Consider the following 57,671-nt stretch of genomic DNA (forward strand, 5'->3'; position numbering starts at 1 on the left):
CAACGGCAACGATGTGACGCTTGTCATCGCCGAGAGTGCGGCGGGTGCGGGCGATGGCGGCTCCATCCTGCTCCAGGGCAATCTCAACGAGTACTATCAGAGCGGCCTTGAGAAGATCGTCTTTGCCGACGGCACGATTTGGACGCGGGCGGACATGCTGACACATATCGCCTATACTGGAGGCACCGTCGGCAACGACATCATCACCGGATCTTCGGCCGCAGATGTGTTGCGTGCAGGACTGGGCAACGACACCTTGAAGGGCGGGGCCGGCAGTGATGCGTACATCTATCTTGCAGGTGATGGCAACGACATCATCGACGAGCCGACGTCGGGAACCGATAGCGATGTTCTCAGGCTGGATGACTTGCTCAAGAGTCAAGTTCTCTTTGCTCGGTCGACAACATCCGCAAGCGACTTGATCATCACAGTCCTCGCAACCGGCGAAACGATTACGCTGAAGAACCAATTCGATACTGCCGGAGGCGTCGAGTCGATCGTCTTCAAGGATGGCGAGGTTCTCGGTGGTGCCGCGGGCGCGTTGGATACTGCGCTCACGGGGCTGCTGGCAATCTATGGAACCTCAGGTAACGATACACTTGCCGGAACGACGGCGAATGACATCATCGATGCGGGTGCGGGCGACGACCGACTTGAAGGCAAGGAAGGCACCGACACCTATATTTATCGACCCGCCGACGGAAATGATGTCATTTTCGACTACCGAGGGTCTCGTGATAATCGACTCGTACTTGGACTTGGAATAGACGCCAGCGATGTTGTTTTCGCGCGCGTTGCCGCAGACTCGAACGATATTAAGCTCGCCTTCCGCTCGATGTCTGGATCGATCACGCTCGACGGTCAGCTTTGGAGCGATGCGGGTGTTGAGTTCATTCAGTTCGCCGATGGTACGGTCTGGAACGAAACAGAGATGTTGCGTCGGTATGTTGCGGACCAGCAGACGTCCGGCAACGACATCATCTGGGGTACGAATCTATCCGACCTGGCAACGGGTGGTGCGGGCGATGACACCCTGACTACCTTTGGCGGCAACGATCGTCTGGTCGGCGGGACAGGTAACGATCGCCTTGACGGCAGCGGCGGTACCGACGTCTACGTCTACGAGGCAGGCGATGGGGACGACGTGATTTTCGACTACACCGGCAGTCGCGACAATGTTTTGGAGTTCAGGCAGGGGATCTCTTCAGCGGACGTGGTGTTTTCACGCGTCGCGAGCGACGCGGCCGACATAAAGCTGACGTTCCGCTCATTGTCCGGCTCGATCGTGCTCGACAATCAGCATTGGGGTGACGCCGGTGTGGAGTTCATTCGGTTTGCCGACGGCACCCTATGGGACGATGCCGAGATCGCTCGCAGATACGTTGCAGATCAAAAGACGGCTGGTGACGACACGATTTGGGCAACGAACCTATCCGACAACGTATTCGGCGGCGCCGGCAATGACACGATCGTAGCCTACGACGGCAACGACCGTCTTATCGGCGAGGCAGGCAACGACCGGCTGGACGGCGGCGGCGGCAACGACGTCTACGTGTACAACGGCGGCGATGGCGACGACGCTATCTTCGACTACCAAAGCAGCCGCAACAACGTTCTCGAATTCGGTGCCGGAATTTCGGCAGCGGACGTAGTGTTTTCACGTGTCGCGAGCGATGCGGCCGATATGAAACTGACATTTCAATCGATGGCTGGCTCCATCGTGCTCGATAATCAGCACTGGGGCGACGCCGGCGTCGAGTTTATTCGGTTCGCCGACGGCACGATCTGGGATGATGCCGAGATCGCTCGTCGATATGTCGCGGGTCAAACGACGGATGGTGATGACACCATTTGGGCAACGAACCTATCCGACAATGTAGTCGGCGGCGCCGGCAATGACACGATTGCCGGCTACGATGGCAACGACCGTCTAGCCGGCGGGGCGGGCAACGACCGCCTGGACGGCGGCGGCGGTAACGACGTCTACGTGTACAACGTCGGCGATGGCGACGACGCTATCTTCGACTACCAAAGCAGCCGCAACAACGTCCTCGAGTTTGGTGCCGGAATTGCGGTAACAGACGTTGTCTTCTCACACGTCACGAGCGATGTGAACGACATGAAGCTGTCATTCCAAGGGATGACAGGCTCCATCGTTGTCGATAACCAGCTCTGGGGCGATGCTGGTGTCGAATTCGTTCGTTTTGCCGACGGCACCGTCTGGAACAAGACTCAGATCGCGGCACGCTATGTAGCCGACCAGCAGACCGCCGGCGACGACATCATCTGGGGGACGTATGGCGCCGATACAATCCAGGGCGGGGCTGGCAACGACACTCTTCGCGGGGTGGGTGGAAATGACACTTTCGTGTTCAAGGCTGACTTCGGCAAAGATACGGTGACAGATTTCTCCGCCGGTGCGGGCATTGGTGATGTCCTCGACATCAGTGACGACCTCTTCGCGGATTTTGCATCGGTGATGGCGGCCGCCACCCAGGTCGGAGCAGACACGTTGATTACTCATGACGCCAACACGTCGATCACTTTGAAGAACGTCGCGCTGACAAGCCTGCACCAGGATGATTTCCGCTTCACGGCTGCAGCGTGAGAAAGAGGAAATCGTCTTGAACAAGGCTGCAGAACAGTCGTCACAAGTATTCCTTGTGGCGGTTCTCTCGTCGCTTCGAAAGGCCTTCCTCGGAGTCGGCCTGACAAGCTGCGTCATCAATATCCTTGCTCTGACCGGCTCATTTTTCATGCTTCAGGTCTACGACCGGGTCATTCCCGGCCGTAGCCTGCCGACATTGGTGGGACTCGGGATCATCGCCGCAACGCTGTTCGTCTTCCAGGGCGTCTTGGAATTGATCCGGTCGATGTTGCTCGTCCGGGTTGGCACTGCGGTCGACGAACGTTTCGGTGACCGCGTTTACGGCTCTCTCGTCTTATTGCCGTCGCGCATGCAGATGCCGGGCGACGGGCTACAGTGCGTGCGGGATCTCGATACCGTCCGCGGTTTTCTGTCGGGACCGGGGCCGACCGCGCTGTTCGACATGCCCTGGATGCCGTTCTATCTTTTCCTTTGTTTCCTCTTCCACATTTGGATCGGAGTGACTGCGCTTGCCGGTGCACTGATCCTTATCGCCTTGACCATGCTTACCGAGGTTCGGTCGCGGCAGCCGGCGAAGGAAGCAGCCAAGCTTGCCGCCGAGCGCATCAATCTTGCCGAAGCGACCAAACGGAACTCGGAAGCCGTCCTCGCCATGGGCTTCGGCCATTTCATCGGTGAGCGTTGGACCGAGCTCAACCGAAAATATCTGGCAAACCACGTTGCCGCCAGCACGGTCACGGGCGGGCTGGCGACGGCATCGAAAATCCTGCGCATGATGCTGCAGTCGGGCGTGCTCGCCGTCGGCGCCCTTCTGGTGATCCGTCAGGAGGCAACTGGCGGCATCATGATTGCTAGTTCCATTTTGGTGAGCCGCGCCCTGGCGCCCGTAGAACTCGCCATCGGGCAATGGAAAGGCTTCGTTGCCGCCCGGCAAAGCTGGGGGCGGCTGACTAAGCTGATGACGCTCATGTCGTCGGAGCAGCGCGAGGTCGATCTACCGGCGCCGCGGGAAAACCTGATCGTCGAGAACCTGCAGATCGCCGCGCCGGGCGGGCGCAGCCCTATTCTTCGCGGCGTCTCCTTCAAGGTTTCGGCAGGAGAGGCAGTTGGCGTTATCGGTCCGAGCGCATCAGGAAAATCCACACTCGCCCGCGCAATCACCGGCCTTTGGTTGCCCTTGGGCGGCGCGGTAAGGCTCGACCAGGCTCTCCTTACCCAGTGGGATCCGCACGAACTCGGCCGCCATCTCGGTTATCTGCCACAGGATGTCTCGCTTTTCGATGGGTCGATCGCGCAGAACATTGCACGGTTTGACCCAAAGGCCGACTCCGAGACTGTCATCGCCGCAGCGAAGGCAGCTGGCGTCTACGACATGATCGTGCAATTTTCAGATGGGTTTGACACCAAGGTCGGAGAACAGGGATCGGTGCTCTCGGCCGGTCAGCGCCAGCGCATAGCGCTTGCTCGCGCACTCTATGGCGAGCCGTTTCTGGTGGTTCTCGACGAGCCTAATTCCAACCTTGATGCCGATGGCGAGGCGGCCCTGACGAAAGCGATCTCTGGGGTTCGCGCGAGGGGAGGGATTGCGATTGTGATCGCACACCGGCCGAGCGCGCTCACGGCAGTCGATCAGGTTCTTGTCATGGGCAATGGCCAGATGCAGGCCTTCGGTCCGAAGGACGAAGTATTGAAAAAGACCACGGCGAGGCCAGCCACGGCGACCCCGCAGCCGATGCGCCTGCTGATCGGCGGCGAGGAGACGGGAACATGAGCGATGTCGGAGCGCCATCGGCGGAAGGCGCCATCCGCAAGCTGACGGTAGCCGCCCTCAGCATCGTCGTCCTACTCGGCGGTGTGATGGGCGGTCTCGCTGCCACCACCCACCTTTCAGGCGCGGTCATCGCCTCCGGAATGGTCGTCGTTGACACTTATGTGAAGCCGGTACAGCATCAGAAAGGCGGTACCGTCGGCCAGATATTCGTCAAGAATGGAGATCTGGTGGAAGCCGGCCAGATCCTCATCCATTTGGACGATACCCAGACCCGCGCCAATCTCGCCATCGTAACCAAGCGGCTGAACGAGCTTTCCGCAAGGACGGCTCGGCTTGTAGCGGAACGCGACGGCACACAGTCGATCGCTTTTTCCGAAGAGTTGCTGGCAAAGGCCAGCGATCCAGAGGCCGCGCGCTCGATCGAGGGCGAGAAACGCCTCTTTGCCAACCGCCGGTCATCGCTGGTGGGGCGAAAGGCGCAATTGCGTGAGCGGATCGAGCAACTCAAGCAGGAAGCCGAGGGTCTGGTCGCCCAGGAAACCGGCAAGCGCCAGGAGATTGCGCTGATCGAAAAGGAACTGGAAAGCATTCAGCGCTTGTTCGATCAAGGGCTCGTTCCCGCCAACCGGGTATATGCGTTGCAGCGTGAGGCCGCGAGCCTCACTGGCGAGCTCGGCAACCTCGTCGCGACCGAAGCACAGACGAAGGGTAAGGTCACGGAAACAGAACTCCAGATCATCCAGATCGATGATGACCAGCGTAGCGAGGTCTCCGACCAGCTTCGACAGGCCGAGGGAGATATCGGCGAATATTCCGAACGCCTGGTCGCTGCTCAGGATGATTTGCAACGTATCGACATTCGCGCGCCGCAGGGCGGCATTGTGCATCAGCTTGCCGTGCACGCATCCGGCGCCGTCATCGCTCCGGGAGAAGCGATCATGCAGATCGTTCCGGATCGCGATGCCCTCGTTGCCGAAGTCAAGCTGATGCCGACCGATATCGATCAAGTGTCCATCGGACAGATGGTGCATTTGAGATTTTCTGCCTTCAGCCAGCGGAACACGCCGGAGCTGAATGGTGTCGTGACCAGTGTTGCAGCAGACCTGACGAGCGATCAGCGCTCGGGCCTCAGCTACTACGTCGTCCGTACCAAGGTTTCCGATGGCGAATGGCAGAGGCTTGGCCAGGTCACGCCCGTTCCCGGCATGCCGGTCGAAGCCTTCATACAGACCGGCGAACGAACGGCGCTGGCATATTTGACGAAGCCTCTCATGGATCAGGTCGCGCGAGCCTTCAAGGAAGAATAAAAAGATGCGGCGCCTTAATCACCGACCGGGGGAAGAAAGACAGCTGACCAATGCCGACACTCTCGACCGTTCGGCATTCCCTGGGGCCGCGTAGGATAGTGTCGGGTGACTGAGGTAGCGAAACTTCCATTAAAGTCGTTCCATAAATACCGGTTACGCCACTGACACTGAAAATAGCGGGGTCGACGGTCCTGTTCCTTTCAAATTTCGGCTATTTCGGCGTGTCGGCTTTGTTGGCGCGCGCCTGAATTTGCGTGCATCGTTCGATCAGGTGTTCGAACGGCTCGGAATCGCCGAGCAGCAGACCGTCGTCGACCATGCGCGCGTAATCCTCACCGAGTGCGCGCAGACCTTCTCCGGAGGGTGTCAGAACCAGATTGCCATTGACGGCTGCGGCGTAGTCGATGGGCGAGCGGTCGGCCGCCTTTTCCGCAAAGAACATTGATTTGTGTTTCGCCACGGCATTGGCGAGCTGCCGATCCGCGAATGCCTTGTCGGCGAAACCAGCATCGTTCAACCGGACGACGTCATGCCAATGACGAGCAAAACGATCGCCGCGGAGGCGCTCCTGCAGGCAGAAGACATGGATTGCCGTCGCCTTCTCCCAGAACGTCCGCTCCGCGTGCATGACGCGGGGGCTCGCCTTCGGAAATTCGACACCATCGACCTGACCCGCGGCGTCGCAGTCGACATCGCGAATACTGGCTGGCTCGCCGGTGGATCGGGCCCCGAATTCGAGCATGACGCTCCGGGCGACATAACCGGATCCGCTGCTCACCGCGTCATAGTCCAGATAGAGCGTATCATCCTCGAGGCGAATTGCCGCCGGAAGAGATTGATCGCGCAGCGCACCGGCGATGACCGGCTCCACCGACTCCGAAACCCAGACCGGAAGCCGCTTCCGTACTTCGCTGGTCCAGCGTTTCTCTTCGCTGCGGGTTTTCGGCAGCGCCTCATCATTATCGCCGACCAGGTCCGGCGCCAGGGCGCGGATATCATAGGTCAGGTCGACGTCCTCGGAGAACCTTTTGATGACGCCGTAGCCTTTCGAAAGCGAAGTGCCGCCCTTGAAGACGAGGTGCTCGCCGAGCTTGGACGAAAAGAGCGTCTGCAGCGTCCAGACGACCCAGACATCCTTTTCGAGCAGGTGAATGGGCCGTCCGGTGCGGTCGGCCGCCACGGCCAAGGCTTCGCGCCGGTCGTCCTTTGACAAGGTCAGGAACTGATCAGCCATGCGCAGCCTTTCCCACGCTTCTTGCAAGCCAAGTCGGGAACTGCGGAGCCGCCGCCACTAACTCGCCGAACGCGTCTGGCGGCAGCTTTCGCTTGATCCGCGACAGTGCTTCATCGGCCTTCTCGGGCCCAAGCCAGGCGAGCGCACGGACCGCCACGCCGGCGGGCCGATCGGCCAAGGCCAGTTGCCAGCGAGGGACATGCCTAAGCTCGACCGTTTGCTGTCCAAGGTTCATCGTCCGGCTGCGGCCGGATGTAAGGTAGACGGAGCGGACCGGGACCTGGGTGGTCAGGCCCAGGGAATTCGCAGCGGCGGCGCCGTTTGAGACAATGACCTCGCCGCGCTGCTGCGCCACTGCCTCTACGGCCTGTTCGACCGTCGGCAGCCGACTGCCAAAACGACTTTTGACGGGCCGCATATAGATACCACGGCCGGCCCGGACGAGCTCGCCACGCTCGGCCAGGCGCGACAGAGCCTGGTCCAGGGCGGCACGATTTCCGAGATGCAAAAAGCTCTTTGCCGAAAGCGCGGACCCTTCCGGCAGTCGTTCAGCATGGCCCATGATTTGTGACGTCAGCTTTTGCATGGCATGTCTCCTGTCAGAAATATATACAGTTTTCTGACAGTTTGCAATGAGAGGGGAAGACGACGCGTGTCATACTGGTATTTTTTTGCCGCGTTCGTATTCTTTCTGGGAAGATCGAGGAAGGCGCCCGCTGCCTATGCAAGGCGTCGAACGTCGCCGGCAGGCCAGAGCTCTCGAGGCCAGCGACCGGCTTGTTGCCATAGAGTTCGCGTTTTAGGCCAGGAAGATCGCATAATGGATCGTCGGGAACCTATGTATGTCTCGGACAAACTACAGGTCGCCGCTTCCTTTCAGTATGGACCGCCATCAGCCCCATTCGATTGGCCACATATTCTGCTCCCGAAATGGTGGGGTGGACCGATTATGACGGTAGGTATAGACGCGTGGTCCGGTAGGCGCTATTCGTGATGTACCAACATCAGCAAACCATCCCGTGGATTCTCCAAGGCCTCTTGTATTGAAAAAAGTGCAACGCAGTTTTGCCGTCGAGTACAAAACCGGCAGGCGAAAACTCGATACCAGGTCAAACTCGATCTGGGGCAACGTTGATTTGAAATCCGTCGCTCGCGACCTGGAGGAAGAGGCAATGCCGTTTCTGTCGGGTAGCTCTCAGAGTGGCAAATCCGACTGCGAAATGTCTTTACCAAAAGCAGATCAGGTCGAGCCGTTGTTGACAGCGCCTCTCGGGCCGTCGACAACTGCATCAGACACACAGGAGATAAGCATGGCCGACGAGACTGATACTGCAACCAGTGCCGATGTGCCGACCGTTGTCGAAACGCCTATTGCGCCGAAGAAACAGCGCAAACTCCGGGCCAAGAAAACCGCGGCACTTGAGACGCCGTCAGCTGACGCTGCGGCAGAGCCAGCAGTTGCTCTGGTCGCCGCCGGTGGTGTGAAAAGGAGAAGGCGCAAGGCAAAGGTGATCGAAGTTACGGCGAGCGCCAAACGCGCACCTGTGCGCCGCACTCCAAAGGCTGTGCAGACAGCGCCGGTCGCGCCGATGACGGCGATCGATGAGATGGCGGATCTCCTGCAGTTGGAAGAGGAAAATCAGCGACTGCGCAAGCTTCTGGCTGAAAAACTTCGCGCTGAAAATGCCGATCTGCGCAAACGGCTCAAGCTCGATTGACAAAAGCGGCTGGTCAATCGCCGGCCGCATTTCCATGCTTATCGAGAGATACAATTTGGCAACGGTGAATGCTGTTGCCGGAACTAAAACTCACTGCCTGCTTGCGGGATAAATCGCGAGGTCGGATAGATGGCGTCTCCCTGGAAATTTCTTGCCCGTCTGATCTCACCTGGACGCCAACAAAAAAGAGAAAGCGGCTCGAACGAGAAGGTTACGTCGGTGGCGTTGCCTATTTCCGGTCCGACTGAAGCGCCTGCCGAGGAGAGCGTGAATGGCGCTGATCGACCGGTTAGCGAGGAGCTACCTCGTCATGGTCAAGCCGCTGCAATTTCCGTAGAGCCGGTGCATTCGGATGAAGCCAAAAACGGTGCCCGCGATAGGGTCGAACGCGGTGCAGCAAAAATTGGGCAGGCCGCTAATCAGGCTTTATCCGGCGGTACTGGTATCGACGTCACCGCTGCACATGATGATACTACGCAGATCAGGCGAACTGTCAAAGTGGCACCGCGAAAGCAAAGACGTCGCAGCAAGGAAGCGGTAGCGGTTGCGAACGTTTCGCCCGTATCCCAGATCGCACACATTGCAGAGGAGATAAGGCTCGATGAAGAGATCAGGGTGCTCAGGGGGCAGCTGGCGAGAAAGCTAACGCTGCAAAACGCGCAGTTAAGAAAAATGCTGGAGCGATTTGAACGGTGAACGTGGGGCCGAGTTGATTTTGCTCTACGCATTTGAATGGGCGTTCGACCCTGGTCAACTTGCATAGTGGGCTAGATGCTGGGAGTGCATGTAAAGGCGACGATGACATGTGGCGCAACTTGCGATGTGTTGATGGCCGAAATCTCCGACGACAATCAACGAGTTTCAGCCAACGTGCCAGGGGACGCTGCTTACGGCCAGTTCTTCTTCGACCACCGGTCCGCCTCCAGAGATCGCGGACCAATGAATCGACAACGGACATAGCGCCAGCATAAGTCGCAAATTCGCAAACGTTTAGGCCAAAGCGAAATGACGCGCAATCCACCGGGTTAGTAAAGCAATCGAGCGCGTATCGTTCCCGGAATCTGGCGAATTTCATCAAGGATGTCACCCGCTCTCTGGCCAATGCTCTCGGCCTCAATCACCACATAACCCATCTCGCCGTAGGTCTGCAGGAATTCGCCGACGATATTTAGTCCGCGGGACGAAAAAATCATATTCAAACTGTTCAAGATGCCAGGGCGATTTTCATGAACATGGATGAAACGTGTGCCGTTCGGTCGCGGAGGCAGTTGAACCTGGGGAAAATTGACCGCGCCCAGCGTCGAACCGACGTCCGAATATTCGACGAGCTTCCTTGAGACTTCCCCTCCGATGCGCTCCTGCGCTTCTTCGGTTGAGCCGCCGATATGTGGCGTCAGAATTACATTGTCCAAACCCTGTAGCGGCGTCTTGAAAAGTTCTTTATTGGATGCCGGCTCTTTCGGGAACACGTCCACAGCCGCGCCTGCGAGATGCCCTTCTTTCAAAACCGTCGCAAGCGCCTCAAGATCGACCACGGTCCCGCGGGAATTGTTGATAAAAACGGCTCCCTTTTTCATTCGGCGCAGTTCAGCCTCAGTGATCATGTTTCGCGTTGATCTGGTCTCTGGAACATGCATCGTCACATAATCTGAGATTTCGAGCAGTGCCCCGAGCGTCGCCATCGATTCTGTATTGCCGTGGCGAAGCTTGTCCGAGGGATCGAAATAGCGCACGTTCATGCCCATACTTTCCGCAAGAACGCCAAGCTGCGAACCGATATTGCCATAGCCAACGATGCCCAGCGTTTTCCCGCGAACCTCACGACTGCCGACGGCAGATTTTTCCCATCCGCCTTCATGAGCCGAAGCCGAACGCGGGAAGATCCGCCTGGTCAGCATGATGATCTCACCGATCACAAGCTCGGCGACCGAGCGCGTATTTGAATAGGGAGCGTTGAACACGGGTATCCCGCGTCGGCGGGCCGCATCCAGATCGACCTGATTTGTCCCCACAGAAAAACAGCCGACGGCCATGAGCTTCTTAGCCGATCTGAAGATTTCCTCTGTCAGATATGTGCGTGAGCGAATTCCCACAATATGTGCTTCGGCTATATGACTTTTAAGATCCTTGTCATCCAGAGCCTTCGGCAGATGCGTGAGATTGACGTAGCCTGATGACGAAAAGTAGTCCACCGCGCTCTGACTGATCCCTTCAAGCAGAAGTACGGAAATCCGGTCGCGCGGAAGCGAAAGAGGTCGGGACATTGGATTGCTCTCGATTTTGGAATTCATTAAGAAGAGGCCACAAAAGCCCACAGACAGGGCAACAGGATTCAGTCAGATCCACGGACATTTGCACATAATAACCGACTCCGGCGGTAGAACATATGGCGCGCCAGCGGACAGTTCCGCATTGTCCAAAGATCTACATCATTTCCTATTGAAGCCGAACTGGTCATAGAGCCGTGCGACGACTGCCTTGTCTGCGGAATTGTCGCCGGCCAACGCACGCGTCGCGCGGCTTTTGTGGATTGCAGATGAGCTTAGCTCAACGCAGTGATGATGTCATGTGATCTCAACCAAATCGAAATCCAACCCATATCGCTGATGCGTCGCTGGTAGCGGCACCACCTCAGCAATGTGGAGTATTAGCAAATGAAAACATGGTTCATCACAGGTGCATCCCGCGGTTTCGGTCGCGCTGTCGCCGAGGAAGCCATTCGCCGCGGTGATAAAGTCGCCGCAACCGCTCGTTCCGTCGAAGCGCTTCAAGACCTTGTGGCACTTTCTCCCGAAGGCGTCGCGGCGATTCAACTCGACGTCACCAATTCCGAAGAGATCAAGCACAGCGTAGCCGCTGCCCAAGCACGCTTTGGCCACATCGACCTCCTCTTCAACAACGCTGGGATTGGCTATTTCGCTGCGGTCGAGGAAAGCCAGGAGGCGGAAATTCGACGAATGATGGAGATAAACGTTTTTGGTCTTGTCAACGTCACCAATGCGTTTCTTCCTGCCATGCGGGCGCGGCGCTCAGGTACCATCATAAACGTCTCGTCCGTCGGAGGCATCCGAGCTTTTCCGGCTGTCGGATGGTACTGCGCGTCCAAGTTCGCTGTGGAAGCTATTTCTGAATCGCTCTCGCAGGAATTGCAGCCGCTCGGTATTGACATCGTCCTCATCGAGCCCGGCCCGTTTGCGACGGATTGGGCTGGCAACTCAGCACATGAAGTACCACCGGACGGTGAAATCGCCGATTACGGCAATACGGCGGGTGGCCAGCGCGCGTCCTTCCGACAGAACGTCGGCAACGAGCCAGGGGATCCGGCAAAGGCGGCCGTGGCGATTGTCAATGTCGCTCATGACGAGGACAAGCCTCTGCGACTGCCGCTTGGCAATATCAGCTATGACGGCATTCTCAATAAACTCGAGCAGGTCCGTCAGGAGATCGCGAAGCGAGAAGCGGTCAGCCGCGCCGCGGATCGGGATTGACGTTGTTCGGGTGGCTTCTGCGATGACGCTATTGGTGCGTATCGCGGAAAAGGGAGACGTCCTTTCAGTTTCCGTATCAGAGCTTGGGGCCCGAGCGAGACTGGGAATCCAGTGACAATGTCTCGCAGCGTTCGCCGGCTTCAAAGCGTGCCGTAGCCCGGGCGAGCCCATTAGAGCCGAGCTCACGTCGGCGTCAATGTCCCGGTCGTCTTCAGGAACGCCGATCAGCACCGTCGTTTTGAGGCCGGCGCGCGCGAAGATGTTCGCGACGTCGGTCGCTCCCGTGAAATCGTCGGCCACGCAGCCGACCAGCAACTTTCCGGCGGCCACCACGGATCACCTCATGATGAAGGGGTTGGCGACGTCGTCAGCGGTCGAGATCATCACGCTCTTCGTCTGCATGTAGTTCTGGATCGACGCGATGCCATTCTCGCGACCGATGCCGGAGTGCTTGTAGCCTCCAAGAGGCGACATATAGCTGATGACGCGGTAAGTGTTGACCCAGACCGTGCCAGCCTGGATGGCGGCCGAAACTTTCAGGATACGACGCATGTCCTGGGTCCAGAAGCCCGCGGCCAGCCCGTAATTGGTGTCATTGGCAATATGCACGGCTTCCTCATCGCTGTCGAAGGGGATGACCGCCAGAACCGGGCCGAAGACCTCCTCCTGCGCGATGCGCATGTCGTTTCGGACCCCGGAGAAAATCGTAGGTTCGACGAACCAGCCCCTGGAGAGCTCGGCATTGTCCGGCCGCCCCCCACCGAGAACGCATTCGGCGCCCTCGCCTTTTGCGATGTCGATATAGCCGAGGATCTTCTCGAGTTGCGGCGGCGTCGTCACGGGGCCAACCTGCGTCGACGTCAATAGCGGATCGCCCATTCTCGCCGTTTTTGCGAGGTTGACGATCTTCTCGAGAAACTGGTCGTGGATCTTTCGCTGCACGAGCAACCGTGAGCCCGCGATACATGTCTGACCGGTGGCAGCGAAGATGCCGGAGATCACCCCGTTGACGGCATTGTCGATCTCCGCATCGTCGAAGACGATGTGCGGGCTCTTGCCGCCGAGTTCAAGCGTAACCTTCTTGAAGTTGCGCGCTGCAAGCTCGCCGATCTTGCGCCCGGTGCCTTCACTTCCCGTGAAAGCGATCTTGGCGACGTACTTGTGGGTCGTCAGCGTCTCGCCGACATCCGCGCCGAACCCTGTGACGACGTTGAAGACGCCCGCGGGAAAGCCAGCCTGTTCGACGAGCTTTGCGAACTCAAGGGTCGAAGCAGACGTGAACTCCGAGGGCTTTGCCACGAAGGTGTTCCCTGCGGCGAGTGCCGGTGCCAGCTTGTAGGCGAGCAGCAGGAGAGGGGAGTTCCACGGCGTAATCCCGACGCAGACGCCGAGCGGCTCATTACGAGTGAAGTTGAAGGTGTCCGCCTTATCGATCGGGATGACCGCTCCTTCGATCTTGTCCGCCAGCCCGCCGAAGTAGTAGTACCACTGCGGGATGTACTTGAGCTGAAACAGCATCTCGTTGATGAGCTTGCCGTTGTCCGTAACCTCGATCGTCGCGAGATGCTCCGCTTTCTCGGCGATCAGGTCGCCAAGACGCCGAAGAAGGTGTCCGCGGGCGCTCGCGGTGAGCTTCGGCCACGGACCGCTCGTGAAGGCGCGGTGCGCAGCCTCGACTGCTCGTTCCGCATCTTCCCTGCCGCCCTTCGGAATAGCGGCCCAGGTCTGCCCGTTGAAAGGGTTCTTCGTCTCGAACGTATCTCCATTGGCAGCGTCTTCCCACTTGCCGTCGATGAACATCTTGTATGTCTGCATTGTCTTTCTCTCTTCTAGCATCCGAGTTGTCGGGCGAGGTCTTCGAGATCGTCGGCGACGTAATCCCAGCGCTGCTCGGCTGTGAGGTCGGTCGTCTGACCCTCGCCGTATTCGGTGGGTCGTGCGATGAATGCGGTTTTAAGGCCAAGGCTGCGCGCGGCGGCAAGATCGTAGTTGTGGGCAGCGCACATCATGACGGCCCCGGGCTCCAGATAAAGGAGTTTGCAGACCCCGAGGTAGGTCTCCGGATCGGGCTTGTAGTGCTGGAAAAGCTCGCAGGAGAACACGTTGTCCCACGGCAAGTCGGCAAGCTTTGCCATGTTGACGAGAATCGCGACATTGGCGTTGGACAGCGGGCCGATGATAAACTTCGACTTCAGCCGGTGTAGCCCGCGCGATGCGTCGGGCCAGCCGTCCAGGCGATGCCAGACCTTGTTGACGTGCATCATCCGGTCGTGGTCTAGTTCGGCCAGCCCCATCTCTGCGAACACTGCCTTCAAGGCATCGAGGTGAAGTTCGTCCAGGTTCGTCCACGGCAACTCGCCGCTGCGCACCCGCGCTTTCTGGGGATTGTAACGGTCTCGCCAGCGGTCGACGAGGCCGGGCCAGTCGATCTCCACGCCTTCCGTCGCGCCCCAGCCGGTGAGATCGCGGATGATTGAACCCCGCCAGTCGACGACCGTGCCGAACGTGTCGAAGACAATGGCCTTGACGCTATTGGTCATCTAGCGCCCTCCTTCTTGTGGGACGAAACGCGCTCGAACGTTTCCACTCGCTTTTCGGCCACCCAGTCTCGAACCATCGCATCAAAGCTCAGGAAGTGCGGCGTCTTCAGGTGGAAGTCGAAATCGGCTTTTGAGCCGTAGACTTCATAGAGGTAGGTGCGCTCCGGCCGCTCAGGATCGCGGCAGACATCGAACACTTCGCAGTTTGGTTCGTCGCGCAGCGACGTCGCCGCATTCTCGATTATCGCCGCATGGAAATTATCGGCGAACTGGCTCCGAACGACGAACTCAACGACCACGACGAAGCCTGTGGATGCCGAACTCATGCGACCTCCTCGCGGACGGCACCCAGAGCGCCGATCACGCTGCGCGTCATCTCCGCGCAATTGGCGCTTCCGCCATACTCCATTGGAACCGCGATCTTTGTCGACAAGGTGTGCTCGACCGCCGCCTCGATCAGCCCGGCGGCGTCAGCAAGCCGCTGATCGCCGTGCTTTACCGCTAGCCAGTCGAGCATCATCGCTCCTGACAGGAACATTGCGCCCGGATTGGCGACGCCCTTACCCGCGATATCGGGAGCGGTCCCGTGTGCCGGCTGGAAGAGGCCGTGGGTATCACCGATGTCCGCCGAAGGGGCCATCCCCATGCCGCCGATCAGGCCGGCCGCAAGGTCGGAAAGGATGTCGCCGAACATGTTCTCTGTCACCAGCACGTCGAGCGTCCAGGGCTTCTTCACCATGTTGAGCGCTAGCGCGTCGACGTAGGCATAGTCCCTGTGCAACTCAGGGTGCTTTGCAGCGATCTCATCGAAGACCTTGCGGAAGAAAGCCATCGAACTGAAGACATTCGCCTTGTCGACGCAGGTCACCGTGCCGGGCTTGCCGCGACGTTTGCGCTGGGCGGCGAGCTGGAAAGCGAATTCGGTAACGCGCTCGGTGCCGGCCCGCGTGATCTGCATCGTGTCGTAGGCCTCCTGGTTGTTCAGGACCTCGCCGCGCCCGCGCGCATAAAACAGGCCTTCTGTCTGCTCGCGGACCAGCACGAAGTCGATTCCTTCGGCGCGAGGATCGGACAGCACTTTCGGAAGGCCCGGAAACCACCGGATCGGACGGACACCTGCAAACAGGCCGAACTCCATGCGCAGGTCGAGCTGCGGAATGATTTCCGTCCCGTCCGGGAAGCGGATGTCGGGCCAGCCCATCGCGCCGAAGAGGATTGCGTCGGATGTCCGGCAGGCCTCGAGCGCGGCGGCGGGCAGGGCCTGGCCGGTCTCCGCGTAGTGCTGCGCACCGGCCTGATGCGTCTCAAACACGAGCGGTGGCGCGCCCGCCTGGCCGACGGCGGCGTCGATCAATTCCATGCAGGCAGGCATGACTTCCCTGCCGATCCCGTCGCCGGGAAGGACTGCGATCTTGAGAGTGTTGTTCAACGATGACATTTGAAACCTGTCCTAGAGGTGGTTGAGGCCGAGGCGCTCGAGGAGGTCGAGCAGTTCCTTGCCTGCCCGCTCCCGGTGCGCCTTGTGAATGTTTCGTGCCTTTTCGCGATCGCCTTCGCGGATTGCTTGCACGAGTTCTGCATGTTCGCGGGTTGAGTTGACGGGCTTAGGACGCATCTTCAGCGTCACCATCCTGACGCGATGTGCGCGGTCGATGAAATTGAGGACGACCGACTTGAGCATCTGGTTGCCGCCAAGTTCGAGCAGTTGCTCATGAAATCTCGCGTCCGCCTGCGCCCAGCGCTCCAAGTCATCTTGCGAAAGCGCATGGTCCATATCGGCGGTAGCCTTTTCGAGACCCCGGAGTTGATCCTCGGAAAGCTGGCGGCTGGCGGCCAGCTCTGCAGCCGTACTCTCCAGCGACGTCAGGATTTCGTAAATTTCCTTCATGTCAGAAATAGAAATCGGCAGGACCCGCATTCCATGCCTCGGGATAACCGAAACAAGTCCGTCCTGCTGGAGGCGCATGAGCGCCTCCCTCACGGGCGTCCGACTCATTCCCAACTGGGAGGCGACTTCCTGTTCGGTCGCCTGGTAACCGGGCGCCCACTTGTTATCCAGGATGAGCTGGCGCAACCGAAGGTGCGCTGTCGCGGTCATTGTTTTCGCGAAGGCGTCCTCTTTGATCTCTGAGACCGGTGCTGTCTGTTTCCTGGTCGGCATTTTCTTTCCCTTCAAGCTGGCTGATTTCTCAGGAGCCTACATATTTTCGCCAGCTATGTTCAGGCTGGTATCCGAGAACGCTCTTTGCTTTGTCGATTGACAGCAAGGTTTCGTTGTTCCCGATCTGCTTCTTGAACGGGACCCCCGAATACCACCTCCTGACGAGTTCCTCGTTGGAGGTGGTCATGACCCCATCGTCGTTTGCGATGATGAACACCTCGGCACCTTTGCCGCTCCACTCGAGCGAGCGACGGATCGCCTGTGCCCCGTCGCGGGCGTCGATATAGGTCCAAAGGTTGAAGCGTCTGCTGCCCGGGTTCTGCTCGAAGGCCGGGAAGTCGGCATACTCGCTCTCGTCCATAACGTTGGAGAAGCGTAGGCAAACGATCTTGAGCTCGCTGTCCCAGCGGCAATACTGCTTTGCCATCTCCTCGCCGAGATGCTTCGAGAGGGAATAGGAGGTTTCCGGGCGCGACTGATAATTCTCGTCCGCCGGCAGATAGTCAGGCTTGATCTCGTAAGGAATGCCGAGCAGGGTCTCGCTCGACGCCCACACGATGTTCTTGATGCCGAGCAAGCGGCATGACTCGAAAACATTGAACGTCGAGATGGTGTTGACCCGGAAAACATCCGCAGGAGCAACGCGCCCCGGCATCGGCACAGCGGCCAGATGGACGACGGCTTCAGTGTTGCGATTGTGGTCCCAATCAAAGCCACTGATCGCCTCGATCGTGGCGCGCATATCCTCGAAATCGACCTTGACGAAGGGGCAGAGGTTTTCTGGCGGAGCGATCGTATCCGCGTTGATGACGTCGTGGCCGCTCTCAACCAGATGCTTGATCGTGGCTCTACCCAGTTTGCCGCTGCCGCCTGTGACTAAAACTCTCATATCCTAATACCTCCGTAGAACCTTCCAGGTTAGCGGCTTCGGCCGACCGCCACAGCCAGGATGATGAGCATTCCGCGCGCGATGAGCTGCTGGCTGTAGTCGAGGCCGCCAAGAATAAGACCGTTGTTGATGACACCGATGAGCAGGGCACCGACGATGGAACCGATCACGGTGCCGCGTCCGCCGAATAGGCTGGTACCGCCGAGAACCACGGCTGCAATGACAGACAGCTCATCACCTTCGCCAAGCTGGAAGCGTCCAGACTGCAGGCGTCCAGCATAGAGCATGCCAGCGATCGCAGCGGCCATCCCCGTCAGTAGCAGCACCTGGAACTTGATTTTCCGGACATCGACTCCGCTGTAGCGAGCTGCGACCGAGTTTCCGCCTGCCGACATGACCTTGCGGCCGAACGGTGTCTTTCGGAGCGCGATATGGGCGATCATGCCCAGAACGGCGACCCAGACAACGAGGACAGGAACAGGGCCGATGTTGCCGGAACCAAAGACGAAAATGAACGGGTCGTTGATAATTGGAACAGGCGAAGTGCCGCTTACCCACATTCCGACCCCTCGCGCGATCCCCATCATGCCGAGCGTCACCAAGAACGACGGGATGTTGAGATAGGCAGTCAGGCCGCCGTTTATGGCGCCTACCAGCAGCCCGAGGGTCAAGCCCGCGAGAATGCCGGGGAATAGACCGTACTTGCTCAGCACCAGGCCAGCGACCACCGACGACAATCCGGCAATGGCTCCGACCGAGAGGTCGATCTCGCCCGCCGAGAGTACGAACGACATTGCCATGGAAACGATGGCGACGATCGCAGTCTGCCGCAGGATGTTGAGCAGGTTGTTTGAAGATAGGAATCCGCGATCCTGCAGCAAGATCGCGAAGACGATGAAGATGACGACGAAGCCGATGTAGACGACGTAGTCGCGCCAGTTGCTGTGCCACGGCCGCATGTGGGTTGCATCCGTCTCTGTGTTCAATGTCTTGGCTTCAGTGGACATTTTGGGTTGCCTTCTGAATCGCGACCTGCAGACCGAGTTCGGTGCGGATCAGCGGAGATTGAGTTTCGTCGCCGGCAATCGTGGCCCAGCTTTCGATTTCGTCGCGCTCGATTTCGCGCGCGAGACGTCCGTTGTTCATGACCAGGATGCGGTCGCTCGTTGCCAGAAGCTCGGCTGGTTCCGACGAGATGACGATGACGGACTTTCCGGAGGAGGCGACGCTCCGAATGAGTTCTACGATCTCGGCCTTTGAACCGATGTCTACGCCTGCTGTCGGTTCGTCGAGAATGACAACCGAAGGATCAATCGCTAGCCATTTGGCAATAACGATCTTCTGCTGGTTGCCGCCGGAAAGGTTCCTGACCTTGTTGTCAGCGGACGGCGTCTTGATCCTCAGTTGCTTGATGAGATCGGAGGTCAGTGTTCCCTCGCGTCGACGATCGATGAAGGGACCGCGGACGAGCTGACCGATCTGCGGCAGTCCAAGATTGTCGCCGACGCTGTGCTCGACAACCAGACCTTCCTCGTGGCGGCTCTCCGGAACAAGGACGATGCCTGCCTTGATCGCATCCGAAGGTGACTTGAACTCAACGGCAGTGTCGCCGAGTTCTACGGTTCCCGCAGTTTTCTTATCGACGCCGAAAAGAAGGCGGGCAAGCTCGCTCCGGCCAGCGCCCATGAGGCCTGCTATTCCCACAATCTCGCCCTTGTGGACGTCGAAGCTGACATCGCTGGGTTTTCCCGAAGGGCCCGAAAGGCCACGTACGCTCAGCGCGGGTTTGCCGCTGCGATCAATGGCGCGCGCCTGGTATTGGAAGCCGGTGACACGCTTGCCGACCATGTGCTGCACGATCGAGTCGAGCGTGAATTCGGATGTCTTCCCGGAGGTCACGTTCTGACCGTCGCGGAGAATTGTAATCTCGTCGGCGATCGTCATGATCTCGGTCATGCGATGGGAAACGTAGATCACGGCTGTTCCCGCCGCAGTGAGCTTCTTCAACATGCCGAACAGAGTGTCGGCTTCCTGTGCGCTCAGCGACGAGGTTGGTTCGTCAAGGATAAGGATCCTGGCGTCTTGGTGGATGGCCTTGGCGATCTCGGTCAGCTGGGCCTGGCCGGGGCTGAGTTCAAAAACAGGCGTCCTCGGATCAACCCTGAGGTTGAGCTGGCCGATGATCTCGGCTGCCTGTGCGATTTCCCTGCGTTCGTCGACCAAGATCGACAGGCGGCGGGGCTCCCGGTTCAGGAAAATGTTCTGGGCGACCGAGAGGGTGGGGATCAGGCTGAGGTCCTGGAAGATCATCTCAATGCCGAGCCTGCGGGAATTCTCCGGAGAGCTGGACGACATGTGCTCGCCAAAAACCTCGATGGATCCCTCCGTGGGTGTGACCACGCCCTGCAGGATCTTCAACAGCGTAGACTTGCCGGCGCCATTTTCGCCGACCAGCGCATGGATTGTCCCGGGTTGGATCGTCAGGCTGACACCGCGCAATGCGTGCACGCCGCCAAACGATTTCCTCACGTTGCTCATCCTGACGGCGGCGAGGGTTTCGGTGACTGCTTGAGTGTTCATGGTCGTTGTCCGCCGCTGGGGCACGGGGAGCGGTCGGAGCCGCTCCCGCGCACCGTTAGTTCATTGCGTCGGTGAGAATCTTCGGTGCCTGGTCGCCGTTCGACTGCGGCCACGCCTCGATCAGGTTATCGCGGGTCACCGCAAGGGCCGGGAGCACGACGTAGGGAGGTGCGTCCTTTCCGAGAAGGGCGTATCCGGCAAGGATGCCCTCGGCATAACCGGCGCCGTACGGACGCTGGGATCCGGTTCCCTTGACGTAACCCTTCTTAGCCATGTCGATCGAGATGTTGACGCCAAGGTCGCAAGTGGTGATGACGAGGCTCTTGGACGCGCCCGCTGCGCGCGCCGCTGACAGGACGCCTTCTGTTGGCACGTCCCACACGGCCCAGATGCCATTGAGGTTGGGGTGGGCCGTCAGCATTGCGGAGGCGACGCGCTCGGATTCGCTTGAGAAATCAGGGCCTCCGACACCGGTCTCCTGGACGACCTTAATATCCGGATAATCCTTGATCGCTTCCTCGAAGCCGACCACGCGTTCTTTGGTGGCAAAAAGGTCGGACGCATGCGGGATGAGACCAATTTCGCCCTTGCCGTCGAGCGCCTTGGCCATGAGCAGTGCGGCGACCTTTCCCATCCCGCGGTTGTCGGAAGAGACGAGGCTCACATAGTCTTTGCCAGCCTTCATCCCGGCGCCGGTCTGGTCAAGGAAGATGATCTTAATGCCAGCGGCAGCAGCTTTCTTGTATGCTGCGGCCGTGGCTGACTGCTCGGCGGGAACGGTAATCATGACGTCAGGTTTGAGCGCCATGACGCTTTCGATGTCTGAAACTTGCTGCTCCGCGCGATATCCAGCATCAGTCGTCGCAACGATTTCGACGCCGAGCTCTTCCAGGGCCTTCTTTTGCCCGGCCATCTGGGCCTTGGCCCAGTCAGACGCCGTGTAGTGCATCACAATGGCCGCTTTGGCATGCTTCGCCTTGATCTTTTCGATCTCTTCGGCGGATAGCTTCAGGTCGCTCGCGAGGGTCGCTTTTTCGCCGTTGGGCCCGCTTGCCGGGTGACTTTCAATATCCTTGATCTGTTTATCGATATCGACCGCGAAGGCGCTCGGCGCATAGGCAGCGCTACCGCCGAGGGCAGTGGCAAGGGCGATCATCTGTAAGGACTTGCGCATCGTCAAAGGCATTTCGGTTCCTCCCTTTAAGGCCTATTGAGTTCAATAACGTATACGTTAATGCATTTGTAAAAGCTGTCAACTGAAGAAATGTCGGGAAACATCGGCGAGCCGCATCGAGCATTCCGCATTTGGAATGGTTTCAACCACCCGTGAGTGCCCAACGCGGTAGTCATCACGGTGGTCGTCTTGTCCGTTTGCCACCAAACGGATCGAGGCAGACCGCCCCCGTGAAAGCGACCCGGGACGATCCTTCCGGCTCCCGATGGACGCGGTAGCCAAATAAAAGCTATTGCGCAAATACAGAGGTATAAGGTATGAGGTATGATGTCGATGGGCAGACTCTTCGCAGTCGCAGCGGAATGTGATATTGTTATGTTTATCGTGTGTATTGCGTTATTTTGTGTTCTGATATTGTGATGTCCAGAAAAATGCGCCACATTGGTCGCGGTTTATGGGGAGGAAGAATTGACAGCAGCAGTTTCGATCCGCGATCTCGCGAACGCTATCCGTGTCCTGTCGATCGACGCGGTTGAGGCCGCAAAGTCCGGGCACCCCGGAATGCCCATGGGCATGGCTGATGCGGCGGCGGTGCTGTTCGGCCGGCACCTCAAGTTCGATTCAAGCGAACCTGGCTGGCCGGACCGCGATCGTTTCGTCCTGTCGAACGGCCATGGCTCGATGCTGCTCTACAGCCTTCTGCACCTCACCGGGTACAAAGACATGACCATTGAGCAGGTTCGCAACTTCCGCCAATGGGGCTCCAAAACGCCAGGTCATCCCGAATATGGGCACACCGCTGGCGTCGAGACGACCACCGGGCCGCTCGGACAGGGGATCGCGTCGGCTGTCGGAATGGCTATTGCGGAGCGGCGCCTATCAACCGAATTTGGCGCAGCGCTTGTCGATCACCGGACGTACGTTTTCTGTGGAGATGGGTGTCTCATGGAAGGTGTTGGTCAGGAAGCTGCTTCGCTGGCCGGCCACCTGCAGCTCGGCAAGTTGATCGTCCTTTACGACGACAACTCCATCACCATCGACGGCTCGACCGCAATCGCGTTTTCAGAAGATGTGCTCGCGAGGTTCGACGCGTACGGATGGCACACGCAGCGCGTTGACGGTCATGATCCGGATGCGATCGACGCGGCGATCTCGCAGGCGAAGGCGGAAGCATCCAGACCATCCCTCATAGCCCTGAAAACCATCATTGGATACGGCTCTCCGTCAAGGGCAGGAACAAGCTCCGTACATGGTGCACCGCTCGGCGCCAGCGAAGCCGCCGCGACGAAGGCAGTCTATGGCTGGACGGCGGACACTTTCGAGATTCCTGCTCCAATCCTCAAAACTTGGCGCGAAGTCGGCGCGAAGGGCGCCAAGGCGCGCAAGGACTGGCAAGCGCGGCTCGAAGCAGCGGGCGCAGATGTCAGAAGTGAGTTTGAACGCCGCACCGCCGGCTCATTGCCAGCGCGATATGAGGAAGCGGTCAACGCCGCCAAGGCAAAGCTGCTCGACAAGCCGCAATCAGTGGCAACGCGTAAGGCAAGCCAGATCGCACTGGAAGCGCTGACGGAGCTGCTTCCGGAAATGATCGGCGGGTCCGCTGACCTCACCCACTCAAACTTGACCCGGGTTCCGGCCGTCGACAGCGATTTCACCGCCGCTGCAAGCGGGCGGTATGTCAGCTATGGCGTTAGAGAGTTTGCCATGGCCGCCGCGATGAACGGTATGGCGGCTCACGGCGGCGTCATACCCTATGGTGGCACGTTCCTCGTCTTCTCGGATTATTGCCGCAATGCCATTCGTGTGGCGGCTCTGATGGGCGTCCGCTCTATCTTCGTGATGACGCATGACTCGATCGGTCTTGGCGAAGACGGTCCGACGCACCAGCCGGTCGAGCATCTTGCCAGCCTCAGGGCAATGCCGAACTTGCATGTATTCCGGCCCGCCGACACCATCGAGACGCTGGAATGCTGGGATCTTGCAATAACCAGCAAGAACACGCCGTCGGTTTTGGCGCTCTCGCGGCAGAATGTCCCGCAACTGCGCGCCCAGCGTGACGGCATCAATCGCTGCGCACGGGGAGCCTATGTGCTGCGGGAAGCGAGCAGCGAACGTGCCGTCACAATCATCGCCACTGGAACGGAAGTCGCGCTTGCGATCCAGGCTGCCGACGAGCTTGAGGCGAGAAACGTTCCCGCCGCTGTCGTCTCGATGCCGAGCTGGGATCTCTTCGAAAAGCAGCCCAAGGATTACCGCAGCTCGGTCCTCGGCAACGCGCCGCGCATTGCCGTGGAAGCGCTCTCGAAGTTCGGCTGGACTAGGTATGTCGACAGCGAAGACGACGTGATCGGGATGTCCGGCTTCGGAGCGTCTGCGCCGGCCGAGACGCTGTACGAGCAATTTGGGATCACGCGTGACGCAATCGTCACGCGCGCCCTAGCAAGGATAAGGGGCAAGCAATGAGCGCGCCGGCGACACCCGGAAATGACGAAGCGGGCGTCCAGTATGGTTCTGTCGATGAGTACCTCTCGACCTGGGCTGGTGAAGATTTGTCCCGTCAGGGGGTGGCGGCTCTAATCAACGGTGTGTTGGATGCCGCCTGTCTTTTATCCGCACGCATCGCAGCCGGTTCCCTGGAGGGCGATCTGGCCCACCTTGTCGGATCAAATACCGACGGTGATGCGCAAAAGGCAATCGACATCGCGTCGCACGAGTTGTTCATCGAAATACTCGCACGCGCAGGCGCTGCCAGGGTCCTGTCCGAGGAGGCCGACGCGCCAGTTATGCTCAATGGCCAGCATTTTGCGGTCGCAATCGACCCGATCGACGGTTCAGGCAATGTCGGGCTGGGCACGCCCGTCGGCACGATCTTCTCGATCATGCCTTTCTGCGAAGCTGAAGATCCCTTTTTAACCCCTGGAAAGCGCCAGGCCGCGGCCGGTTATGTCTCATTCGGCAACACCGTCGATTTGGGCTTTTCGGTCGGTGAGGGTGTGCTGCTGGCGACGATGCATCCCCAAACCGGCGAGTTCCTGATCGTCAAAAGGCAGGTTCTGATACCTTGCGACACGTCCGAGCTTGCATATAACGCTTCCAACCACCGTCACCTTCACCCTGCCATGAGCCTGTATCTTCAGGATTGTCTGACCGGCAAGGAGGGAACGCGCGGCCGTGATTTCAACATGCGTTGGCTCGGATCGGCAGTCGGAGAGCTCCACCGGATCCTGATCAGGGGCGGTGTGTTCTTCTACGCCGGCGACAAGCGACCCGGCTTTGAAAATGGGCGCCTTCGACTGGTGTATGAAGCGAATCCGATCGCGTTCCTGATGGAGCAGGCCGGGGGGCGGGCCACCGACGGCACGACCGCCATCCTGGACAAGATCCCGACCTCTCACCATTGCCGCACGCCGCTGGTTTTCGGTTCGGCGACGGAGGTCGACGTGATCGCAAGCTATCTCAATTCCAATCCAACCAGCGAGTAACATGTCATGGCCAGGATTACTCTCCGCCAGCTGCTGGATGATGCCGCCGAACACGGCTACGGCGTCCCGGCGTTCAACATTAACAACATGGAACAGGCGCTTGCCATCATGGAAGCGGCCGACGGAACGGATTCGCCTGTCATCCTCCAGGCGAGCCGTGGGGCGCGAGCCTATGTCAACGACATCATGCTCAAGCACATGATGGAGGCGGTGACGGAAATCTATCCGCATATCCCCGTTTGCGTCCATCTTGACCACGGAAACGAACCGAGCACCTGCGTCACCGCGATCCAGCATGGTTTTACGTCCGTAATGATGGACGGATCGATCCTTGCTGACGGGAAAACCGCGGCGGATTGGGACTACAACGTCAAGGTCACGAGAAGCGTCAGCGACACGGCCCATTGGGCAGGGGTTTCGGTGGAAGGGGAGCTTGGCGTTCTGGGCTCGCTTGAGACCGGTGCGGGCGAGGCGGAAGACGGTCACGGCGTCGAAGGCAAGCTCGATCCGCATCAGCTTCTGACCGATCCGGAGGAGGCGGCGAAATTTGTCGCGGAGACCAAGGTGGATGCGCTTGCCGTCGCAATGGGCACCAGCCATGGCGCCTACAAGTTCTCACGCCGGCCGGACGGTGACGTGCTGGCAATGGATGTTATCGAGGCGATCCACCGGAAACTTCCGAATACCCATCTCGTCATGCACGGTTCGTCAAGCGTGCCGGAGGAGTTGCAGGAAATCTTCAATCGCTTCGGCGGGCGGATGAAGCCCACCTGGGGCGTGCCGCTCGAGGAAATCCTGCGCGGCATTCGGCATGGTGTGCGAAAGGTCAACATCGACACGGATTGCCGCATGGCAATGACCGGGCAGGTGCGCCGAGTGCTGTCCGAAGATCCGACAGAATTCGACCCTCGCAAATATTTGAAGCCCGCAATGACGGCGCTTTCGAAGCTTTGTCGCGAAAGATTCGAAGCTTTCGGAACGGCAGGGCGCGCAAGCTCTATCAACGTCGTGCCACTCGCGGAAATGGCGAAGCGGTATCGAGCCGGCTCGCTCTAGGTAGGTCACAGCAGTTCGAACGCAAACGTGGTGAAGCGGGACATGACCGAGAAGAAAACCCTCTGGATTGGCACCAGCTGGAAGATGAACAAGACGCTTGCCGATGCCGCGCAATTTGCGCACGGTCTCAGGGCCGCAGACATCACGTCCCATCCGCGCATCCAGCGCTTTGTCATCCCTCCTTTCACTGTTGTCCGGGAAGTGAAGACCACATTGGCGGGCACGTCGGTAAAGGTCGGCGCGCAGAACATGCACTGGGACGAGGAGGGCGCCTGGACGGGCGAGATTTCGGCCTTGATGCTTACAGACTGCAACCTCGACATCGTCGAGCTTGGTCACTCCGAGAGGCGTGAACATTTCGGTGAGACGGACGTGACGGTAGGACTGAAAGTCGAGGCGGCGGTTCGCCACGGCTTGATCCCGCTCATCTGCATAGGGGAGACACTTTCCGAACGCGAGGCCGGGCGAGCCCGCGACGTCCTCGAGCGCCAGGTTCGTGGCGCGTTGGGAAGCCTTTCTACCGACCAGAAGCACAAACCGATACTGCTTGCCTACGAGCCTGTTTGGGCCATTGGCGTCGATGGGATCCCCGCGACAGCGGACTACGCCGACGCCCGCCAGGCCGAGATCATCGCGTTCGCGGAAGCCGTGCTCGGCCGGCGCATTCCCTGCCTCTACGGCGGTTCGGTCAACGCAGACAACTGCGAAGAGCTCATATCCTGCCCTCATGTCGATGGGCTGTTCATCGGCCGCTCGGCCTGGAAGATCGAGGGCTACCTCGACATCCTCGAAAAGTGCGCGGCCAAAATCTGAGGAGTGATGAAGATGAAAATTGCAGTAGCAGGCGACAGCGCGGGCGAGGGCCTCGCCAAGGTCCTCGCCGATTATCTCAAGGACCGTTTTGAGGTGTTCGAGGTCTCCCGGACGGACGCCGGTCTCGACGATTTCTATGCGAACCTCTCCGACAGGGTCGCCAACGGCGTGCTCGACGGCACCTATGACAAGGCCATCCTGGTGTGCGGCACCGGGATCGGCGTCTGCATTTCGGCAAACAAGGTGCCGGGTATTAGGGCAGCCCTCACACACGATACTTATTCCGCCGAGCGGGCGGCGTTGTCGAACAACGCCCAGATCATTACCATGGGCGCCCGCGTCATTGGATCGGAACTTGCGAAGACGATCGTCGACTCATTCCTCGCCCAGAGGTTCGACGAGAACGGTCGCTCGGCCAGCAATGTTGCCGCCATCGACGAGGTCGATACGAAATACCACGCCCGCTAGTTGGAAGGCTGGGCATGCATTGCTCGCGGTCGATGCGCCAGGCGCAATCAGCCTGGCGCATTATCGTTTTCTGGCAATTTTCAGAACCCGGCGAATAGGCCGGGCGGCATACGGTATCCGGGCTTCGCGTCCGCCTTCAGATGCCGCCGGTGATGATCGCAGTGCGACCTGCGGGAAATGTAAGATGCGCCACGCCTTGACGTGATGCCCTGGCTGTCATTTCAGCAGGGATGTGCGGAAGTGTTCCATGTTTTCCTCGACGCTCTCGCGGCTGAGGTCACCGGTCTTTCTGTCCCGGATCATCTGAAACATGTGTTCGTGGAGATCGACTGCGCGCCATTTGCCACTGACCTCTAGCGATTTTTGCACCCAAGGCGCGACCATCGTCAGCACGAAGTCGGCGATCACGACGATCAACGGGTTTCCGGCGGCTTTGTATATTGCTCGGTGGAAATCGAGATCGGCCTTGAGGAGATCTTCGATCGCGGAGTTCGCATCCTCCGACAGCCTTTTTAGTCGGTCGATGCACTCTCTCATCGTGGCGAGGTCTTCGTCCGTACGCCGCAGCGACGCGAGTTCTGAACAGTTGCGGTCGAAAATGTATCGCAGTTCCATCAGCATCTCAGGCGTCGAGCTCTGAAGATAGAGCTGAAACATCGCGAGCGGCATCGCCGGAAGGCCTTCGTCCTTACGGATGTAATTTCCAAAGCCATGACGCGTCTCGACAAGACCCGAGACCGCGAGCGTTTTGATCGCCTCTCTGATTGGAGTGCGACTGATCCCGAGAAGCTGGGCCAGCTCTTTTTCATTGGGAAGTTTGTCACCAGGCCCGAGGTTGCCTTTGGCAATTTCGCCCGTAATGTAGTCGAGCGCTATGTCCAGCCGGCTTGGGATTTTCTTTGGGTCAACAGACAGCATTCCTGGTCACGCTCCAATCAGAAATCGAAAAGGTACGAGGTCATACCGCGTTTTCCCGCTTGCGACAAATGCCGAACGTCGAACTGGCCACCTCTCCAGGTTATTCGCTGATTTGTCCCAGCCGCTTCGAGGCTTTTGGATCGAATGGGAACATGAGGCCAGCGGCCAGGAAGCCGCCGTCGACGTTCAGGGTGTGCCCCGTAATATAGGCAGCATCGTCGCTCGCCAGGAACACCGCGGCATCAGCGATTTCCGATGGTTCGCCATAACGGCGTTGCGGAACGAGCCGATGATAGGCGTCACGCGTTTCGACCGTGTGCATGACTTTCGAGACCTCGGTCAATATCGGGCCCGGTGCGATGTTATTCACATTGATTCCCGATTCCGCGAGTTCGACCGCCATAACCTTCGTGAGGAGTTCGACGCCGGCCTTTGAGGCTCCATAGGCCGAACGCCCGACACCTCCCTTCTGACCGGACAGCGAAGCGATATTGATGATCCGCCCATAGCCTTTGGCGGCCATGATCCGAGCAAAGGCTTGCGCCACGAGGAATGTTCCGGTCAGATTGATCCGGACGACGCGTTCGAATTCCTCCCGTGAGCTTTCGAGAAACAGAGTGGTTGCGCCCACGCCCGCGTTGTTCACGAGTATGTCGACCGTGCCGAATCGGCCAATCGTTTCCTTAACGATCGTCTCAACGTCTTCGTTGACGGAAATATCGGCGCGGACGGCCAAAGCCCGCTCCCCAAGCCGCTCGGCGGCTTCGTTCGCCACTTCCAGATCGCGGTCGACGATAACGACATTCGCGCCTTCGCGAACATAGGCTTCAGCGATTGCCAGTCCGATGCCCCGGCCAGCGCCCGTCACCACGGCAGTGCGTCCAGAAAGTCTCATCTCGTCGTCCTCCAATTTTCTCGATATGAGGTATAAGGTATAAGGTATGACCTTGACAGAGTTATGAGCTGCTTCTATGAGTATTGTCAAGAGTGAAGCCCGGCTGATGTATGGAGGAAGATATCCTCGGCCGGGATATTGGGAGGATCCGATGACATCAGCTGGCAAGCTCAAGGCCGTGTTTTACGGCGACGACTTCACGGGTTCTTCCGAAAACCTGGCGCAGTTCCATCGCAGTGGTGTGAAGGGAAAACTCTATCTCGCACGCCCTTCAGCACAGACGGCGTCAACAGATGCTCTGTCTTATGATGTGCTTGGCTTCGCCGGTACCGCAAGGGCGTTGTCCGGCGTCGAGCTCGACGAGGAGCTTGACAGCGCGTTTTCGATCATGCGCACCCTCAACAGTCCGCTTATCCAATACAAGATCTGTTCGACGTTCGACTCGTCGCCCACCGTTGGAAGCTATGGTGCTGTTCTGGCGCGCGCTGCGGCTCACTTCGGCAAGAGGGACGTTCCAGTCCTCGCCGCGACCCCGGACTTCGGGCGCTACACCTGTTTCGGAAATCATTTCGCGCGCTTTGCCGACAGGATTGAGCGGCTCGACCGGCACCCGAGCATGTCGCGCCACCCCAGGACGCCGATGCACGAGGCGGATCTGCGCATGCATCTGGCTGGGCAGACAGATAAGGAATTCGTCAACGTCACGCTTCCCGCAATCCGGAACCGCTCGGCAATGGAGGAGCGTGTCTTCAAGGCCTTCCAAGAGGGGGCAGGGGTCATTTTCGATGGGCTCGAAAATGCGGATCTTGCGGCTGTCGCCGATCTGCTCTGGGCGCGGTATCCGACACGTCCGATGTTCGCGCTAGCAGCTCAAGGCTTGGCGCAACAACTCGGCGCTCTTTGGGCCCGCTTGGGCCTGCTATCGTCGGCGGAGCCCGTCAAGACGGAGATTGCCGGCGTCGAAAATCTACTCGTCTTATCAGGTAGTTGCGCCCTGCAAACCGGGCGCCAGATTGCGGTGGCCGAAGCTTCCGGGTGGAACCTTGTCCACTTGGATGTCTCGACAGTCCGGTCCGATGATGATGCTGAGGCAGTTGCGCGGGAGGCTGCTTTGAAGGCGATCGAGAGCCTTGTGCGCGGTCGATCTACAATCATCTACACGGCTCGCGGGGAAACCGGCCGTCTGGCCGGCGGCGATGTTCCCGCGGAACGCTTGGGCGCCATCTACTGTGACGTTGCGCGTGCCGTGCGCCGCGCGGTTTCCTTGCCGCGGATCGTGTTTTCGGGCGGTGACAGTTCGAGCTATGCGGTGCGGACAATCGGCGCCGAAGCGCTCGAGATCGCCGTTTTTGACGAAGTTCAAAATTGCCATGTCTGCCGCCTGGATGCGCCGGGCGACGCCGAAGTCGATGGCCTCGAAGTCATGCTGAAGGGCGGGCAGATTGGTGCCGATGACTTCTTCCTGCGGGCAAAGGCGGGCACCTCGGGTTATCTGGCGGCGTAAGGAGCGAAAGATGCAAAAGAAAATCATCCTCGAAGCCAGGGTCAACGAGTACGCGCCGCGCACATCCAACCCTAATATCCCATACACCGCCGACGAGATCGTTGAGGCCGCCGTTGCAGCCCGCAAGGCGGGAGCGGCGATTCTCCACTATCATGCCAGGACAGCCGACGGCGGTGCGACAAACACCGTTGAGGCAAACGCCGAAATCATCCGCGAAGTCAGGCAGGCGACCGATCTACTCATCCTTCCCACGCTCGGCTTTATCTCGAATGATGCCGACGCCATGAAGCGCATCGACACGGTCGCAACCCTGGCATTGGACCCTGCTACGAAGCCCGATATTGCGCCCATCGATACCGGTTCGGCCAATCTCGAGCTTTGGGATGCCGAGACGCGCAGGTTCGAAAATCCAGAACGTTTGTATCTCAACACGACCGAAAGTCTCGCGCACTACGCGCGTACCTTGGCCGAAAAGGGCGTAAAGCCGAAGCTGGTTTCCTGGTCTGTCGGGTTCACGCGCCGCGCGATCGCTCTGATGGACGCGGGCCTTGTGAGGGGGCCCGCCTACTTTCTCCTGCACCTAACGGGAGGGCGATACATTACCGGGCATCCGCCGACCGAGGCGGGTCTCATGGCGCATCTTGCATTTCTGCCCGACGACCGGCCGATCGAATGGACGGTCAATTGCCTTGGGGGCAATCTGTTGAACATTGCTCCTGCGATCTGCCGTCTGGGCGGCCACATGGCTATTGGAATAGGCGACTATCCCTATCGCGAGTTCGGCACACCCACGAACGCGGAAGTCATATCGCGCGCTGTTGAGATTGCCCAAAAGGTCGGACGTGAGCCCGCTACACCCCAGGAGGCACGCGCGATCCTCGAACTGGACGCCGCGTAGATCCAATAAGGCATGCGATCCGCACACACGAGGCATAGATTTGGATTTTTACGAGGTATGACGTCATATCATGGTCAACGCAACTGAGAAGATAACAGTTCAGGGAACCGCGCAGTCGTCTTCGGCACGCGTGCTTCTGCGGGCCGAGGGCGTGGAAAAGTCGTTCAACGGCGTCCCAGCGCTCGTTGATGGCCGACTAACTCTAAAGGCCGGGACCGTCCATGCCTTGTGCGGCGGTAACGGCGCCGGCAAGTCGACATTCCTCAACATCACGATGGGACTGCTCCGCCGCGATGGAGGGATAGTGGAGATCGATGGCGAGCAGGTCGACTTCAAAAGCGCCGCTGACGCCTTGCGTCACGGCATCGCGATCATCACGCAGGAGCTTTCCCCCGTCCCCGAGATGACCGTCGCCGAGAACCTTTACCTTGGCCGCGAGCCGAAGCGACTTGGCGTGCTCGTCGATTTTAGCCAGATGCGCAGGGACGCCCAGGCATTCCTCGATGAACTCGGCTTTGAAGTCGACGCTGCCAAGAAGATGGGGGAGCTGAGCCTCGCCCAGATTCAGCTCGTCGAAATTGCGAAGGCTCTCAGCTATCGGGCACATATCGTCATCATGGACGAGCCGACATCTGCTATCGGCGAACACGAAGTCCATGTCTTGTTCAACGCGCTCCGCAAGATCACCGCGCGCGGTTCCGCAATTATCTACGTGTCTCACAAACTCACCGAAATCTTCGAGATCGCGGATGAGTACACAGTCTTCCGCGACGGCCGTTTCATCGAGACTGGAAACATCAAAGACATCGACCGCCGTCATCTTGTGACACAGATCGTCGGCCGTGAAGTCAAGCTGGTCGAGAAGGGCAAGCCTCTCGAAGACGCGCCAATCCTGCTTTCGGTCTCGAACTTGGCGCGCGGGCCTCATTTCCGAGACATCTCGCTAGACGTGGCGTCCGGCGAAGTGGTCGGAATCTACGGGCTGCTTGGGTCCGGACGAACCGAGTTCCTCGAGACAATATTCGGGCTGCACTCACCAACGGGAGGCGAAGTTGTCTTCAACGGCGGTAAGGTCAAGCCAGGCAGTCCTAAGGACGCAATTCAACGTGGAATGGCGATGGTGACCGAGGATCGCAAGGACAGTGGTCTCGTGCTCTCGGCATCGATCGCCCACAACATCACGCTTTCATCGCTGGCCTTGATGGCCATCAGCGGTTTCATCCGCGGGGACAAAGAGCGCAGCGCAGTTCAAGACATGATCGTCTCACAGAGGATCAAGTCGGCGTCGCCAGATGTTGCCGTCGAAACTCTGTCAGGGGGCAACCAACAAAAAGTCGTGCTGGCCCGGTGCCTTCTGACAAATCCAAAGCTTCTCATTTGCGACGAACCGACGCGTGGCATCGACGAAGGTTCCAAGCAGGAGATCTACGCGTTCCTGCGAGACTTCGCGGCAAAGGGCAACGGCGTCCTCGTGGTCTCCTCGGAGGCACCGGAGATCATGCAGCTCAGCGACAGGATCGCGATTTTCAAACAGGGGCAGCTCCTCAGCATCATCGACGGTGCCGAAGCAACGCAACAGACGCTTATGGACATGGCGAGCTGATGAGCGGTCATAGCCCCATTCACGGGAGGACTTGAGTAATGAATACCATCGCTGCGGCGAAGCCCGGAAACTTCCGCGCCGGGGAAATGATCAGGCAGTTCAGCATCGTTCTCGTGTTTTTCCTGATCGTCGCGTTCTTCGCGTTCGCGAACCAGTACTTCATGACATGGTTGAATTGGCTGAATCTCGTTCGCCAGTCGTCGATCAACGGCATTCTGGCGATCGGAGTGACCTTCGTCATCCTTACTAAGGGCATCGACCTATCGGTCGGCTCCGTAATGGCGCTCGCGGGCATGATCGCCGCCAGCCTCGTAACGGAGACCAACGAGCAGTTCGTGCTTTTCGGTATCTTTGCGGGCCTCGCGGCGGGAGCCGGCCTCGGCTTGGTGAACGGCGTGCTTGTTGCCGCGGTCAAGGTCCCGCCGTTCGTAGTGACGCTTGGCATGTTGAGCGTGGCCCGCGGTCTCACCTTGATCTTTTCGGAAGGACGCCCCATCCCGAATCTGTCGGATCCCTTCAAGTGGATCGGCTCCGGGCAGATCATGTATATCCCGGTACCGATCGTCATCCTGTTCGTCGTCTTCCTGATTGGATGGACCGTTTTAAACTATACGACTTTCGGCCGTTATGTGTACGCAGTTGGCGGCAACGAGAAGGCGGCTCGCACGAGCGGCATTTCCACCAAGGTGATCGTCGGTGCGACCTATGTGATCTCGGGCCTCCTGGCTGGTCTTGCGGGGCTTGTCCTGACGGCTCGCACCACCGCTGCGCTGCCGCAAGCGGGCATCGGTTATGAGCTTGACGCGATCGCCGCCGTCGTGATCGGCGGGACGAGCCTTGCGGGCGGCCGCGGATCGCTGCTCGGCACACTGATCGGCGCGCTCATCATCGGCACGATCAACAACGGCATGGACCTCATGGGCGTGTCTTCATACTACCAGCAGGTCCTCAAGGGCACGATCATCGTGGTCGCGGTCATCGCCGACCAAATCCGCAAATAAGACCAATCCCGAAATTGCCGCCGGGGAAGGCCGGCGACAATGTCCGGCCCAGCGTGTCGCGTCCGGACGTATCTTAAACCAGAGGAGAATATGAAATGCAGATGTCTAGGAGGAACCTGCTCAATGCGGGTGTGGGTATGGCAATCGCCGTAGCGACGTTGGCTGGCGGGAACTTCGCCTTCGCGCAGGACAAAATTCGGATCGCGGCTCTCTCGTTCGGTGAGTCCGGCGAGTACATGAAGGCTTGGTCGACGGAAATCCAGAACCATCCCGCCGTCAAATCGGGCGAGGTCGAGATCACCGTTTTCGACGGCAAGTATGATCCACTGACACAGGCGAACCAGATCGACACAGCGATCACCCAACAATTCAACGCGATCATCATGTCACCCTTCGACCTCGAGGCCTCGGCGCCGCCGATCGAAAAGGCCGCCGAAGCGAAAATCCCGCTTATCGTGTCGGCGCTCAAGACCAAGTCGACGAAATACACCGCGTCCATCATCGTTAACGATACCGAAGGCGGCCGGATCATCGCTGAGGAACTCGCCAAGCGCCTTCCGAACGGCGGCAACGTCGTCCTCATGGAGGGTCCGATCGGCCAGTCGGCCCAGATCGAGCGCCGCGCAGGCATAGACGCTGGTCTCGCCAAGTTCCCGAACCTCAAGCTCATCGAAGACAAGACAGGCAACTGGAGCCGCGCCGAGGGTCAGGCGCTCATGGAGAACTGGTTGCTCGCACACCCGGGTGAGATCAACGGCGTCCTTGCGGAAAACGACGAGATGGCGCTTGGCGCGATCGAAGCCATGAAGAGCGCCGGCATCGATCTCAAGACCGTTCCCGTTCTTGCGATCGACGGCATTCCGGACGCAAAGCGCGCCGTGAAGAAGGGCGAGATGGCGGTCAGCCTCTACAAGTACGCCCGCGCCGAAGGCCAGGGCGCGGTCGACCTCGCACTGCGGGCGATCAAGGGCGAGAGCTACAAGCCGCAGTCCGAAATCTGGGGCTCGCTGATGGAATGGAAGGGCGGCACCGAGAAGGACTACGTCGTGCCGTGGCTCGTGCTCGATTCCACCAATGTCGAGAAGTACATGTAATCGGACAACGGCGGACGGCCCGTACGGCCGTCCGCCTTACACCAGGGAAATAGGATCGACCATCATGTTGAAGAGAAAAGTTGGAAAGACCGATGTGACGCTGACCTCGCTAGGGCTGGGTACCTCGCCGCTCGGTGGGTGCAATGTCGATGTGAGCTTCCAGACTTTCGAAGCGGTCGTCCTCAAGGCATACGACTTGGGTGTCCGCTATTTCGACACCGCGCCCCTTTACGGCCTTGGAAAGTCCGAGCATTCCCTCGGCCATGTCCTTCGCAACAACGATCTCATCGGCAAGGTCGTGGTCAGCACCAAGGCGGGGCGGATACTCAAGCCGGAAAGCCGCGCAAAGCGCGCCGAGAGCCTTTACGGCATCGACTGGGTGAAGGCGCTGCCATTCGTCGATGACTACGACTATTCCTATGACGGCATCATGCGCGCTTTCGAAGATAGCCAGCAGCGCCTGGGTATGGACCACATTGACATCCTCTATCTCCACGACGTGAGCGGCGAATGGCACCGCGAGGCGTATAGCACCCACCTTTCGGCGCTGAGATCGAGCGGTTACAAGGCGTGTGACGAGCTGCGCAGCACAGGCTCCGTGAAGGCCATCGGCCTCGGCGTCAATGAAACCGCGTCGGTCCTGCAGGTGGCAGAGGAATTTGATCTCGACTGCTCCATGGTCGCCGGGCGCTACACCCTGCTCAACCACGGCGCTCTCGACCATTTCTATCCAGAAATGCAGCGTCGCGGCATCGGTATCATTGCGGCTGGCATCTACAACTCCGGCATCCTCGCCGAGGGTAGCAAGTCGATGACAACCACCCGCACCTACGATTGCCAGCCCGCGCCTGAAGCGATCGTCCGCAAGGTCGAGGCGCTCGAAGCCGTCTGCGAGCGCCATGGCGTCTCGCTTGCGACTGCAGCGACACAATTTGTCTACGCACATCCTGCAGTGACCGCGGTGGTACAGGGAGCGCTGGCGCCCGAACACGTCGTCGCAAACGTCGCCGCGATCTCGACGCCGGTTCCGGCTGCGTTCTGGGCCGACCTGAAGTCGTCCGGCCTCATCCCTGAAGCCGCGCCAGTTCCGGAGGCATGATCGCGATGGATCTGGCTCAGCGCAGGCCCTCGGACATTCTGGTCACCTATCGGATTGAGACCGCCGGGAGCGCTGAGGCCTTGGCGGTCAAGATCGGAAGCGACCAGTCGACGGGTACATTTGTTGACCTGCCCGGAGAGACGCCGCAACTGAAGGCGCGCGCGGCCGCGCGCGTGGTCGCTTTCGAGAAACTGGACTCTGTCGAGGTTCCCTCGCTCCCTGCAGCGGGCGAAGTCTTCAACCGAGCGGAGACAACAATCGCCTATCCCCTGGAGGCCGTCGGAACTGACCTCGCGGCAGTCACCACGGTTGCATTGGGCGGGGTCTGGTCGATCAAGGAATTCACCGGGCTGAGGGTCGTCGGCCTGCAGCTGCCTCCAGAGTTTGAAGGCGTCTACCCGGGGCCTCAATTTGGGATCGAAGGCTCCCGGCGTCTGACCGGCGTCTACAATAGGCCAATCATCGGCACGATCATCAAGCCCGCGCTCGGCCTCACCCCGGACGAAACGGCGCAGGTGGTTGCTGAACTCGTCGCGTCCGGTGTCGACTTCATCAAGGACGACGAGAAACTGATGTCGCCACCGTACTCCTCGTTGGAGGCGCGGGTGAAAGCGATCATGCCGATCGTCCGGGATCAGGAGCAGCGCACCGGCAAGAAGGTGATGTATGCCTTCGGCATTTCCGACGTCGATCCCGACGAGATGGTTCGCAAGCACGACCTGGTCGTGCGCGAGGGTGGAAACGCCGCCGTCATCAACATCAATTCGATCGGCAAGGGCGCTTTTCTGTTCCTGCGTCGGCGGTCGTCCCTTGTCTTGCACGCCCATCGCAACGGCTGGGATCTTCTCACCCGACATCCTGGTCTTGGGTTCGATTTCTCGGTCTACCAACAGCTTTGGCGACTTCTCGGCGTCGACCAATTCCAGATCAACGGCATTGCCGCCAAATACTGGGAGCCGGACGCGTCTTTCGTTCAGTCGTTCCATGATCTCCAGAAACCGATCTTCAGTGATGCCGACCGCCCGTTACCGGTCGTTTGTTCGGGTCAATGGGGTGGACAGGCGCCTGAGACCTATCGAAGGACGGAGCAGACGCTTGACCACCTTTACCTTTGTGGTGGTGGCGTCGTCAGCCATCCCGGCGGGCCGTCGGCGGGTGTCAGAGCGGTTCGTGCGGCCTGGGATGCCGCGGTCGCCGGGATCGATCTCCATGAATATGCCAAATCTCATCCAGAGCTGGCGCAGTCGCTCGCCAAGTTCGGCTCTAAAACCGTATCAGAAGGAAGATGACAGATGGAATATCGTCAGCTTGGCCGGTCAGGTCTCAAAATTTCGCAACTGGTTCTCGGTTGCATGAGTTTCGGCGTCGCCGATCGCGGCAACCATGCTTGGACATTGTCCGAAGACGACAGTAGGCCATTTATCAAAGAGGCACTCGAACAGGGCATAAACTGCTTCGACACGGCCAATGCCTACTCGGACGGCACCAGCGAGGAGATCATCGGCAAGCTGCTCAGGGAGATGGTGCAGCGTGATGAGGTTGTCATTGCCACCAAGGTCTACGGCAAGATGCGCAACGGAGCGAATGCGGTCGGACTTTCCCGCAAGGCAATCATCGCGGAGGCTGAGGCCAGCCTCAAGCGGCTGGCGACCGACTACATCGACCTCTACCAAATTCATTTCTGGGACAATTCGACCCCGATCGAAGAGACGCTGGAAGCGCTGACCGATCTCGTTCGAAGCGGCAAGGTTCGCTACATCGGAGCCAGCAATTGTTACGCATGGCAATTTGCGCGCGCGCTCTACAAGTCGGACGCTGCCGGATGGTCGCGTTTCGTTTCGATGCAAGCTCAGATGAACCTCCTTTATCGCGAGGAAGAGCGGGAGATGTTGCCGCTCTGTAAAGCTGAAGGGGTGGGGATCATCGCGTTCAGTCCGCTGGCTCGCGGGCGCCTCAGCCGGCCTTGGGAGGAAAGCAGTTTGAGGTCCGAGACCGACAATGTCACCGCTCGGTTCTACGGTCACGCGGACGAGGCGGATCGCCGCGTCGTAGACGTCGTCGCAAAGATTGCAGACGACAAGAACGTCCCGCGATCCCTCGTTGCGATGGCGTGGCTTAACACAAAGGCGGGCGTGACGGCTCCTATAATCGGCGCAACGAAGCTACAGCATCTGAAGGATGCCGTCGCTTCCTTGGCCGTCAAGCTAAGCGACGACGAGGTCCGCGAACTCGAGGAGCCATACGTGCCGCATAGCGTAGTCGGCTTGAACTGAGTTTGGCTCAGCGGGGACGACGTTGAGGCTGTCAGGAGGCACGCCGAACCGGGCCTCCTGAGCCAATGGCTTTGGTCTATCGATCTCTGCTCCCTTCCAGAACCAGCGCGAGGAAAAAGATGACCACCACCCGTCATTTTGACGTCAGCGACAGCGCGATTGAAGCTGCCGCCCGGCTCATGCGAAATGGCGAAGTTGTCGCGTTTCCGACGGAGACGGTTTACGGGCTCGGCGCGGACGCCAGCAGCCCCGCCGGGATCGAGCGCATCTATGAAGCCAAAGGACGCCCGCGGCATAATCCCCTGATTATCCACGTTTCGGACGTGGAAATGGCGCGCAGGATGGCACATTTCAATCCGGAGGCAGAGTTGGCTGCTGCCAGCTTTTGGCCGGGACCTCTGACATTGCTCCTGCCAAAGCGGGAAGACGCGGGGCTCGCAACCGCAGTTACCGCGGGCATGAAAAATGTCGCAATCCGATTTCCCTCGTCGAGTGTCGCCCAACGGCTGATCCGGGCCGTCGGATTTCCGGTGGCAGCGCCTTCAGCCAATCGTTCCGGGAAGGTCACCTCGACCCGCTTCGTGGAAGTTGTCCGCCAGTTGGACGGACGGATTTCGGGAATCGTGGAAGAAGACATATGTGATCACGGCCTGGAATCGACTATTCTGTCTTTGGTCGGATCTCCGATCATTCTACGCCACGGGTCAGTTCCGCGGGAGGCACTGGAAGCGTTACTCGGCCCGATTGACGAGGACACTGGCCCCCAAAAGGTCTCGGCACCAGGCCAGCTAAAGAGCCATTATGCTCCGGAAGCCGCCGTTCAGATGAATGTCGACCGTCCTGCCGCCAATATGGTCTGGGTCGGTTTCGGACCGGGGTGCGAGGGCTGTCAAATGACGCTGTCTTCTTCCGGTGACCTTCAGGAAGCTGCCCGCAACCTCTACACCGCCATGAGTGAAGCCGACGCCTTGGCCGGCGCGGGTGACGTGATTGCATTCGCCCCTGTGCCTCTGATTGGCCTTGGCAGGGCAATCAACGATCGGCTGAGACGAGCTGCCGCGCCCCGTTGCGCGTAGGCGGCATTTTTAAGCGATTCGCCAAATGCGGATGGCGGCATGCAAAAAACGCTTGCCTCTATAGGTATGACCTTATACCTTACACCTTGCTGATTGAGGAGTCAGGCCACGGAGGTCCTTCTGGTGAGGTTGGCGGCAGACGCCGGCGCGACCTGGCACGCATTGGGGCACGGGCTTTAATCAAACAATGACGGCATGGCGGAAGCTACATCGCTTCGACGCCTCCTACCGACATCTAGGGATGATCACATGACCGAACTTGAAACTAGACCGCTCGGAAAAAGCAAAGTGCGGGTAACTTCGCTGGGGCTAGGCACGGTGCCGCTCTCTGGCTTCAACGCCGATGTCTCCTACGGCGAATTCGAAGCGACGATCCTCGCTGGCTACGCGGTCGGAATCCGCTACTTCGATTGCGCGCCAATGTATGGCTTTGGGAAATCGGAGCATTATCTTGGCCATGCCCTCAGGGCGAACAAGCTGCGCGAAAACGTGGTGGTGAGCACCAAGGTTGGTCGTGTATTGAAGCCCGCCAGCAGGACAAAGAAGCTTGAAACCGTCTACGGCATCGAGTGGATCGACCCGCTTCCGTTTCTCGATACCTACGATTACACCTATGATGGCGTGATGCGCGCATTCGAAGACAGCCAGCAGCGCCTCGGATTGGACTATATCGACGTTCTTCTCGTGCATGACGTTGGTCGGGCATGGCACGGCGACCAAAGCGAGTTCTATTGGAATCAGCTGCGGGCCTCCGGTTATAAGGCACTGGACGAGCTTCGCTCCAGCGGAGCCGTCTCAGCCATCGGCTTGGGGGTCAACGAAACCGACTCCGTGGTCGGTGTCGCTCGTGAATTTCCGATCGACTGCTCGTTGATCGCCGGCCGCTACACCCTTTTGAATCATGCCCCGCTTGAGGCCGCGTTCGACGAGTTGCTCCAGCGGAACGTCTCCGTGATCGCCGGCGGGATCTTCAATTCCGGAATTCTGGCGACAGGCGTCGGCGGTCCCGCGGCCACTTACGATTACGGCAAGGTTCCTGCGGCCGTCGTCGAAAAGGTCAAGGCCATCGAGAGCATTTGCTCGAGATTTGCGGTGAGCTTGCCTGCAGCGGCGATGCAATTCGTTTATGCGCATCCGGCAGTGGCCACGCTGGTCATGGGTGCAAAGAGCGCATTGGAAGTCGAGCAGAACGTCAAGGCGATCAACGAGACAATACCCCCTGCATTTTGGGACGCTTTGACTGAAGCGAGCCTTCTTCCGTCAAACGCTCCGCTGCCGACGGCTGTACGATGATGGCCCGCGGAGGCACCGTTTTCGGCGGCTTCCGCTGCGAAGCGCTCGTGGGTTCGGTTCCATCGCCGGAGGCGCGCGCATGCCTCGAGGCGCTCGTCAGGACTTATGGCGAGCTTCTCGCGATCTACTCCTTCATGCATATGGCATTGAGGGAGAAGAGCATGCGCCTCTTGATTGGAGAACTCGCCGATCGCGCCACAGAGATAAAGCGATCCGTCCGTTCCTCGCTTGCGGGCTCGCGCTTTCTCGCAGGACAGGGCCACGCAGTCTACCATCTTGGACGGGCAGATGGCCTGCTTGTCGAGGCGGAGGAGCACCTGCAGCGCGGTGTCCTGGTTTCAGATGCATCCCTGCTGGGGCTGCTTTCAAATGCGGCGATCCAGCTGAAACGATCGGCCGCCATCTTAGGCACGTCGACCTTCGACACGACAGCATGCTGTGGAGGGTCCCTTGGACATGGGGAGGAAGACCATGGGAACGCATTCGATCTGGGTGCTTGAATACTCTCGAAGCCCGGTGCACCCGGTCAGCGGGGTTTTTTACGGCGCCCATAATCAGGGCACGATGAACCTGCCGTTCGCATACATTCTCATCAAGACAGGAGATGCAGTCGTTCTGGTTGATGCCGGTCACGACGCCGCCGATTTCGGAGGCCAGATCGCCAATTCGATTGGCGTTACCGGTTGGACGCCTCCGGAAATCGTTCTCGGGGAATGCGGGATCAGGCCCCAGGACGTCACGCATGTCATCCTCACGCACGCGCACTTCGATCACATTGGCGGCCTAAAGTTCTTCCCAAATGCTAAGATTTTCATTCAGAAGAAAGAATTGGAATCCTGGATGTGGATTCTGGCAAAGGGTCGGCGCTTCCGTTCATTGCAGGCCGGACTGAATCCGGCGGATATCCTCTATCTGACCCAGGCAAATATCGAAGGCCGCCTGGAGCTGGTGGAGGGAGAGCGGGAAAACCTGGTGCCAGGCGTTCACGTCTATCCGGCATTCGACACCCATACCGCAGGATCGCAATATGTGGTGGTGGAGACCGGCGGTGGAGACGGCAAGTTTATCCTGTCCGGCGACGTCATCTACACCTACAGCAACCTCACGGGTGAGGACGCCACCGATCCCTGCTTTGTGCCGCCGGGCCTTGCCAATGGCAGCCAGACACGTCTGATCGAGTCCGCCGAGGAGATGCTCAAAATCGTTGGTATGGACGAACGACGAATTGTTCCCATGCACGAGGAGCAGCTGTCAAAAATCTATCCGTCGCGTCTGACGGCTCGCCAGCTCATGCTCGTCGAGATTTGTGTGGCCGACGGAGACGTATCAAGAGTTTGATCGATTTGAAGCAGCGCGAACGCCAAGCTGCATCGTTCACAATCGTCCTCCCAAGGCGATAAGCAGAGAAAAGGCCGGGTGTCAGTTCACAGTGACTCCGGCCTTTTCCAAACACCTTGCCCGCTACGGTGATCTGCCCGGTGAAGAAGCCCTATATTCGCGCCCGCTTTGATGACGGCCCGGTAGTCCGCGATGTTCACCCTGGAGGACAAGGCCTCCATCTTCCGTGCGCGGCTGACGCGCGGGACCATTCTCCATGGCGACGACATTTGCGCTTGAACCTCCAAACCATCCTTGTTTCGTTAGAAAATGAGCGCCTTCGGCCATGCATGGAGTGGTGCAATCGCACCATCATGCGTCTTCACGTGTCCCATCATGCCAGCAGCGTCAGGGGCGTTGTCGAATAGAGCAACACAAACTAACGAAAAATGATGTTTGCATGTGATTTGTAGCGTCGGATCTTGATGTTAAAGGATCGGATTAGTGCGCCGGAGGACTAGAATATGAAGAGAGATGATCGGAGGCAGGCCATTATGGACCTGTTGGTCGCGCAGAGGGTAGTGGATCTGGACGACCTATCCGATCGGTTCGCTGTATCCAAGATGACCATCCACCGGGATCTGGATGATCTTGAGCAGGCAGGGATGCTTCGCAAGGTCCGCGGCGGGGCAACGATCGAGGCAGGAGGCCATTTCGAAAGCGATTTCCGGTTTCGCCAGCAGCAGGAGGGCGAGGCCAAGCGCCGGATGGCAGAGGCCGCCCTTGAACTCGTCGAGCCCGGCATGACGGTGATGGTCAACGACGGATCTATGGCGTCGGTGCTCGGGGAATTGCTGCCACAGAGGAGACCGCTGACGGTGATCACCAACAATGCGGCGGTCATCGATCGGCTCAAGACGGAATCAGGGATCAACCTGATTGCGGTCGGTGGACGCTATTCGATGAAGTTCAATGGTTTTTTCGGCGTCGTCGCCGAACAGGCATTGTCGCGTCTCAGCGCCGACATCGCCTTTATCTCAACGCCGGCAGTTTCTGGATTGCGCGTCTACCATATGGATGATGACGTTGTCCGCTCGAAGCGAGCGATGATTGCAAGCGCCGCGCGTCGCTGCTTGCTCTTAAACCATAAGCGCTTCAATCATACTGCTCTTCATGTCCTGGCCACCATTGACGAGTTCGAAGTTATCATCACCGACCAGGAACCGACAATCGACGTCCGCGCGGCTTTGGAAGGATCCAATGTGCAGCTTAGAGTGGCATCGCAGGAGAGGAAGTGAATATGGCCAACGATCCTTCGGGTAGATGCCGCGCAAGGCGGCACCCGTCCCCGAATCTCAAGTTCGGCCCTTGATGGGGGGAGCCCTTCCACAATCTTCTCCTGTGGGCTTCTCCTATGGACGTTCAACGCGATATCTCAGATGGACGGAGCCGAGGCCAGCGGCTTCGGCGCTCATAAACGTGAGCCTCGCCCCGCCGGCAAGCCCATCCTCGCCGCCCTCAAATATGGCCGGTGTATCCGACTTGCCTCCGATCGCAGGGAAGATGACTAGGCTGACCTCGTCAACAAGACCCTCATTCAAGAAATGGCCATTGGTTTGCGCCCCGCCTTCCAGCATCAAGCGCTTCACACCGAATTCGGTGCCGAGAACATCGAGCGCGTTTTTCAGATCGACGCCATCTTTCTCGGATACGATATAGGAAACGCCAGCCTGGGTGAGGCCCGCCAGGTAAGCATCATCCACGTCAGATCCTGTCAGGACGATAAGTTGAGCACCCTCAATGTCGTTCTTGTCCCAGCGTAGCCGACCGTCCTTATCAACGATAACAGCGAACTCGTTGGCATCCGGGTTGGCGTTATGGATCGGCCGCGGTACTGTGCCGGTTGTTTCATAGGGACGGTCGACGGCGTCTGCGAATTCCTCGCCTGTCGCTCTTCCCGAAAGCCAGGCGTCGGCACCAATCTTCTCATGCAGGTCGTCATAGACCTTCACGAGTTCCTCCACCGAATGGCCGGTCGCCTCAGCCCAATCATTGACGATCAATCGACCGTCCAGTGGCGACATCATGTGACAGATTACATGGGGTCTGGGCATTGGATTACTCCTCTACAAACATTCCACCGTCAGTGGTCTGCCTTCAACCAGGCTGCGAATTTATCCATCCAGTCGGGGTGCCAACGTGAAAGCGCCGGCCGGTTCAGGATCATGTCGTCGGCCGCCCAGCGGATCCGTCTGGCATCTATCTCCGACGTAACCGCATTATCGGGACAAATGATGTAAAAGTCCTCCTCGAGCAGACGGGCCAGGAAGTATTCCACCAACTGCTCAGCGGTCCATGCCTCATCGGGCTTGGCAGCGCCATGCGGCTTGAGTGCGATGTTCATGGGCGTCCACGTGTAGCCAGGGACGAGGAGATGAGCCGATACACGACCTCCCGTCTCCTTCAAAAGCGCGTGCGACAGCTGTTCGGTCAGGACCTTGACAGCTGCCTTTGCCACCGAATAGGCGGCATTGCCCGGAGGAGTTGTAATTCCTTCCTTGGAGCCGAGGTTGACGACCGCCGATGGTCGGGCTGCCTTGATCATGTGGGGCACGAAGACGTGTTGTGCGGCTAAAACACCTCCGAAGTTTACATCGATTTGGCGTCGCCACTTTGCAGGATCATCCCAGGGGCCGGCTCCTTGCGTAATGCCCGCGTTGTTGACAAGGACGGCGACGTCAGCAAACCGCGAAATCGTTTTGTCCCGCAACCTAGTTAGTGCCGACAGATCTGATACGTCGCCGCTCACGATCAGGATGTCCGTATCGAGTGCCGAGGCAACATCCTCAAGTGCGTCGGCGTCGAGATCCAGCAATGCGAGCTTCATGCCGCGGGCCGCGAGAGCCCTCGCGATCGCCAAGCCGATGCCCTTCGCAGCTCCCGTGATGACCGCAACGCGGCCAGGAGCAACGATGCTGTTCATTCTCTCGCTCATCATTGTCTTCCCGTCATTGGCCGTCACCGCTGGAAGGTGGGCCGGACACGCCGTCGCGTGGATTTTCTCGGCCGACGGCACCATCGCAAGAAGTGCGTCAGCGCTACGCGGGCGCTTGTGTGCTCGGACCATATCTGCTGGCTGCGAACGACAGCTCAACCTCCCTAACAACATAGGGCACTCCGCCGACCACTTGAAGTGAGCTGGATCGCACGCACCGATGAGCCGTGTTCACTCTTGGGTGCCTTCGTGACGTCGGGAATGCCTCGTCAATTTGGCTGCGGACGCGACCAAAAGGTCCCTCACTTCTGGTGTCTGCCAGATCGGTGGTTGATTTTTGCTCACCGCCCCGATCGATTTTGCTCATGTAACCAACCGGCTCCACGGGCATTAGGTCACCAGCGCCTCGAGGCGATCGAGGTGCTGATAAAACCAAAGGAGTGAAATCATGACTGGTAATAAACCACTCGCAATGGTCACGGGCGGCTCATCTGGAATAGGCTTCGAGCTTGCCAAACAATTCGCCAAGAATGGATTTGACGTCGCTATTTCAGGCTCAAGCGACAAGGTAAACGAGGCCGCCGATGCGCTACGAAGCCTTGACGCCGAAGCGTATCCGTTCAAAGCGGATGCCTCGACATACGATGGCGTTGAGGGGTTCTGGACCTTCACGCAGGGGCTGGGGCGCCCACTGGAAGCCGCGGCTCTGAACGTGGGTATCGGTATCGGCGGCGCCTTCGTCGATAACGATCTCGAGGATGAGTTTCGCCTGCTTGCAATCAATGTCACTGGGACCGTCCATATGGCCAAACGCGTCGTCCAACATATGGTCAAGAACGGCCGCGGCAGGATCCTCATCACCTCCTCGGTTTCGGCGACCCTGCCCACGCCATACGAAACCGTCTACGGCCCGTCGAAGGCATTCGGTTACATGTTCGCGGAATCTCTGCGCGAGGAGTTGCGCTCGACCGGGGTCACGGTGACGGCACTCCTTCCGGGCGCCACCAACAGCGACTTCCACGCGAACGCTGGGATGGGCGATACTAAGCTCGGTGGCCAGCAGAAAAACGACAAGACGCTCGTCGCCAAGCAGGGCTTCGAGGCCCTCATGAACGACATCGACCATGTCGTCGGCGGAGACCAGAAAACCAAGCGGCAGGTGTTGGAAAACCGGACGACCCCGGAGCCTGTTAAAGCCGCCCGGCAAGCCGAACTGACCCAACCGCAGTGAAGGAGCACATCATGGCACATCTGAAAGACAAGGTCGCAATCGTCACGGGAGCTTCCTCGGGCATTGGAGCAGCGACCGCCAAAGGATTGGCGGAAAAAGGTGCGCGCGTCGTCCTTGCCGGCCGCAATGAGGAACGCCTCAGTCAGATTGTCGAAGACATCGCCGGTTCCGGAGGTATTGCCAGCTACAAGGTTGCCGATGCCACGGATTTTGAGAGTACCAAGGCCCTCGTCCCGTTCGCCACGACGACGTACGGCCCGGTCGATATATTGGTCAACAATGCGGGCCTCATGCTCTTTTCCTATTGGAAGGATGCCGCGGTCGGCGATTGGAACAAGATGATCGATACCAACCTGCGTGGCTATCTACATGCGATTGCCGCCGTGCTGCCGTCGATGTTGGAGCGCCGGTCCGGCCGCATCCTGAATATGAGCTCTATCGCCGGCGTTCATGTCGGCGAGGCGGCAGGCGTTTATGGAGCCACGAAGTTCTTTATACGCGGTATCACCGAAAGCCTCAGAAAGGAGGTGGGCGTGGGAAGTGGGATCCAGGTGTCTATGATCAGCCCTGGCGTGATCGATACCGGCTGGGCCGACAAGGTTCATGACGAGACGGGCAGAAAGATCGCCGGAGAGCTCAACAAGCAAGGTATTCCGCCGTCGTCGGTGGCTGAAGCCGTGGTCTATGCCCTAGATCAGCCCCCGGAGATCACGATCAACGACATTGTCGTCCATCCAACCCGGCAGGACTGGTAGCCGGCGTTTTCGAAAGCTCAGAACTTGAACCTCCGGGACCGTCAGGCCGCCCGCGCGGAGGTGGTATCCGTTCCAACCGGTGCCGTCTCTCGTGGCTGTGGACAAGATGATCTTCATTGCATGACGATTAATCCCGGAGGTGCTATTATTCAGCGACCCGGCCCATCTCCCGTCGTAGCTCCCCGGATCCGACATGGATCAACTAATGTCAAATTTTTGACTGCTTCCGTGGTCATCACATACCAAAGCCAGGTTAGATGAATAAGGATTGAAGATACCAGCCGTCTGAAGCAAGGTCGGCGTCGGCCAGGGCGATCTTATTCAGTCGAAGTGGGAGTATCCATAACTCATGGTATCCACGCGGGCCGATCTGGCCGACCTTGAAACTTTCGTCGCGATCGCGAGGGCGGGGGGGTTCCGAAAGGCGGCCGCGCTTCGCGGCGTTTCCGGCTCCGCTCTCAGCCACTCGATCAGGGGTTTGGAGGCCCGTCTCGGCGTCCGTCTGTTTCATCGGACAAGCAGGAGCATCAGTCTCACCGCCGCCGGCGAAGTACTGCTTGCCGAACTAGAGCCCCGTTTCCTCGGCATCCAGGCTGCGATGGATCTCCTGGACAGTTTCAGGAGCGGTCCTACGGGCAGGGTGAGAGTGACCACGCTGCGTGACGCCGCCGAGCTGTTGATCGCTCCTCGACTGCACAGTTTTCGCAGCAACTACCCAGATGTCGAGATCGAAGTCAGCGTCGAGGATCGCTTTATCGATATGGTCGCCGAGGGTTTCGACGCGGGCATCCGCTATGGAGGAACAGTTCCCGAGGGGATGATCGCGTCGCGTCTGACTGCCGAACTTGAATGGATCGTCGTCGGCTCTCCAACCTATCTCAACGAACGAGGGCGGCCGGAGCGGCCGGAAGATCTCTTGACGCACGAGTGCATCCGGATCCGAACCGGTACAGACCACGTCTGCAAATGGGAACTTGGCGACGGAGACCGCATGGTTACCCTAGACGTCCCTGGACTGCTCACGCTCGGGGATTCAGAACTGTCCATCCGCATGGCGCAGGAGGGGGGCGGTCTCTTTTACTGCCTGCGCGCACGCGTCGAGGACAAACTGGCGGCTGGTCTGCTCGAAGTGGTGCTGCCGGACTGGTCGTCTACTGGGCCGGGTTTTCATGCATACTACGTTTCGCACCGACAGGTGCCGTCCGCGCTCCGGACGTTTCTCGACCACCTTAAGGCGCCGCTTCCGGACGATTGAAGCGACCTCGCGAGCCAGCTCCAAATTACGCAGATGCCTACATGGTATCCGAAACTCGTAGAGGTTTCGGCCTGCGCTTCAATGGATGCGTTAGCTTATACTATAACGAATTCAGATGAAAAAAGCTCATCTATTTTATGAAATATTGCGTTTGAAATAGGAGCTGAAAGCAGAGATGGTTCGATGCGTGGAGGGCATCTGAACCTGGATCGCCTTAGCGCGTAAGATGAGATGCAATACGGTTTACGAGGTCGCCGGACTATGTTCGGCGAGGGAAGAAGTATTGCGCAGATGCCGTATTAGGAGGAGGGCCGAATGAGTTTCCCCGCTGGAAAAACTGTAGATAAACGCGACAATTCTATTCTTGCTGGTCTCGAACCGGCGATCTTCTTTGGCTTTTTCGAAGAGCTGAGTGCGATCCCGCGCGGTTCTTACAACGAAAAGCAGGTCAGCGATCACATCGCCGATTTTGCCCGGGCACGCGGCTTCGAGGTTTACCAGGACGAGATCTACAATCTCCTCATCAAGAAGCCGGGCACACCCGGCTACGAAAACTCGCCGACCGTCATTCTTCATGGGCATACCGACATCGTCTGCGAGAGCGACGAGGGTGTTGACCACGACTTTGAGAACGAAGGCATCAAACTTCAGGTTATCGGCGATTTCATCCATGGGACGGGGACAACCCTTGGGGCGGACAACACCGTTGGTGTGGCTTTCGCAATGTCGTTGCTGGCATCCGACGATATCTCGCATCCGCCGCTTGAAGTCATCCTGACGGTTCAAGAAGAAGTCGGCAAGGGCGGCGCACAACACTTCGACGGCACAAAGCTTAGCGGTAAGCGCCTTCTCGACATGAACTGGCACGATCCCAAGTCGCTTTTCGCAGGCTGCGCTGGCGATATTTCAGTGCGCTTCAAGATTCCGGTTCAGTGGGAACCGCGCGTTTCGGGGCAGGCCGCCCTTTCGCTGCGGATCTCCGGCCTGAGCAGCGGTCATTCCGAATTCGACATCCATCTTGAACGCGCTAACGCGATCGTCCAGCTCGGACGGCTGCTCCGGATTGCCATCCGGGATGCTGGGGCCAGCGTAGCCGAAGTCAAGGGTGGCGTGAACCGTTACGTTATCCCGGGTGAGGCGGAGGCGATCATTTCGATCGATGCCTCGCGGATTGTCGATCTCAGACAGAGAATTGAAGCGGAAGCGGCTTCGATTGCGCTTGAGTACAAAGCAAGCGATCCCAACCTCAAGGTCACAGTCAGCGAGTCAGGGAGGCAGATTACTGAAGTCTTCTCGGCTCAGTCCGCCCGGGCGCTGGTCGATGCCCTGAACCTGCTTCCCAACGGCGTCCAGAGCAAGAGCCTTCAAGTCGAGGGCCTCGTCGAGAGCTCCAACACCGTGGCGTTGCTTTCAAGCGATAAAGAGGCCATCGAAATCGTCAATACGGTCCCAAGCGCCGTCAGCTCCCGTCGCTACAACATCGTCGACAAAATCCGGCAGCTGTCAGAACTCATCGGCAACGGCGCGAGCGTGGAGACATTCGCGGATTGCCCGGAATGGCCATACAATCCTCATTCGCGAATGCTCAACGCCGCCAAAGCCGCTTACGAGCGCGAGTTCGGCGAGCAGCCACATGTGGAAGTCTCTCACTCCAGTCTCGAGCTCGGCCTTTTTCGAAAGAAGGTTCCTGACATTGACATGCTGTCGATCGGACCGGAAGCGTTCGACGTCCACACCACGCGCGAGCGCCTCAACCACACGACAGTCGATCCGACCTGGCGGCTTCTCAAGTCGCTGCTCCGCGAACTCCGGACCTAAGGTACTAAAATGCCAAAACTGCCAAGCTACTTCGGCAATTTCCCACATCCGCCCAGCGAAAAGAAGCCGGTCCATCTGACGCGCGATAGCTACAAGATGTTCATCTATACGGGGACGAAGCCGTACTCGAGCGACCTCAACTACCTGCTCGCCAGCACGGACCAGCAGACCACTGGCATCTATCAGCTCGCGCCGGGAAGCAACTTCGACCCGGCCGACATTCACGCGGGTGACGAGGTGTACTATGTCCTCGAAGGTGTTGTGCATCTCCTAAACCCCGAAACCGGGCAGACAGAGGAACTCGGACCCGGTGACGCGGTGCTTATCCCCAAGGGCGCTCCGCATCGCGGCTATAACTTCAGCGACAAGGCTGCAGTTATCCTGTTTTGCATCGCACCGCGTATCTGGGACGAGAATGGCCCTCCGACCGGCTATGACGGGCCGACGCGCCTCTATAAGCACGAAGGGAGAGCGTGATGAGCCTTGAGAAACTCGGAGCCTATCCAGTAGACGGCGCTCAGGCGCGCAAGAGGGGCGACCTGGTGAAGGTCGCAAAAAGCGATCGTCTGAACATCGTCTCCGGCCGCGATCATCCCGTTCTCGTCCAGTTCTGCGTCAGCAACGATTACATGCACGTCGGAGAGCTGACTATCCCTGTGGGTGGCGTTGGACCGCGCGCGAGCGAACCCGACAGCCATGGAGGGGACGCAGTCTTCTACGTTCTGCAAGGCCCCGCAACCTTCTATTTGGCGGATACCGACGAAACCTTTCACATCCGTGACGGCGAGTCTTTCTTCCTGCCCGGCGGCATCAGCTACCAGTGCCTAAACTACGGCTCCAACCCGATCCGGATGGTCTTCACGATCGCACCGGGACTGTAAGCCGAAGATTTGAATCTCAGATTGCCAAGCTTCGCCGCGGACCCGTTCCGCGGTTGGGAAAACTTTGTCTTGTCACCACCAGGGAGGATCATGTGACAATTTTCAGACGGACGTTAATCTTCGGTGCTGCTCTCGGGCTCACCGCTTCGCTTTCCTTCAGCCCAGCGCTTGCACAGCAGTTGGATTATTCGAAGGTGTTTCCTGGCATCTTGATGGACAAGGACATCAAGCCCACAGGCCAGGAAGTCAAACCCGCTAAGAAGGATAACCGCCCGCTCAAGGTCGGCTTCCTGCCGACGGCGATGGACACCTACTATCAGCGTGTTCTGGCTGGCGTGAAAGAAGAAATCGATAAGCGCGGTGGCGACGGCACTATCCAGCTTCTCGTGCAAGCTCCGAGCAGCCAGTCTGCCACGGACGACCAGATCAGGACCATGGAAGCCTGGATCAACGACGGTGTGGATGCGATCGCGGTTGCCTTATACAACGAAGGCGCGTTGCTGCCCTCCATCCGGCGCGCCACCGAGGCGGGCATTCCGATCTTCCTCTTCAATTCACCCGTCGCCGACAACCCATATTATGTCAGCGATATCGGCTACGACCAGAGTGACGGTGGTCGTGCGCAGGCGCAATGGCTGGTTGACACCTATGGCGACAAGGAAGTCAAGCTCGGGATCCTGGAGGGCCTGCCCGGTCCGCATACGAGCCAGCGCATGAAGGGTTTCAATGAGGTCATCTCGAAGCACCCCAACTTCAAAATCGTCGCTCAGCAGCCGGCTGGCTGGGTGCGTGCCCAAGGCCTGTCGGTGACTGAAAACATGTTCACCGCCAACCCCGATATCGAAGTCCTCGTCGCGCTCTACGACGAGATGGCCCTTGGCGGTCTGCAGGCCCTCAAGGCTAAGGGGCTGAACGGCAAGGTGGCAATCGTCGGCTACGAAAATATGAAGGAAGCCAACGACGCGATCCTCACCGGCGACTTTGCAGCAACGGTCGACACCGGGGCCAAGGAAGAAGGTCGCAACATCATTCGAGCGGTGGATGAGTTCGTGATGAAGGGCACCGCCCTGCCGAAGAAGATCTTCGTGGCGCCCAAAACCTACGATGCGAAGAACATCAAGACCTTCGATCAGAACGACTACGTCTACGTCCAGCAGAAGTAGATGTGACAGTACGCGGCCCCGCCTCGCGCGGGGCCGCCCACTCAAAAAGGGCGACCTGAATGACAAACGCTCCGCTGCTCGAGATGAAAGGCATTGCCAAACGCTTCGGCAACACGAAGGCGCTTGATGGCATCGAGCTCGTACTCAATCCCGGCGAGGTTCTCGGCCTGGTCGGTGAGAACGGCGCAGGCAAGTCGACGCTCATGAAAATCCTCTCTGGTGCATATGCACGCGACGAAGGCACCATTGCTGTCAGAGGTAAGGGGGTCGATCTGAACAATCCCAAAGACGGGTCCAGGGCCGGCATCGCGATCATCTACCAGGAGCTGAGCCTGTTTCCGGACTTTGACGCCGCCGAAAATATATTCGCGGGCAGGGAGCTGCGGCACGGGCGTGCAAGTGCATCACCGCTTGACCATTCGGCCATGCGGGCAGCCGCCTCGCGTATCCTGAAGGGCGAGTTAGGCGTCGACGTACCTCTCGACAGGCCAGTTCGAGAGCTTAGCCTCTCGCATCGGCAGATGATCGAGATCGCCAAAGCCATTAGCAGCAACGCCGACATCATCATCATGGACGAGCCGACCGAAGCGCTCGAGGAGGTCGAACGCAAACAGCTGTTCGCCATCATCAAGAAGCTTCAGCAGGCCGGTAAAGCTCTCATATATGTGTCTCACCGGATCCAGGAACTCCTCGGCATCGTCAGCCGCGTGATGGTCTTGCGCGATGGCAGCGCGGTCGCAGACCTGCCCGTATCGGAGCTCGACGTAGACAAGGTCGTCAGTGCGATGATCGGCGGCTCTCTCGCAAAACAGTTTCCTCCCCGCGTCCCGGCAAGGTCCGAACCCTCGTTGGACGTTCGCGGTTTGACGAAAAGGGGTGTCTTCGAAGACATCACCTTCTCGGTAGCCCAGGGTGAAATCCTCGGCGTCACGGGTCTCGAAGGATCAGGCAAGAGCGCGCTCCTGCGGGCGATCTTCGGGCAGATCCCGCATGAGACCGGCTCGATTCTGATCGACGGAAAGCAAGCGGCGATTTCGGACCCGACGGACGCTATTCGTCAACACGTCGCCTTCTTGCCCGCCGAACGTAAAACCGAGGGGATTTTTCCACAACACAATGTCGCCTGGAACCTCTCTATCGCCAACCTTCGAACGCTCGGCAAAATCACGTTGATGCCGAAAAAGGAGCGCGAGATTGCCTCCGGCTACATCGCCAAGCTCGGCGTGAAATGCGACGGCCCCGGTGCCGACATCACATCGCTGAGCGGCGGTAACCAGCAAAAAGTCATGCTTGCTCGCTGGCTGCTCACCCAGCCAAAGGTGCTCATGCTTGAGGAGCCAACGCGTGGCGTCGACGTGCGTGCCAAGGCCGAGGTCTACACCCTCATCCAGGCTGCTGCGAAGGACGGCTGTGCTGTCATCGTGGTGTCCGCCGACAACGCGGAACTTCTTGGACTGTGTCACCGGGTCGCGGTCATGTTCGAAGGACGGATCTCGGCGGTCGTCGATGCGGCGACCTCCAAGGAAGAAACACTCGCTCTTCATTCGGTGAGGCCGCCGCAAGGCCATCATCTTCAGGGAGGTATCCATGGCTGATATTGCAGCTACACGCCCGCGCTCGCCCCTTACGCTCGCACGCAGCGGCGGCAATGCCGGCGTTTATCTGGCCTTCGTCGTTCTTCTGGTGGCGCTCGGCTTTGCCGCTCCGCGGTTTTTCACCTTCGGCAACTTGACTGACGTTCTTCGTCAGGCGGTCCCCATTGCCGTGACCGCGTTTGGAGCGACCTTTGTGATCGGGATGCGGGGCATCGACCTCTCCGTCGGTTCGACACTTGCGCTGAGCGGTCTTGTGACCGCAAACCTGATTGTGCTTGGCTATCCCGTTCCTCTGGCATGCGCAGGGGGGATTGCGGTCGGTGCGGTGATCGGACTGGTGAACGGCATCCTGATCACCAAGGTCGGGATCACGGACTTTATCGCCACAATGGCCATCATGGTCATCAGCCGCGGTATCGTGATGGTCTACACTCAGGGTATTCCGATCGTCGGAGCCTCCGACCCCGCCTTCCGAATGATCGGCCAGAGCTATGCCGGCGGTGTTCCTGTTCCGGTCATTCTGACCGCCATCGTCTTCGCGATCGCCTTCTACCTTCTCTATTACACGCGTTTCGGCCGTTTCGTTCTCTCGATCGGCAGCAATCCGGACGCTGCCCGGCTGGTCGGCATCCCCACGGACAAGGTCAAGATCGCCGTTTACGTGCTGGTCGGGGTCCTGTCGGCCTTCGCGGGCGTTCTGCTCACCTCGCGCCTTGAAGCCGCCATGCCTGAAGCCGGCCAGGGGTACGAGCTGGATGTCATAGCTGCCGTGGTTATCGGCGGAACGGGTTTGTCCGGCGGGCGCGCCACTCTTTTTGGAACCGCCGTAGGTGCCGTTTTGATGGCGGTCGTCCGCAACGCGCTCAACCTGCTCAACGTGAACACCTTCTGGCACCAGGTCGTCATCGGCACGATCATCCTGATCGCCGTGGCAGCCGATCGTTTCAGTCGCCGCCAAAAGGCCTGAGGAGACGATGATTAAATATTCCGAGCTCCGCAAGTCCGTTCTTGATGCAAATGCCGCGCTCTACGATAGCGGCCTTGTCATCTCGACGTTCGGTAACGTCAGCGCTATCGACCGCGAGAAGCGTGTTGTCGCCATCAAACCGAGTGGCGTTTCCTATAAGGCAATGCAGGTCGCAGATATCGTTGTAACCGACCTCGATGGCAATATCCTAGAGGGCACGCTGCGACCATCGTCTGATCTCGATACGCACCTGGAACTCTACAAAAGCTTCAAGTCTATCGGTGCCGTGGTCCACACGCACTCGTTCTTCGCGACGGTGTGGGCCCAATCCGGCCGGGGTATCCCTGCCATGGGAACGACCCATGCCGACTATTTCAACGGAACGATCCCCGTTACTCGCAAGCTGCGCGACGACGAAATCATAGACGGTTACGTCCGCAACACGGGCAAGGTCATCGTCGAGGCACTCGGAAATAATGCGCCGCTCTCCGTCCCCGCAGCCCTGGTTAACGATCACGGTCCCTTCTGCTGGGGCAAGGACGCAGCCGACGCCGTTCATAACGCGGAGATGCTCGAGGCTGTCGCCAAGATTGCCTTCCACGCCCGGCAACTGAACCAGGACGATCCAGAAATTTCCGACGCTTTGCTGGACCTCCACTATCAACGCAAGCACGGCCAGTCGGCGACCTACGGCCAGCCAGACAGTTCCAAGTAGGATTATCATGTCGATTGTAGCAGGAGTTGATTTCGGAACTTTGAGCGTGCGGGTAACGCTGGCTGATTCCAAGAAGGGTTCCCTTGGAACCTGCGTCGCGGAATATCCTCTCGAGCGGCGTCGTTCCGATCCCGACCTGGCAACGCAGTCCCACGTAGATCATATGGAAGCGCTTGTGCTGGCGATGCATCGAGTGATCGACGAATGCGGCGTAGATTCCAAGGAGATCCGTGCGATTGCGGTCGACACGACGGGGTCCTCGGTGTTGCCTGTCGACAAAAATATGCAGCCTTTGGGGGACTACTACCTCTGGTGTGATCACCGCGCCAAAGCGGAAGCCGAAGAGATAACGGCGATGGCGCACGACATGCACATTGAAGCAATTGAATGGTGCGGCGGAACCTATTCCCACGAGTGGGGCTTTGCCAAGCTTCTCCACTGGATGCGCCACAATCCCGACCAGCGCGAGCGCTTTGGGACCGCCGTGGAACATTGCGACATGGCGGCCGCGGTCCTCACCGGAGTGACCGACACGGCTCGCATGGTGCGCAGCGTCTGCGCCATGGGACACAAGTGGATGTGGAACCCGAAATGGGGTGGCTTGCCCTCGCAGGCTTTCTTGTCCCGCGTCGATCCGCTTTTCGACGGCGTGCGCGAGAAGATTGGCGGAACATATCAGACCTCTGCTTCGATCGCAGGTGGGCTCAGCACATACTGGGGCGAACGACTCGGCCTGACCTCCGGGATACCAGTTCCCACGGGTGCGTTTGATGCCCATTGGGATGCAATTGGCGCTGGCTGCCGTCTGGGGGACGTCGTCAATGTGATCGGTACGTCGACCTGTATCATTGCCGTTAGTGAACGTGTGAAGCTAATCCCCGGTGTTTGCGGCGTCGTCCCAGGGAGTGCACATCCAGACCTTGTGGGAGTTGAGGCAGGCCTGTCTGCGACAGGCGACCTGTTCGATGCAATAGCACGACGTGCCGGCACGACGGTGTCCAGGCTCGCTGAAGGCCTGGAAAGCATCGAAGGCGGAAAGACCGGTCTGATGCGTCTCCCCTGGGACAACGGGGACCGGACGGTTCTCGTCCGCTCCGACCTTGGTGGAATGACGCTTGGCTGGCATCTCGGCCATACAGCGCAGGACGAACTGTATGCCGCGATTGAAGGTACGGCTTTCCACACACGGGTTGTCCTGGAGCGGATGGAGCAGCACGGCGTTCCAGTGAACCGCGTCATTAATGGGGGAGGTATCCCGCAAAGGAACGACATCCTCAACCAGATCTACGCCAATGTTATAGGCAAGCCGATATTGGTCCCCGACGGTATTCCGACCGGTCTCGGTTCGGGAATATTCGCCGCTCTTGCAGCCAAAGATCATGGATCAATCGAGAGCGCTCAGGCAGCCATGTGCGTGGGCTACAGAAAGTTTGAGCCTGATCCGAGCACGCGCGGACGTTATGAGACCCTCTATCAGCTGTTCAAGCAGGTCTATATGGGCTTTGGCACCTCGAGCCTCGCAGACTTCTCGCAAGTTCTCGGAGACATCAAGCGGATTGCTGCAGGTGAGAGTATTCGGTCCGAGTTTGGCCACCGTGCCGCGCGCAAGGTAGCATTGCTATGACCCGCTGTGCTCTTAGATCAGATGTCTATGGATCGAGAACGTGATGACGTCACTTCCATCCATTCGTGCAATACAGTCGTTCGTCGCAGCCGGCAGAAAGGGTTCATTTCTCGAGGCTGCTGCCCAGCTGCAGCTTACTCCGTCGGCGATCAGCCACCAAATCAGGCTGATGGAAGACGACCTTGGGGAAAAACTCTTTCACCGCATTGGAAGGAACGTGTCGCTCACCGAGATTGGCGAGCGATACCACCGTGATCTTTCAGAAGCGCTTTCGATGATTGAGCAGGCGACCGATGAGGTGTGCCGGCGCAACAGCGTCGACGTCCTGAGCGTCGGCTGTGCTTCAAGTCTGGCTTCGCTATGGCTTATGCCAAGATTGCCTCGGTTCGAAGAATTGTATCCCTCGATCGAA

At 58.9% G+C, this 57,671-nt stretch carries 52 protein-coding genes and 2 pseudogenes (1 of these 54 running past the window's edge); 36 read left to right on the forward strand and 18 right to left on the reverse strand.

Going from position 1 to position 57,671, the window contains the following annotated elements; all coding sequences use genetic code 11:
- The 3 genes from G9X64_RS12305 to G9X64_RS12315 all read left to right on the forward strand — a co-directional run.
- The coding region (locus G9X64_RS12305) for a calcium-binding protein (RefSeq protein ID WP_281360203.1) at window positions 1-2,608 on the forward strand (2,608 nt) is incomplete at its 5' end.
- On the forward strand, window positions 2,580-4,379 hold the full coding sequence (locus G9X64_RS12310) for a type I secretion system permease/ATPase (RefSeq protein WP_245424573.1): 1,800 nt from the start codon (window positions 2,580-2,582) through the stop codon (window positions 4,377-4,379). The genes G9X64_RS12305 and G9X64_RS12310, both read left to right, overlap by 29 nt.
- Window positions 4,376-5,686 (forward strand): HlyD family type I secretion periplasmic adaptor subunit, encoded by a 1,311-nt coding sequence (locus G9X64_RS12315; protein WP_096771283.1) that lies wholly within the window; start codon window positions 4,376-4,378, stop codon window positions 5,684-5,686. Before G9X64_RS12310 ends, G9X64_RS12315 begins: the two co-directional genes overlap by 4 nt.
- Before the next feature lie 211 nt (window positions 5,687-5,897).
- On the opposite strand, the gene G9X64_RS12320 is transcribed toward G9X64_RS12315, so the two are convergent.
- Together G9X64_RS12320 and G9X64_RS12325 are read right to left on the reverse strand one after the other, a co-directional pair.
- Complete coding sequence (locus tag G9X64_RS12320; protein ID WP_096771282.1) at window positions 5,898-6,920, reverse strand: nucleotidyl transferase AbiEii/AbiGii toxin family protein; 1,023 nt, start codon at window positions 6,918-6,920, stop codon at window positions 5,898-5,900.
- Complete coding sequence (locus G9X64_RS12325; RefSeq protein ID WP_096771281.1) at window positions 6,913-7,506, reverse strand: DUF6088 family protein; 594 nt, start codon at window positions 7,504-7,506, stop codon at window positions 6,913-6,915. Before G9X64_RS12325 ends, G9X64_RS12320 begins: the two co-directional genes overlap by 8 nt.
- Window positions 7,507-7,963: 457 nt before the next feature.
- On the opposite strand from G9X64_RS12325, the gene G9X64_RS12330 reads away from it, so the two are divergent.
- Together G9X64_RS12330 and G9X64_RS12335 are read left to right on the forward strand one after the other, a co-directional pair.
- Window positions 7,964-8,638 (forward strand): transcriptional regulator, encoded by a 675-nt coding sequence (locus G9X64_RS12330; protein WP_081284270.1) that lies wholly within the window; start codon window positions 7,964-7,966, stop codon window positions 8,636-8,638.
- Window positions 8,639-8,767: 129 nt separating this feature from the next.
- A complete protein-coding gene (locus G9X64_RS12335) occupies window positions 8,768-9,334 on the forward strand; it encodes a hypothetical protein (RefSeq protein WP_088395843.1) in 567 nt (188 codons plus the stop codon).
- 329 nt (window positions 9,335-9,663) lie between these two features.
- Here G9X64_RS12335 and serA read toward each other — a convergent pair whose 3' ends face one another.
- Window positions 9,664-10,902 carry a phosphoglycerate dehydrogenase gene (gene serA / locus G9X64_RS12340; protein WP_096771280.1) on the reverse strand — a complete coding sequence of 413 codons (1,239 nt, stop codon included), beginning with the start codon at window positions 10,900-10,902 and terminating at the stop codon, window positions 9,664-9,666.
- A 390-nt stretch (window positions 10,903-11,292) separates the two neighbouring features.
- On the opposite strand from serA, the gene G9X64_RS12345 reads away from it, so the two are divergent.
- Complete coding sequence (locus G9X64_RS12345) at window positions 11,293-12,126, forward strand: oxidoreductase (RefSeq protein ID WP_096771279.1); 834 nt, start codon at window positions 11,293-11,295, stop codon at window positions 12,124-12,126.
- Between the two features lie 252 nt (window positions 12,127-12,378).
- On the opposite strand, the pseudogene G9X64_RS37275 reads toward G9X64_RS12345, so the two are convergent.
- From G9X64_RS37275 to G9X64_RS12395, 10 genes and pseudogenes are all read right to left on the reverse strand, one after another.
- A pseudogene (locus G9X64_RS37275) lies at window positions 12,379-12,459 on the reverse strand (hypothetical protein); the annotation flags it as partial.
- Between the two features lie 3 nt (window positions 12,460-12,462).
- On the reverse strand, window positions 12,463-13,941 hold the full coding sequence (locus tag G9X64_RS12355) for an aldehyde dehydrogenase (protein WP_064843698.1): 1,479 nt from the start codon (window positions 13,939-13,941) through the stop codon (window positions 12,463-12,465).
- Between the two features lie 14 nt (window positions 13,942-13,955).
- A complete protein-coding gene (locus G9X64_RS12360; protein ID WP_064843699.1) occupies window positions 13,956-14,666 on the reverse strand; it encodes a haloacid dehalogenase type II in 711 nt (236 codons plus the stop codon).
- Window positions 14,663-14,992, reverse strand: coding sequence for a putative quinol monooxygenase (locus G9X64_RS12365; RefSeq protein ID WP_064843700.1), 330 nt, complete (start codon window positions 14,990-14,992; stop codon window positions 14,663-14,665). The genes G9X64_RS12360 and G9X64_RS12365 overlap by 4 nt, the downstream gene beginning before the upstream one ends.
- Window positions 14,989-16,104, reverse strand: coding sequence for an isocitrate/isopropylmalate dehydrogenase family protein (locus tag G9X64_RS12370; RefSeq protein WP_064843701.1), 1,116 nt, complete (start codon window positions 16,102-16,104; stop codon window positions 14,989-14,991). The genes G9X64_RS12365 and G9X64_RS12370 overlap by 4 nt, the downstream gene beginning before the upstream one ends.
- A 12-nt stretch (window positions 16,105-16,116) precedes the next feature.
- Complete coding sequence (locus tag G9X64_RS12375) at window positions 16,117-16,827, reverse strand: GntR family transcriptional regulator (protein ID WP_040113969.1); 711 nt, start codon at window positions 16,825-16,827, stop codon at window positions 16,117-16,119.
- A gap of 28 nt (window positions 16,828-16,855) precedes the next feature.
- A complete protein-coding gene (locus G9X64_RS12380; RefSeq protein ID WP_064843702.1) occupies window positions 16,856-17,716 on the reverse strand; it encodes an NAD-dependent epimerase/dehydratase family protein in 861 nt (286 codons plus the stop codon).
- 29 nt (window positions 17,717-17,745) lie between these two features.
- A complete protein-coding gene (locus G9X64_RS12385; protein WP_064843703.1) occupies window positions 17,746-18,723 on the reverse strand; it encodes an ABC transporter permease in 978 nt (325 codons plus the stop codon).
- On the reverse strand, window positions 18,713-20,296 hold the full coding sequence (locus G9X64_RS12390) for a sugar ABC transporter ATP-binding protein (RefSeq protein ID WP_064843704.1): 1,584 nt from the start codon (window positions 20,294-20,296) through the stop codon (window positions 18,713-18,715). The genes G9X64_RS12385 and G9X64_RS12390 overlap by 11 nt, the downstream gene beginning before the upstream one ends.
- Before the next feature lie 55 nt (window positions 20,297-20,351).
- Window positions 20,352-21,482: a substrate-binding domain-containing protein gene (locus G9X64_RS12395; RefSeq protein WP_096771278.1), complete on the reverse strand. Its 1,131-nt coding sequence runs from the start codon at window positions 21,480-21,482 to the stop codon at window positions 20,352-20,354.
- Between the two features lie 456 nt (window positions 21,483-21,938).
- Here G9X64_RS12395 and tkt point away from each other — a divergent pair, with 456 nt between their 5' ends.
- Genes tkt through derI form a run of 5 tightly spaced genes read left to right on the forward strand, consistent with a single transcriptional unit; the run spans window position 21,939 to window position 27,289 of the window.
- Complete coding sequence (gene tkt / locus G9X64_RS12400; protein ID WP_064843706.1) at window positions 21,939-23,933, forward strand: transketolase; 1,995 nt, start codon at window positions 21,939-21,941, stop codon at window positions 23,931-23,933.
- A complete protein-coding gene (locus G9X64_RS12405) occupies window positions 23,930-24,952 on the forward strand; it encodes a class 1 fructose-bisphosphatase (protein ID WP_064843707.1) in 1,023 nt (340 codons plus the stop codon). The genes tkt and G9X64_RS12405 overlap by 4 nt, the downstream gene beginning before the upstream one ends.
- Before the next feature lie 6 nt (window positions 24,953-24,958).
- Window positions 24,959-26,008, forward strand: a complete 1,050-nt coding sequence (fba, locus tag G9X64_RS12410) for a class II fructose-bisphosphate aldolase (RefSeq protein WP_064843708.1) — start codon at window positions 24,959-24,961, stop codon at window positions 26,006-26,008.
- A gap of 42 nt (window positions 26,009-26,050) precedes the next feature.
- On the forward strand, window positions 26,051-26,821 hold the full coding sequence (locus tag G9X64_RS12415) for a triose-phosphate isomerase (protein ID WP_064843709.1): 771 nt from the start codon (window positions 26,051-26,053) through the stop codon (window positions 26,819-26,821).
- A gap of 12 nt (window positions 26,822-26,833) precedes the next feature.
- Window positions 26,834-27,289, forward strand: coding sequence for a D-erythrulose-4-phosphate isomerase (gene derI, locus G9X64_RS12420; RefSeq protein ID WP_040140203.1), 456 nt, complete (start codon window positions 26,834-26,836; stop codon window positions 27,287-27,289).
- A 216-nt stretch (window positions 27,290-27,505) separates the two neighbouring features.
- Here derI and G9X64_RS12425 read toward each other — a convergent pair whose 3' ends face one another.
- Both G9X64_RS12425 and G9X64_RS12430 read right to left on the reverse strand, forming a co-directional pair.
- On the reverse strand, window positions 27,506-28,207 hold the full coding sequence (locus G9X64_RS12425; protein ID WP_004129783.1) for a FadR/GntR family transcriptional regulator: 702 nt from the start codon (window positions 28,205-28,207) through the stop codon (window positions 27,506-27,508).
- 100 nt (window positions 28,208-28,307) lie between these two features.
- Complete coding sequence (locus G9X64_RS12430) at window positions 28,308-29,102, reverse strand: SDR family NAD(P)-dependent oxidoreductase (RefSeq protein ID WP_004129782.1); 795 nt, start codon at window positions 29,100-29,102, stop codon at window positions 28,308-28,310.
- Between the two features lie 151 nt (window positions 29,103-29,253).
- Between G9X64_RS12430 and G9X64_RS12435 the strand changes: the two genes are divergently transcribed.
- From G9X64_RS12435 to G9X64_RS12490, 12 genes are all read left to right on the forward strand, one after another.
- Window positions 29,254-30,606, forward strand: coding sequence for a four-carbon acid sugar kinase family protein (locus tag G9X64_RS12435; RefSeq protein WP_064843710.1), 1,353 nt, complete (start codon window positions 29,254-29,256; stop codon window positions 30,604-30,606).
- Between the two features lie 10 nt (window positions 30,607-30,616).
- Window positions 30,617-31,504, forward strand: coding sequence for a beta-keto acid cleavage family enzyme (locus tag G9X64_RS12440; RefSeq protein WP_028753509.1), 888 nt, complete (start codon window positions 30,617-30,619; stop codon window positions 31,502-31,504).
- A gap of 70 nt (window positions 31,505-31,574) precedes the next feature.
- A complete protein-coding gene (locus G9X64_RS12445) occupies window positions 31,575-33,107 on the forward strand; it encodes a sugar ABC transporter ATP-binding protein (RefSeq protein ID WP_040140011.1) in 1,533 nt (510 codons plus the stop codon).
- Between the two features lie 38 nt (window positions 33,108-33,145).
- A complete protein-coding gene (locus G9X64_RS12450; protein WP_004129777.1) occupies window positions 33,146-34,108 on the forward strand; it encodes an ABC transporter permease in 963 nt (320 codons plus the stop codon).
- A 95-nt stretch (window positions 34,109-34,203) separates the two neighbouring features.
- Window positions 34,204-35,202, forward strand: coding sequence for a substrate-binding domain-containing protein (locus G9X64_RS12455; RefSeq protein ID WP_004129775.1), 999 nt, complete (start codon window positions 34,204-34,206; stop codon window positions 35,200-35,202).
- A 64-nt stretch (window positions 35,203-35,266) separates the two neighbouring features.
- Complete coding sequence (locus G9X64_RS12460) at window positions 35,267-36,301, forward strand: aldo/keto reductase (RefSeq protein ID WP_064843711.1); 1,035 nt, start codon at window positions 35,267-35,269, stop codon at window positions 36,299-36,301.
- Between the two features lie 5 nt (window positions 36,302-36,306).
- A complete protein-coding gene (oiaX, locus tag G9X64_RS12465) occupies window positions 36,307-37,590 on the forward strand; it encodes a 3-oxo-isoapionate-4-phosphate decarboxylase OiaX (protein WP_096771285.1) in 1,284 nt (427 codons plus the stop codon).
- Window positions 37,591-37,593: 3 nt separating this feature from the next.
- Window positions 37,594-38,574 carry an aldo/keto reductase gene (locus G9X64_RS12470; protein ID WP_064843712.1) on the forward strand — a complete coding sequence of 327 codons (981 nt, stop codon included), beginning with the start codon at window positions 37,594-37,596 and terminating at the stop codon, window positions 38,572-38,574.
- Between the two features lie 119 nt (window positions 38,575-38,693).
- The gene (locus G9X64_RS12475) at window positions 38,694-39,650 is read left to right on the forward strand and encodes an L-threonylcarbamoyladenylate synthase (RefSeq protein WP_064843713.1); all 957 of its coding nucleotides are present in this window, start codon (window positions 38,694-38,696) and stop codon (window positions 39,648-39,650) included.
- A 249-nt stretch (window positions 39,651-39,899) separates the two neighbouring features.
- The gene (locus tag G9X64_RS12480; RefSeq protein WP_096771277.1) at window positions 39,900-40,943 is read left to right on the forward strand and encodes an aldo/keto reductase; all 1,044 of its coding nucleotides are present in this window, start codon (window positions 39,900-39,902) and stop codon (window positions 40,941-40,943) included.
- Entirely contained in the window at window positions 40,940-41,443 is a 504-nt protein-coding gene (locus G9X64_RS12485; RefSeq protein ID WP_237359381.1) for a hypothetical protein, read from the forward strand. The genes G9X64_RS12480 and G9X64_RS12485 overlap by 4 nt, the downstream gene beginning before the upstream one ends.
- A complete protein-coding gene (locus G9X64_RS12490) occupies window positions 41,415-42,281 on the forward strand; it encodes an N-acyl homoserine lactonase family protein (RefSeq protein WP_040140026.1) in 867 nt (288 codons plus the stop codon). The genes G9X64_RS12485 and G9X64_RS12490 overlap by 29 nt, the downstream gene beginning before the upstream one ends.
- 112 nt (window positions 42,282-42,393) lie before the next feature.
- Here G9X64_RS12490 and G9X64_RS37280 read toward each other — a convergent pair.
- A pseudogene (locus G9X64_RS37280) lies at window positions 42,394-42,554 on the reverse strand (Re/Si-specific NAD(P)(+) transhydrogenase subunit alpha); the annotation flags it as partial.
- A gap of 230 nt (window positions 42,555-42,784) precedes the next feature.
- Here G9X64_RS37280 and G9X64_RS12495 point away from each other — a divergent pair.
- Window positions 42,785-43,558, forward strand: coding sequence for a DeoR/GlpR family DNA-binding transcription regulator (locus G9X64_RS12495; RefSeq protein WP_040140030.1), 774 nt, complete (start codon window positions 42,785-42,787; stop codon window positions 43,556-43,558).
- Between the two features lie 114 nt (window positions 43,559-43,672).
- Here G9X64_RS12495 and G9X64_RS12500 read toward each other — a convergent pair whose 3' ends face one another.
- The gene (locus tag G9X64_RS12500) at window positions 43,673-44,374 is read right to left on the reverse strand and encodes a RibD family protein (RefSeq protein WP_064843716.1); all 702 of its coding nucleotides are present in this window, start codon (window positions 44,372-44,374) and stop codon (window positions 43,673-43,675) included.
- A 29-nt stretch (window positions 44,375-44,403) separates the two neighbouring features.
- Window positions 44,404-45,255 (reverse strand): SDR family NAD(P)-dependent oxidoreductase, encoded by an 852-nt coding sequence (locus G9X64_RS12505; RefSeq protein ID WP_040140034.1) that lies wholly within the window; start codon window positions 45,253-45,255, stop codon window positions 44,404-44,406.
- 448 nt (window positions 45,256-45,703) lie between these two features.
- On the opposite strand from G9X64_RS12505, the gene G9X64_RS12510 reads away from it, so the two are divergent.
- The 12 genes from G9X64_RS12510 to G9X64_RS12565 all read left to right on the forward strand — a co-directional run.
- Window positions 45,704-46,486: an SDR family NAD(P)-dependent oxidoreductase gene (locus tag G9X64_RS12510; protein WP_028753504.1), complete on the forward strand. Its 783-nt coding sequence runs from the start codon at window positions 45,704-45,706 to the stop codon at window positions 46,484-46,486.
- Window positions 46,483-47,241, forward strand: a complete 759-nt coding sequence (locus G9X64_RS12515; protein ID WP_245303124.1) for an SDR family oxidoreductase — start codon at window positions 46,483-46,485, stop codon at window positions 47,239-47,241. Before G9X64_RS12510 ends, G9X64_RS12515 begins: the two co-directional genes overlap by 4 nt.
- A gap of 349 nt (window positions 47,242-47,590) precedes the next feature.
- Window positions 47,591-48,496, forward strand: coding sequence for a LysR family transcriptional regulator (locus G9X64_RS12520; protein ID WP_004129742.1), 906 nt, complete (start codon window positions 47,591-47,593; stop codon window positions 48,494-48,496).
- A 315-nt stretch (window positions 48,497-48,811) separates the two neighbouring features.
- On the forward strand, window positions 48,812-50,314 hold the full coding sequence (locus G9X64_RS12525; RefSeq protein ID WP_064843719.1) for an aminoacyl-histidine dipeptidase: 1,503 nt from the start codon (window positions 48,812-48,814) through the stop codon (window positions 50,312-50,314).
- 9 nt (window positions 50,315-50,323) lie between these two features.
- Window positions 50,324-50,791, forward strand: a complete 468-nt coding sequence (locus G9X64_RS12530) for a cupin domain-containing protein (RefSeq protein ID WP_004129736.1) — start codon at window positions 50,324-50,326, stop codon at window positions 50,789-50,791.
- Window positions 50,791-51,195, forward strand: coding sequence for a cupin domain-containing protein (locus tag G9X64_RS12535; protein ID WP_064843721.1), 405 nt, complete (start codon window positions 50,791-50,793; stop codon window positions 51,193-51,195). The genes G9X64_RS12530 and G9X64_RS12535 overlap by 1 nt, the downstream gene beginning before the upstream one ends.
- Before the next feature lie 92 nt (window positions 51,196-51,287).
- On the forward strand, window positions 51,288-52,358 hold the full coding sequence (locus G9X64_RS12540; RefSeq protein ID WP_004129729.1) for a sugar ABC transporter substrate-binding protein: 1,071 nt from the start codon (window positions 51,288-51,290) through the stop codon (window positions 52,356-52,358).
- Between the two features lie 83 nt (window positions 52,359-52,441).
- Complete coding sequence (locus tag G9X64_RS12545; protein ID WP_246270947.1) at window positions 52,442-53,953, forward strand: sugar ABC transporter ATP-binding protein; 1,512 nt, start codon at window positions 52,442-52,444, stop codon at window positions 53,951-53,953.
- Complete coding sequence (locus tag G9X64_RS12550; RefSeq protein WP_081284272.1) at window positions 53,946-54,920, forward strand: ABC transporter permease; 975 nt, start codon at window positions 53,946-53,948, stop codon at window positions 54,918-54,920. Before G9X64_RS12545 ends, G9X64_RS12550 begins: the two co-directional genes overlap by 8 nt.
- 7 nt (window positions 54,921-54,927) lie before the next feature.
- A complete protein-coding gene (araD, locus tag G9X64_RS12555; RefSeq protein ID WP_064843725.1) occupies window positions 54,928-55,635 on the forward strand; it encodes an L-ribulose-5-phosphate 4-epimerase AraD in 708 nt (235 codons plus the stop codon).
- A gap of 7 nt (window positions 55,636-55,642) precedes the next feature.
- A complete protein-coding gene (locus G9X64_RS12560; protein ID WP_064843727.1) occupies window positions 55,643-57,259 on the forward strand; it encodes a ribulokinase in 1,617 nt (538 codons plus the stop codon).
- A 43-nt stretch (window positions 57,260-57,302) separates the two neighbouring features.
- Window positions 57,303-57,671: the 5' end (the start) of a LysR substrate-binding domain-containing protein gene (locus tag G9X64_RS12565; protein WP_040140048.1), read on the forward strand. 549 nt of this gene lie beyond the right edge of the window; only the first 369 of its 918 coding nucleotides appear in the window; the start codon lies at window positions 57,303-57,305; its stop codon lies off the right edge, out of view.

This window comes from Rhizobium sophorae, from assembly GCF_013087515.1.
Lineage (GTDB): Bacteria > Pseudomonadota > Alphaproteobacteria > Rhizobiales > Rhizobiaceae > Rhizobium > Rhizobium sophorae.

Excerpts from the sequence above, each read along its gene's own strand:
- G9X64_RS12490 (WP_040140026.1), top strand. The coding sequence starts at position 41,415 with ATGGGAACGCATTCGATCTGGGTGCTTGAATACTCTCGAAGCCCGGTG.
- G9X64_RS12545 (WP_246270947.1), top strand. The coding sequence starts at position 52,442 with ATGAAAGGCATTGCCAAACGCTTCGGCAACACGAAGGCGCTTGATGGC.
- G9X64_RS12455 (WP_004129775.1), top strand. The coding sequence starts at position 34,204 with ATGCAGATGTCTAGGAGGAACCTGCTCAATGCGGGTGTGGGTATGGCA.
- G9X64_RS12405 (WP_064843707.1), top strand. The coding sequence starts at position 23,930 with ATGAGCGCGCCGGCGACACCCGGAAATGACGAAGCGGGCGTCCAGTAT.
- G9X64_RS12375 (WP_040113969.1), bottom strand. The coding sequence starts at position 16,827 with ATGCCGACCAGGAAACAGACAGCACCGGTCTCAGAGATCAAAGAGGAC.
- G9X64_RS12535 (WP_064843721.1), top strand. The coding sequence starts at position 50,791 with ATGAGCCTTGAGAAACTCGGAGCCTATCCAGTAGACGGCGCTCAGGCG.
- G9X64_RS12510 (WP_028753504.1), top strand. The coding sequence starts at position 45,704 with ATGACTGGTAATAAACCACTCGCAATGGTCACGGGCGGCTCATCTGGA.
- G9X64_RS12390 (WP_064843704.1), bottom strand. The coding sequence starts at position 20,296 with ATGAACACTCAAGCAGTCACCGAAACCCTCGCCGCCGTCAGGATGAGC.
- G9X64_RS12450 (WP_004129777.1), top strand. The coding sequence starts at position 33,146 with ATGAATACCATCGCTGCGGCGAAGCCCGGAAACTTCCGCGCCGGGGAA.
- G9X64_RS12520 (WP_004129742.1), top strand. The coding sequence starts at position 47,591 with ATGGTATCCACGCGGGCCGATCTGGCCGACCTTGAAACTTTCGTCGCG.
- araD (WP_064843725.1), top strand. The coding sequence starts at position 54,928 with ATGATTAAATATTCCGAGCTCCGCAAGTCCGTTCTTGATGCAAATGCC.
- G9X64_RS12530 (WP_004129736.1), top strand. The coding sequence starts at position 50,324 with ATGCCAAAACTGCCAAGCTACTTCGGCAATTTCCCACATCCGCCCAGC.
- G9X64_RS12310 (WP_245424573.1), top strand. The coding sequence starts at position 2,580 with ATGATTTCCGCTTCACGGCTGCAGCGTGAGAAAGAGGAAATCGTCTTG.
- G9X64_RS12335 (WP_088395843.1), top strand. The coding sequence starts at position 8,768 with ATGGCGTCTCCCTGGAAATTTCTTGCCCGTCTGATCTCACCTGGACGC.
- G9X64_RS12470 (WP_064843712.1), top strand. The coding sequence starts at position 37,594 with ATGGAATATCGTCAGCTTGGCCGGTCAGGTCTCAAAATTTCGCAACTG.
- G9X64_RS12430 (WP_004129782.1), bottom strand. The coding sequence starts at position 29,102 with ATGAGACTTTCTGGACGCACTGCCGTGGTGACGGGCGCTGGCCGGGGC.
- G9X64_RS12440 (WP_028753509.1), top strand. The coding sequence starts at position 30,617 with ATGCAAAAGAAAATCATCCTCGAAGCCAGGGTCAACGAGTACGCGCCG.
- G9X64_RS12460 (WP_064843711.1), top strand. The coding sequence starts at position 35,267 with ATGTTGAAGAGAAAAGTTGGAAAGACCGATGTGACGCTGACCTCGCTA.
- G9X64_RS12315 (WP_096771283.1), top strand. The coding sequence starts at position 4,376 with ATGAGCGATGTCGGAGCGCCATCGGCGGAAGGCGCCATCCGCAAGCTG.
- serA (WP_096771280.1), bottom strand. The coding sequence starts at position 10,902 with ATGTCCCGACCTCTTTCGCTTCCGCGCGACCGGATTTCCGTACTTCTG.
- G9X64_RS12320 (WP_096771282.1), bottom strand. The coding sequence starts at position 6,920 with ATGGCTGATCAGTTCCTGACCTTGTCAAAGGACGACCGGCGCGAAGCC.
- G9X64_RS12425 (WP_004129783.1), bottom strand. The coding sequence starts at position 28,207 with ATGCTGTCTGTTGACCCAAAGAAAATCCCAAGCCGGCTGGACATAGCG.
- G9X64_RS12365 (WP_064843700.1), bottom strand. The coding sequence starts at position 14,992 with ATGAGTTCGGCATCCACAGGCTTCGTCGTGGTCGTTGAGTTCGTCGTT.
- G9X64_RS12560 (WP_064843727.1), top strand. The coding sequence starts at position 55,643 with ATGTCGATTGTAGCAGGAGTTGATTTCGGAACTTTGAGCGTGCGGGTA.
- G9X64_RS12495 (WP_040140030.1), top strand. The coding sequence starts at position 42,785 with ATGAAGAGAGATGATCGGAGGCAGGCCATTATGGACCTGTTGGTCGCG.
- G9X64_RS12370 (WP_064843701.1), bottom strand. The coding sequence starts at position 16,104 with ATGTCATCGTTGAACAACACTCTCAAGATCGCAGTCCTTCCCGGCGAC.
- G9X64_RS12445 (WP_040140011.1), top strand. The coding sequence starts at position 31,575 with ATGGTCAACGCAACTGAGAAGATAACAGTTCAGGGAACCGCGCAGTCG.
- G9X64_RS12415 (WP_064843709.1), top strand. The coding sequence starts at position 26,051 with ATGACCGAGAAGAAAACCCTCTGGATTGGCACCAGCTGGAAGATGAAC.
- G9X64_RS12500 (WP_064843716.1), bottom strand. The coding sequence starts at position 44,374 with ATGCCCAGACCCCATGTAATCTGTCACATGATGTCGCCACTGGACGGT.
- derI (WP_040140203.1), top strand. The coding sequence starts at position 26,834 with ATGAAAATTGCAGTAGCAGGCGACAGCGCGGGCGAGGGCCTCGCCAAG.
- G9X64_RS12345 (WP_096771279.1), top strand. The coding sequence starts at position 11,293 with ATGAAAACATGGTTCATCACAGGTGCATCCCGCGGTTTCGGTCGCGCT.
- G9X64_RS12395 (WP_096771278.1), bottom strand. The coding sequence starts at position 21,482 with ATGCCTTTGACGATGCGCAAGTCCTTACAGATGATCGCCCTTGCCACT.
- G9X64_RS12385 (WP_064843703.1), bottom strand. The coding sequence starts at position 18,723 with ATGTCCACTGAAGCCAAGACATTGAACACAGAGACGGATGCAACCCAC.
- G9X64_RS12355 (WP_064843698.1), bottom strand. The coding sequence starts at position 13,941 with ATGCAGACATACAAGATGTTCATCGACGGCAAGTGGGAAGACGCTGCC.
- G9X64_RS12525 (WP_064843719.1), top strand. The coding sequence starts at position 48,812 with ATGAGTTTCCCCGCTGGAAAAACTGTAGATAAACGCGACAATTCTATT.
- G9X64_RS12505 (WP_040140034.1), bottom strand. The coding sequence starts at position 45,255 with ATGAGCGAGAGAATGAACAGCATCGTTGCTCCTGGCCGCGTTGCGGTC.
- G9X64_RS12550 (WP_081284272.1), top strand. The coding sequence starts at position 53,946 with ATGGCTGATATTGCAGCTACACGCCCGCGCTCGCCCCTTACGCTCGCA.
- G9X64_RS12475 (WP_064843713.1), top strand. The coding sequence starts at position 38,694 with ATGACCACCACCCGTCATTTTGACGTCAGCGACAGCGCGATTGAAGCT.
- G9X64_RS12380 (WP_064843702.1), bottom strand. The coding sequence starts at position 17,716 with ATGAGAGTTTTAGTCACAGGCGGCAGCGGCAAACTGGGTAGAGCCACG.
- oiaX (WP_096771285.1), top strand. The coding sequence starts at position 36,307 with ATGGATCTGGCTCAGCGCAGGCCCTCGGACATTCTGGTCACCTATCGG.
- G9X64_RS12485 (WP_237359381.1), top strand. The coding sequence starts at position 40,940 with ATGATGGCCCGCGGAGGCACCGTTTTCGGCGGCTTCCGCTGCGAAGCG.
- fba (WP_064843708.1), top strand. The coding sequence starts at position 24,959 with ATGGCCAGGATTACTCTCCGCCAGCTGCTGGATGATGCCGCCGAACAC.
- G9X64_RS12325 (WP_096771281.1), bottom strand. The coding sequence starts at position 7,506 with ATGCAAAAGCTGACGTCACAAATCATGGGCCATGCTGAACGACTGCCG.
- G9X64_RS12480 (WP_096771277.1), top strand. The coding sequence starts at position 39,900 with ATGACCGAACTTGAAACTAGACCGCTCGGAAAAAGCAAAGTGCGGGTA.
- G9X64_RS12435 (WP_064843710.1), top strand. The coding sequence starts at position 29,254 with ATGACATCAGCTGGCAAGCTCAAGGCCGTGTTTTACGGCGACGACTTC.
- G9X64_RS12360 (WP_064843699.1), bottom strand. The coding sequence starts at position 14,666 with ATGACCAATAGCGTCAAGGCCATTGTCTTCGACACGTTCGGCACGGTC.